The sequence below is a fragment of the Vibrio sp. MEBiC08052 genome (assembly GCF_001506075.1).
In the GTDB taxonomy this organism is placed as follows: domain Bacteria; phylum Pseudomonadota; class Gammaproteobacteria; order Enterobacterales; family Vibrionaceae; genus Vibrio.
Map to the genome: position 1 here is coordinate 1,820,002 of NZ_KQ947475.1, position 57,671 is coordinate 1,877,672.

46 protein-coding genes, 2 tRNA genes and 2 pseudogenes (1 of these 50 running past the window's edge) are annotated in these 57,671 nt (G+C 46.5%); 22 read left to right on the plus strand and 28 right to left on the minus strand.

Annotation, left to right across the window (positions count from 1 at the left end):
- Positions 1-341: 341 nt before the first annotated feature.
- From VRK_RS07940 to VRK_RS07955, 4 genes are all read right to left on the minus strand, one after another.
- On the minus strand, positions 342-2,231 hold the full coding sequence (locus VRK_RS07940) for a methyl-accepting chemotaxis protein (RefSeq protein WP_059120870.1): 1,890 nt from the start codon (positions 2,229-2,231) through the stop codon (positions 342-344).
- A 353-nt stretch (positions 2,232-2,584) separates the two neighbouring features.
- Positions 2,585-3,178, minus strand: coding sequence for a PqiC family protein (locus tag VRK_RS07945; protein ID WP_059120871.1), 594 nt, complete (start codon positions 3,176-3,178; stop codon positions 2,585-2,587).
- The gene (gene pqiB, locus VRK_RS07950) at positions 3,175-4,836 is read right to left on the minus strand and encodes an intermembrane transport protein PqiB (RefSeq protein WP_157371878.1); all 1,662 of its coding nucleotides are present in this window, start codon (positions 4,834-4,836) and stop codon (positions 3,175-3,177) included. Before pqiB ends, VRK_RS07945 begins: the two co-directional genes overlap by 4 nt.
- A complete protein-coding gene (locus VRK_RS07955) occupies positions 4,833-6,077 on the minus strand; it encodes a PqiA/YebS family transporter subunit (RefSeq protein ID WP_082671345.1) in 1,245 nt (414 codons plus the stop codon). Before VRK_RS07955 ends, pqiB begins: the two co-directional genes overlap by 4 nt.
- Before the next feature lie 561 nt (positions 6,078-6,638).
- Between VRK_RS07955 and VRK_RS07960 the strand changes: the two genes are divergently transcribed.
- A complete protein-coding gene (locus VRK_RS07960) occupies positions 6,639-7,931 on the plus strand; it encodes a hypothetical protein (protein WP_059120873.1) in 1,293 nt (430 codons plus the stop codon).
- A gap of 402 nt (positions 7,932-8,333) precedes the next feature.
- On the opposite strand, the gene glk is transcribed toward VRK_RS07960, so the two are convergent.
- The 3 genes from glk to VRK_RS07975 all read right to left on the minus strand — a co-directional run bounded on the left by glk (position 8,334) and on the right by VRK_RS07975 (position 11,078).
- The gene (gene glk, locus VRK_RS07965; RefSeq protein WP_059120874.1) at positions 8,334-9,311 is read right to left on the minus strand and encodes a glucokinase; all 978 of its coding nucleotides are present in this window, start codon (positions 9,309-9,311) and stop codon (positions 8,334-8,336) included.
- A 302-nt stretch (positions 9,312-9,613) separates the two neighbouring features.
- Complete coding sequence (locus VRK_RS07970) at positions 9,614-10,042, minus strand: VOC family protein (protein ID WP_059120875.1); 429 nt, start codon at positions 10,040-10,042, stop codon at positions 9,614-9,616.
- A 325-nt stretch (positions 10,043-10,367) separates the two neighbouring features.
- Positions 10,368-11,078, minus strand: a complete 711-nt coding sequence (locus VRK_RS07975; protein ID WP_059120876.1) for a UTRA domain-containing protein — start codon at positions 11,076-11,078, stop codon at positions 10,368-10,370.
- A 189-nt stretch (positions 11,079-11,267) separates the two neighbouring features.
- Here VRK_RS07975 and VRK_RS07980 point away from each other — a divergent pair, with 189 nt between their 5' ends.
- The 7 genes and pseudogenes from VRK_RS07980 (at position 11,268) to cobD (ending at position 17,770) form a co-directional block, all read left to right on the plus strand.
- The gene (locus VRK_RS07980; RefSeq protein WP_059120877.1) at positions 11,268-12,338 is read left to right on the plus strand and encodes an ABC transporter substrate-binding protein; all 1,071 of its coding nucleotides are present in this window, start codon (positions 11,268-11,270) and stop codon (positions 12,336-12,338) included.
- A gap of 9 nt (positions 12,339-12,347) precedes the next feature.
- A complete protein-coding gene (locus VRK_RS07985) occupies positions 12,348-13,151 on the plus strand; it encodes an alkaline phosphatase family protein (RefSeq protein WP_059120878.1) in 804 nt (267 codons plus the stop codon).
- Positions 13,152-13,207: 56 nt separating this feature from the next.
- Positions 13,208-14,023 (plus strand): annotated as a pseudogene (locus VRK_RS07990) (ABC transporter permease); the annotation flags it as partial.
- A gap of 61 nt (positions 14,024-14,084) precedes the next feature.
- Positions 14,085-14,873, plus strand: coding sequence for an ABC transporter permease (locus tag VRK_RS07995; protein ID WP_059120879.1), 789 nt, complete (start codon positions 14,085-14,087; stop codon positions 14,871-14,873).
- Entirely contained in the window at positions 14,870-15,889 is a 1,020-nt protein-coding gene (locus VRK_RS08000; protein ID WP_059120880.1) for an ABC transporter ATP-binding protein, read from the plus strand. The genes VRK_RS07995 and VRK_RS08000 overlap by 4 nt, the downstream gene beginning before the upstream one ends.
- A 1-nt stretch (position 15,890) precedes the next feature.
- Positions 15,891-16,595, plus strand: coding sequence for an HAD family hydrolase (locus tag VRK_RS08005; RefSeq protein WP_059120881.1), 705 nt, complete (start codon positions 15,891-15,893; stop codon positions 16,593-16,595).
- Between the two features lie 68 nt (positions 16,596-16,663).
- Positions 16,664-17,770: a threonine-phosphate decarboxylase CobD gene (gene cobD / locus VRK_RS08010; protein WP_059120882.1), complete on the plus strand. Its 1,107-nt coding sequence runs from the start codon at positions 16,664-16,666 to the stop codon at positions 17,768-17,770.
- Positions 17,771-17,773: 3 nt separating this feature from the next.
- On the opposite strand, the gene cobU is transcribed toward cobD, so the two are convergent.
- Positions 17,774-18,328: a bifunctional adenosylcobinamide kinase/adenosylcobinamide-phosphate guanylyltransferase gene (cobU, locus tag VRK_RS08015; RefSeq protein WP_059120883.1), complete on the minus strand. Its 555-nt coding sequence runs from the start codon at positions 18,326-18,328 to the stop codon at positions 17,774-17,776.
- 93 nt (positions 18,329-18,421) lie between these two features.
- On the opposite strand from cobU, the pseudogene VRK_RS21240 reads away from it, so the two are divergent.
- A pseudogene (locus VRK_RS21240) lies at positions 18,422-18,569 on the plus strand (IS256 family transposase); the annotation flags it as partial.
- A 36-nt stretch (positions 18,570-18,605) separates the two neighbouring features.
- On the opposite strand, the gene VRK_RS08020 reads toward VRK_RS21240, so the two are convergent.
- The 8 genes from VRK_RS08020 to VRK_RS08055 all read right to left on the minus strand — a co-directional run bounded on the left by VRK_RS08020 (position 18,606) and on the right by VRK_RS08055 (position 25,208).
- A complete protein-coding gene (locus tag VRK_RS08020) occupies positions 18,606-18,965 on the minus strand; it encodes a hypothetical protein (protein WP_157371879.1) in 360 nt (119 codons plus the stop codon).
- On the minus strand, positions 18,958-19,443 hold the full coding sequence (locus VRK_RS08025; RefSeq protein ID WP_059120885.1) for a hypothetical protein: 486 nt from the start codon (positions 19,441-19,443) through the stop codon (positions 18,958-18,960). Before VRK_RS08025 ends, VRK_RS08020 begins: the two co-directional genes overlap by 8 nt.
- Positions 19,444-19,476: 33 nt before the next feature.
- A complete protein-coding gene (locus tag VRK_RS08030) occupies positions 19,477-20,676 on the minus strand; it encodes a hypothetical protein (RefSeq protein WP_059120886.1) in 1,200 nt (399 codons plus the stop codon).
- A gap of 541 nt (positions 20,677-21,217) precedes the next feature.
- Positions 21,218-21,508 (minus strand): type II toxin-antitoxin system RelE/ParE family toxin, encoded by a 291-nt coding sequence (locus VRK_RS08035; RefSeq protein WP_038179721.1) that lies wholly within the window; start codon positions 21,506-21,508, stop codon positions 21,218-21,220.
- Positions 21,505-21,786 carry a type II toxin-antitoxin system Phd/YefM family antitoxin gene (locus tag VRK_RS08040; protein WP_038179832.1) on the minus strand — a complete coding sequence of 94 codons (282 nt, stop codon included), beginning with the start codon at positions 21,784-21,786 and terminating at the stop codon, positions 21,505-21,507. The genes VRK_RS08035 and VRK_RS08040 overlap by 4 nt, the downstream gene beginning before the upstream one ends.
- 594 nt (positions 21,787-22,380) lie before the next feature.
- Positions 22,381-23,259 carry a HEPN domain-containing protein gene (locus VRK_RS08045; RefSeq protein WP_059120887.1) on the minus strand — a complete coding sequence of 293 codons (879 nt, stop codon included), beginning with the start codon at positions 23,257-23,259 and terminating at the stop codon, positions 22,381-22,383.
- A 130-nt stretch (positions 23,260-23,389) separates the two neighbouring features.
- Positions 23,390-23,638: a bacteriocin immunity protein gene (locus VRK_RS08050; RefSeq protein ID WP_059122709.1), complete on the minus strand. Its 249-nt coding sequence runs from the start codon at positions 23,636-23,638 to the stop codon at positions 23,390-23,392.
- A gap of 10 nt (positions 23,639-23,648) precedes the next feature.
- Positions 23,649-25,208: an S-type pyocin domain-containing protein gene (locus tag VRK_RS08055; protein ID WP_059120888.1), complete on the minus strand. Its 1,560-nt coding sequence runs from the start codon at positions 25,206-25,208 to the stop codon at positions 23,649-23,651.
- Between the two features lie 1,002 nt (positions 25,209-26,210).
- Here VRK_RS08055 and VRK_RS08065 point away from each other — a divergent pair.
- From VRK_RS08065 to VRK_RS08080, 4 genes are all read left to right on the plus strand, one after another.
- On the plus strand, positions 26,211-26,861 hold the full coding sequence (locus VRK_RS08065; protein ID WP_059120890.1) for a GNAT family N-acetyltransferase: 651 nt from the start codon (positions 26,211-26,213) through the stop codon (positions 26,859-26,861).
- A 183-nt stretch (positions 26,862-27,044) separates the two neighbouring features.
- Positions 27,045-27,575, plus strand: a complete 531-nt coding sequence (locus VRK_RS08070) for a chorismate mutase (RefSeq protein ID WP_059120891.1) — start codon at positions 27,045-27,047, stop codon at positions 27,573-27,575.
- 420 nt (positions 27,576-27,995) lie between these two features.
- Positions 27,996-29,366, plus strand: coding sequence for an ethanolamine permease (gene eat / locus VRK_RS08075; RefSeq protein ID WP_059120892.1), 1,371 nt, complete (start codon positions 27,996-27,998; stop codon positions 29,364-29,366).
- A 255-nt stretch (positions 29,367-29,621) separates the two neighbouring features.
- Entirely contained in the window at positions 29,622-30,362 is a 741-nt protein-coding gene (locus VRK_RS08080; RefSeq protein ID WP_059120893.1) for an aspartate/glutamate racemase family protein, read from the plus strand.
- Here VRK_RS08080 and malG read toward each other — a convergent pair.
- The 3 genes from malG to malE form a co-directional block, all read right to left on the minus strand.
- A complete protein-coding gene (malG, locus tag VRK_RS08085) occupies positions 30,324-31,214 on the minus strand; it encodes a maltose ABC transporter permease MalG (RefSeq protein ID WP_059120894.1) in 891 nt (296 codons plus the stop codon). The genes VRK_RS08080 and malG overlap by 39 nt on opposite strands.
- A gap of 14 nt (positions 31,215-31,228) precedes the next feature.
- Positions 31,229-32,794, minus strand: a complete 1,566-nt coding sequence (gene malF / locus VRK_RS08090) for a maltose ABC transporter permease MalF (RefSeq protein ID WP_059120895.1) — start codon at positions 32,792-32,794, stop codon at positions 31,229-31,231.
- Between the two features lie 109 nt (positions 32,795-32,903).
- Positions 32,904-34,097 carry a maltose/maltodextrin ABC transporter substrate-binding protein MalE gene (gene malE / locus VRK_RS08095; RefSeq protein ID WP_059120896.1) on the minus strand — a complete coding sequence of 398 codons (1,194 nt, stop codon included), beginning with the start codon at positions 34,095-34,097 and terminating at the stop codon, positions 32,904-32,906.
- A gap of 421 nt (positions 34,098-34,518) precedes the next feature.
- Between malE and malK the strand changes: the two genes are divergently transcribed.
- Positions 34,519-35,670, plus strand: coding sequence for a maltose/maltodextrin ABC transporter ATP-binding protein MalK (gene malK / locus VRK_RS08100; protein WP_059120897.1), 1,152 nt, complete (start codon positions 34,519-34,521; stop codon positions 35,668-35,670).
- 125 nt (positions 35,671-35,795) lie between these two features.
- Here the strand turns inward: malK and malQ are convergent, their stop codons facing one another.
- Positions 35,796-38,006: a 4-alpha-glucanotransferase gene (gene malQ / locus VRK_RS08105; protein WP_059120898.1), complete on the minus strand. Its 2,211-nt coding sequence runs from the start codon at positions 38,004-38,006 to the stop codon at positions 35,796-35,798.
- 131 nt (positions 38,007-38,137) lie between these two features.
- Positions 38,138-40,591 (minus strand): glycogen/starch/alpha-glucan phosphorylase, encoded by a 2,454-nt coding sequence (locus VRK_RS08110; protein WP_059120899.1) that lies wholly within the window; start codon positions 40,589-40,591, stop codon positions 38,138-38,140.
- A 281-nt stretch (positions 40,592-40,872) separates the two neighbouring features.
- Between VRK_RS08110 and malT the strand changes: the two genes are divergently transcribed.
- The 3 genes from malT to VRK_RS08125 all read left to right on the plus strand — a co-directional run bounded on the left by malT (position 40,873) and on the right by VRK_RS08125 (position 46,326).
- On the plus strand, positions 40,873-43,581 hold the full coding sequence (gene malT, locus VRK_RS08115) for an HTH-type transcriptional regulator MalT (RefSeq protein WP_059120900.1): 2,709 nt from the start codon (positions 40,873-40,875) through the stop codon (positions 43,579-43,581).
- 420 nt (positions 43,582-44,001) lie between these two features.
- Complete coding sequence (locus VRK_RS08120; RefSeq protein WP_059120901.1) at positions 44,002-45,336, plus strand: carbohydrate porin; 1,335 nt, start codon at positions 44,002-44,004, stop codon at positions 45,334-45,336.
- A gap of 90 nt (positions 45,337-45,426) precedes the next feature.
- The gene (locus tag VRK_RS08125) at positions 45,427-46,326 is read left to right on the plus strand and encodes a MalM family protein (RefSeq protein ID WP_059120902.1); all 900 of its coding nucleotides are present in this window, start codon (positions 45,427-45,429) and stop codon (positions 46,324-46,326) included.
- 100 nt (positions 46,327-46,426) lie between these two features.
- Here the strand turns inward: VRK_RS08125 and VRK_RS08130 are convergent, their stop codons facing one another.
- From VRK_RS08130 to VRK_RS08145, 4 genes are all read right to left on the minus strand, one after another.
- On the minus strand, positions 46,427-47,512 hold the full coding sequence (locus VRK_RS08130; protein WP_059120903.1) for an alanine/ornithine racemase family PLP-dependent enzyme: 1,086 nt from the start codon (positions 47,510-47,512) through the stop codon (positions 46,427-46,429).
- A complete protein-coding gene (locus VRK_RS08135) occupies positions 47,509-48,714 on the minus strand; it encodes a DUF1611 domain-containing protein (RefSeq protein WP_059120904.1) in 1,206 nt (401 codons plus the stop codon). The genes VRK_RS08130 and VRK_RS08135 overlap by 4 nt, the downstream gene beginning before the upstream one ends.
- 373 nt (positions 48,715-49,087) lie before the next feature.
- Positions 49,088-49,164 (minus strand) — tRNA-Val (locus tag VRK_RS08140).
- A 20-nt stretch (positions 49,165-49,184) separates the two neighbouring features.
- Positions 49,185-49,261, minus strand: a tRNA-Val gene (locus VRK_RS08145).
- Positions 49,262-49,535: 274 nt separating this feature from the next.
- On the opposite strand from VRK_RS08145, the gene VRK_RS08150 reads away from it, so the two are divergent.
- Positions 49,536-50,603 carry a GGDEF domain-containing protein gene (locus VRK_RS08150; protein ID WP_059122710.1) on the plus strand — a complete coding sequence of 356 codons (1,068 nt, stop codon included), beginning with the start codon at positions 49,536-49,538 and terminating at the stop codon, positions 50,601-50,603.
- A 30-nt stretch (positions 50,604-50,633) separates the two neighbouring features.
- Here VRK_RS08150 and VRK_RS08155 read toward each other — a convergent pair whose 3' ends face one another.
- Both VRK_RS08155 and VRK_RS08160 read right to left on the minus strand, forming a co-directional pair.
- Positions 50,634-51,305: a DUF2726 domain-containing protein gene (locus VRK_RS08155; RefSeq protein ID WP_059120905.1), complete on the minus strand. Its 672-nt coding sequence runs from the start codon at positions 51,303-51,305 to the stop codon at positions 50,634-50,636.
- A 142-nt stretch (positions 51,306-51,447) separates the two neighbouring features.
- Positions 51,448-52,428: a chemotaxis protein gene (locus VRK_RS08160; protein WP_059120906.1), complete on the minus strand. Its 981-nt coding sequence runs from the start codon at positions 52,426-52,428 to the stop codon at positions 51,448-51,450.
- 510 nt (positions 52,429-52,938) lie between these two features.
- Here VRK_RS08160 and VRK_RS08170 point away from each other — a divergent pair.
- The 3 genes from VRK_RS08170 (at position 52,939) to pilW (ending at position 55,200) form a co-directional block, all read left to right on the plus strand.
- Positions 52,939-53,169: a hypothetical protein gene (locus tag VRK_RS08170; RefSeq protein ID WP_059120908.1), complete on the plus strand. Its 231-nt coding sequence runs from the start codon at positions 52,939-52,941 to the stop codon at positions 53,167-53,169.
- Positions 53,170-53,454: 285 nt separating this feature from the next.
- Positions 53,455-54,396: a homoserine O-acetyltransferase MetA gene (gene metA / locus VRK_RS08175; protein ID WP_059120909.1), complete on the plus strand. Its 942-nt coding sequence runs from the start codon at positions 53,455-53,457 to the stop codon at positions 54,394-54,396.
- Positions 54,397-54,540: 144 nt separating this feature from the next.
- Positions 54,541-55,200, plus strand: coding sequence for a type IV pilus biogenesis/stability protein PilW (gene pilW / locus VRK_RS08180; protein WP_059120910.1), 660 nt, complete (start codon positions 54,541-54,543; stop codon positions 55,198-55,200).
- Positions 55,201-55,859: 659 nt separating this feature from the next.
- On the opposite strand, the gene VRK_RS08195 is transcribed toward pilW, so the two are convergent.
- A complete protein-coding gene (locus VRK_RS08195) occupies positions 55,860-56,732 on the minus strand; it encodes a LysR family transcriptional regulator (protein ID WP_059120913.1) in 873 nt (290 codons plus the stop codon).
- A gap of 96 nt (positions 56,733-56,828) precedes the next feature.
- On the opposite strand from VRK_RS08195, the gene VRK_RS08200 reads away from it, so the two are divergent.
- Positions 56,829-57,671, plus strand: the 5' portion of a protein-coding gene (locus VRK_RS08200) for an MFS transporter (RefSeq protein ID WP_059122711.1). Its footprint extends 363 nt past the window's final position; the window shows 843 of its 1,206 coding nt (coding positions 1-843); its start codon is at positions 56,829-56,831; its stop codon lies beyond the right edge, outside the window.

Here is a 57,671-nt window from a genome sequence, read left to right on the forward strand (position 1 = left end):
TTCTAGCCTTCCCCACCATCATAAGATAAAAATCATCATTCACCTCCTTTTAACGACATTTATCATGTTTTCTTTAATCCAAATATCAATAAAAGAGATGTGCATCTTTGTGTGTCTGAGCGCAAAGGTAACGGCCATTATTGGTGATGCAATGAAGACATCACCAAACGGAGAGGAAAGACTCGGACCACCATTCGAGTCCGGAGCCAGAGAGGATTCATTGGCGAGTTGCTAATGTTGCGGCAATCGGGTCAATGACTTGTGTCAGCCAAAGATAAGAAAGTTGTTGAGACATTGCTGGATAACGATTACGTAACAATCATTGAATAATTGACCCTATTTCAAAGTTTGAAGCGGGAAATCTCCCGCCCCAGTTCAGTCATTAAGTGATGAACTTCTTGTGCTTCTTCAGCCGCCAACTGAGCTTCATGGGTCATCTGGTCACTGACTTCCCGGATAGATTCAGTATTACCATTAATATCTGCGGTCACCAAAGACTGCTCTTCTGCTGCCGAAGCAATCTGTGTTGCCATATCACTGATCATCGTAATCGATTCACTGATCATCTGCAGTTTGTCACCCGTGTGGTTGAAGTCTTGTACACTATTCTCAACCAAGTGATGGCTGGCCTGCATCACGCTGACAGCATTGTTGGTGACTTTCTGCAGCCCTTCAATCTTCGACTGGATTTCTTCTGTGGAAGCATGCGTTCTTTGCGAAAGCACTCTCACTTCATCGGCAACAACCGCAAAACCACGCCCCTGATCCCCTGCTCTCGCAGCTTCAATTGCAGCATTTAAGGCTAACAGGTTGGTCTGTTCGGCAATCGCCCGAATCGTTGACAGAATCGTTGATATTTCGTTCGCATGGACTTCAAGATCACCGATAATCCCGGCAGCGCGAGTCAGTTCTTCGGCCAATTGGTTAATCGACTTCATGCTCTTCTGCATTTGCCCATAACCTTCTGCCCCCAATTCAACCGACTGATTGGCACTCTTCGCAGTATTTTCAGCATTACCGGCAATCTCAGCGGTCGCAGAAGTCATTTCAGTCACCGCCGTTGCAACCATGGTGATCTCATCCTGCTGTGTCTTCAGTTGCTGGCTACGCTTCGTCGCAGCCGATGCTGCACTATCTGCTTTCTGATTCAGCGCGATCGACACATCGTGAACTTTTTTCACCATTGCATGGAGTCGATCAACAAATTTGTTGAACCGTTCTGCCAACAAGCCGACTTCATCTTGACGATCAACGTCCAGCCGTTTCGTCAGGTCACCATTCCCTTCGGCAATTTCAGCCAATGCATCACTAATGTCACCAATGGCTTTGAGTTGTCGGGAGAGTACCCACGATGTTAATAGTGCAATCACGACAAGGATCACGATAGCGATGATGATTTGATTAAGCAGCAACGAATTCATCGGTTTTTCCAACGTTGCCTGATCCATAATTATCAGCAACATCCAGTCCGTATGTGCAATATTTTGCCCCATCACCACTTTATTCTTCCCGTCGATATCGACGAACAGTGGTTTTCCTGAATCAGAAGCCTGAGACAGAGACTGAATGTTCAACTGTGGGATCGCTTCGCTGATAGGTTTCAGGAGCAAATCTTTGTTCGGATGCGCAACAACTGTCCCTTTCTTATTCACCAGAATAGAATAACCGTCGCCCAATACGTTCATGTTTAAAACGTCATTCGTTAATTGATCCAACGCCAGATCCGACGCTGCAACACCAATCAACTGACCATTTTGCCGAACCGGTTCTGCCAGCGTCACAACGAGCTGTTGCATCGTTACACTGACATACGGTTCAGTTATCACTGCCGCGTTCTTTGACTTCACCAGTTTATACCAACCTCTGACGCGTGGATCATAACCGGGTTTGTTCAGGGCAGGATCTTGTCTGTACATCTCTCCTTTCTCATTGCCGTAATAACTCAAACCGAATCCGCCGGATTTCAACGTTTGTCTTAAATGAGGTACAACATCTAAAGCCGGACTCCGTTCGATTTCATCTTTTAGCCCTGTGATTGCTAATTGCTTATCATGAAACCATTCACCGATCCCTTTTGCATAAGCCTGCAACGTATTGCGATTCTCACTCTGAATAGCACGCCAGCTATCTTTTTTAAACGACTGATAACTGACCATCACTAAAATGGTGGCCGTTAAAGTAATTGCAGCAACGACAGAAAGAACAATCTTCCTTTTCAAACTCAATTGCATAGGAAGTACTCCCTAAATTTATAAAACAACCTCGTATGTCATTTTAATGATGACCGATACACACACTTCACTTCTAAAATCATCAAGATTTACGACCACATTACACGACAAGATTAGATAAAAATTATAACTCACTCACTTTTAATAACATTAATATGCTTTATTTCATCTAAATATCAGTCAAATAAATGCTCGCAGATGTATATCTGTAGCAAAGGTTATCATTGCAACTCACAGATATGGTCAGTCATGCAATCAAGTCGATAATGCAATGACATTGGCGACGCCATAAAGACATCACCAAACGGAGAGAAAACTTCGGATCACCATTCGGATCCGAAGTCAGAGAGGATTTACTGGCGAGTGGCTAATGTGGTGGCAATCGGATCGACGATTTGTGTCAGCCAAAGATGAGCAAGTTGTTGAGTCATCGCCGGATAGCCGCTGTGTTGCATCATATCCACACTTTCAAATGACGCTTCATGAAGCAACTGTTTCGACGCTGACCAAAGTGACCAGTGGCCGGCAGCGGTGATTTTGCCATGTCTGTCGGCATGAAAACGATAGACTTCAATATCCAGCAATAATGTCGGTCGAATATACTGATAAGACGGAATCCATGTAAGTTTCGGTAATCGTTCTTTCAACCGTCTCAACGTCATTTTTTCCAATTGAGAGCTCAGCGATTCCGCCCATAAATGTTGTGACGCCAGATAGACCTGTCCGTCGGGATCAACCATAACAATATTCGGCTTTTCCAGATAGCCCGGCATTTTAATCGCTTTGATCTGAATCGGCTGGTCGATCTTGGCCAATGTTTTCAGAGCCGGAACCCGTTCCGGCATCGGTAGCAAATACTGTGTTGTTTCTAACGCAGTACTACCCGAGCACCCACCGAGTAATATCAGCATGAGCGATAGCCATACAACGCGCCCTGTCAATCTCATTTCGTACTCCCTTTAGTCACTTTCGGCTCAATATCCTGTTCACTCTGCTTGCCGAAAATAATCGAGTTCGGCTGCCGACGTATGTCCTGTAGTAACGGATATAATGTTTCAAGGTTACGTTGTACGGCATCAAGGCTTTGCTGAATATTCTGGCCTAAAGCTCCCTGAGCCTGATAATCACTCAAGGTTTCGTTTAAGGTTTCCAGCGTACTCACCAGCCGCTCCGGAATTGCCTGCGTCTTCTCTTGTGATAGCAGTTTTTTCAGATTCTTACTCGCTTCATGCAATTCTTTAAACGTTTCATCGGCAGACGCCAACGCCTGATTCAGTTGCCCAACGGTCTTATCCATTGGCAATGCTGCCAGATGATCGAGGATCAGCGTGATTTTTTCCTGCATGGAGGCCAGAGAATTATTCACCGTCGGGAAAAGCGGATACCCCTGATATATAGTTTCCGTCATCGGCTTGGGATCTTTCACAAATACAATCGACACAACTTTCGCTCCGGTCAGCAAATTACTGCTGCTCAGTGTAGCTCGCATTCCCCGCTTAAACCCTTGTGCGAACATCTCGCGCCACTCATCCAGATGAATAACTTTCTCACTTAAATGAGATGCGATTCTTTGTGGCTCCAAACGGACCAGTATCGGAATTGACTGCATACGAATATCCCCTGCGGCCTCAATTCCTGCACCATGATACGGCACTTCTTCCACCGTCCCCATACGAACACCGTTATACTCCAACGGCGCACCCGGTAGCAGGCCGCTGATACTGCCCTGAACCAACATGATGTAATCAATGTATTTGTCATAGCGATTATTGGCCGCTGCTTCTTTAGAAGAAAAAAGACGGAACTCCGTTAAATCCTTGACGGGTGAGCCTGAGTCCTGATTGTTTGTCGTGCCGAATGAAATGCCTCCGGAGAGCAGAGTCTGTAAAGAGTCCATCCGCACTTCCAACCCTTTTGCGGTTCCCTCAACCAAAAGTCCCGGTGTCATCCAGAACTGTACATTGCTGTGGACTAAAGCATCATAAGGCGCATTCACAAAGATATGGTAGGTAATCGCTTTTCGTTTCACATCAAAATCAACATTCTCAATGTAGCCGACTTCAAATCCTCGAAAATGGACCGGTGAACCCACTTCCATTTTCGCGTTATCCGTCGAATAGAGTTTCAGGCGAATCCCCTGATTATCAGCCGTCGATAACGGTGGTTGTTTCAACATCGTAAAGCGTTCGCGTTTTTCACCATTTTTACCTGGATTGACGTTGATAAATGCACCGGAAAGAATCGTCCCCAGACCACTAATCCCTTCTTTCCCCACTCTGGGCTTCACCACCCAGAACTGACTTTTGCTATTTAGCATCGCCTCAGCGCCCTGCTCCATACGGATATGGATAATTGCATGATTAAAGTCATCACTGAGTTGAATGTCAGTGACCTCTCCGACATCCACATTATGCGCTTTCACTTTGGTTTTTCCGGCAACCAGCCCATCGGCATTTTCTGCAACAACGATAATCTCCGGCCCTTGCCGAGACCAGTTTTCAACTAACATCCACCCTGCAACAATTGCAGCAATTAAAGGCACGAACCAGATAGAATTAAAATGCATCCGATGAGTGGATTCCGTAACAGATGATGAGCGACTCAAATGGTTATCTCCTCAGATTTATCCCAAATCAGACGGGAATCGAACGACATCGCTGCCAACATGGTCAGAATAACCACCGCAGCGAAAGATATAGCGGCAACACCGGGAATAATAGTCATCATGGCACCAAGCTGAACCAGCGCTGACAGAATCGCGACCACAAACACATCAACCATTGACCAGCGCCCGACAAATTCTGTGATGTGATAAATACGTTGGGTCGGTTTTTCATGCTCTCCGCGCCCAAAACGAATTTGCCAACATAACCAGAACAACATCAAAATTTTCATCACCGGCACCAAAATACTGGCAACAAAAATCACACCGGCGACAAGATATGATTTCATTCCCCACAATAAAATCACGCCCCCCATGATAGTTGACGGCTCACTGGTCCCCAGAAAGGTCGTAATCATGATCGGGAAAAGATTGGCCGGAAGATACAAAACACAAGATGCAAATAATAGCGCTAACGTATTACTGAGGCTGCCCTGTTTACGCTGATGTAAAATATGATGGCAGCGAGTGCACTGATATGTGTGCGCAGTCACCAGCGCACCACAATACTGACAGCCTTTTAGTCCCTGAGATAATGCCGAGCCGGAACGAACGGCGACCACCGGGGCCGGGCCACATAAACAATGCCAAATCCAGCGCTTATCGACAAAAGAGACCGTTCTGAATAAGCAAATCGTAAAGACACAGAAAGCCCAAAAAGACAGCCCCAACTCAATTTCAGCCAAGCTTTGCAGTTTAACTAAAGCCACCAGCCCGCCGAGCAGAAAAACATCGACCATCAGCCAGGGTTTCAGGGCATTGATCGTGTGCGTCAATCCATAATGAATCGAGCGGAGCTTCCCTTGGCGCATCGCCAAGGCAGTCAGCAATACCGCCGTCAGGTAGACCACCGGTAACACCAGTAAAGTCAGGGTCACAATAATACCGAGCGAGATGTAATGTTCACCCATCAGGCCATAAATACAATCCAACAAGGTGATCCGCTGATAACTGCCTTGTGAGGAAAACCCGAGAAAAACAAAACACAGCGACATAATGAACATCAACACCGCTGAACATCCGTTACTCAGCAACTGCTGTGGTGCATTCGGATGACATGTAACAATCAAATGACCACAACGGGCGCAATACAGCCGTTCTCCGGCTTGCATTGGAGGCATCACATTCACCCAGTCACAATGATCACAAGCTGTCGCTTGTTCATGACATTTTCCGCTACTCATCCCTGTCCCTCTGTCACACCATTTGGTTTCTTATCAGCCGGTATTCGTGAATCATTCGGTTTCATCATCGAGTTTACCTACGACGTGGAAGTCTGTAAAAGCAATTGTTATCACAAATTTGCGCTGACTGTTATTCCATTTTATGGACGGTAAATACACTTTGTGGACAAATGGGTCTGCATCCACTGACCATCATCCCCCACTCCCGTATAGATGAAGTGACCCAATACCACCACTTGTCATTGGGCTCATTCCTTTTTATTCTCAGCTTTTTTATTTTTACCTTTTTATTCTTAAAGAAGAGGCAGTAATAATTAAATATTGCATAAAAATGCGACTAATCTCTAAACAACATATTGCTGTGTTCTTTATCAATGCGTATGATTGCCGGTATGCACTGGATCATATGAGATCGAATTCTTATTATCTCTGTTCGCCTGTTATTCCTATTTCTCTGTTTTTATGCATCAGTGTCAACCCGTGTATAGTCCCGATGTGATGTTGCTCTTCTCACACTGACGGCGATGTACGATACGTGTATTTGTTGCGGTAGATTCAATAATGAAAGAAAAAATAGCAACGATCTGTGGCTGGATGTTGATGCTCAGTTTGACCCTCTCCGTTGTATCCACCTTCAGTGATTCTGTTCCGTTCTATTGGGCCGGAGTCCCGATCTGGCTGTCTTCCTGCGTGTTAATCCCAACCCTGAAAGCCACGCAAAAAAGGCAAATATTCATTTTACTGGGGATCGGATTAGCCGGTTTGCTATTCGGGCTATTGAATCAGGCTGACATCAGTTACATTTTCAAAGCGATAGAAGCCAATCAAAAAGTCATTAATATGCTGATTGGTGTCGGGTTTCTGAAAATTTTTGCCACCGCAAGTATCCACAGCCAAGAAAACTTACCCAAAGGAAAAGGGGCTCTGCTGCGAACTTTACTGGGTACACACCTCTTCGGTGCCGTGTTAAATATGTCGTCTGTGATTATTGTCGGGGATCGGCTTGCCAGTCAGAGTCGTATGACTCCGTTACAGGGGATATTATTGCTCCGGGCATTCTGTATCTGCGCATTCTGGTCACCTTTCTTCGCCGCGATGGGATTGGCGCTGATCAGCTCCCCCGGCGCGCAACTCAGCACACTGGTCTTGTACGGTATTCCTATCAGTATTGCCGCCATCGCTTTCAGTGCCTGGGAAATACTCAGACAACCGGACGCCGGTGATCTGCACGGTTATCCGATTGCCCGGCATTCACTGTGGATGCCTTGCTTGCTGGCGTTCATTGTCATCGGGATGCATGAATGGCAACCGCAAATCAGCGTTCTGACGCTGGTCACCCTGACTGCCATCCTGTTTATTCTTATTTGGTTACTCACCAGTGACGGACTCAGAGGATTATTCCGTTTTAAGCAACATATAGAGTCAGGTATTGTCGGCTCAGCCGGTGAAGTCGCTTTATTTGCAGCCGCAGCGTTGTTAGCGGCCGGAACCGCCGCAACGTTATCATCACTGGATATTCGCCTTGCGCCGCAACATTTCGGCGCGGTAGAAGCCAGCATTACCGTCACGATTCTGGTTGCGCTGGCGATGACGGGGATGCATCCGGTCACGAGTGTGGTTCTTGCCGGGAGCCTGCTTGCCCCATCTGTTCACGATCCGAATCTGTTAGGCATGACATTATTGATGGGCTGGTCACTCGGTATTTTACTCTCCCCGTTCTCTGGCGTTCAGCTCAGTATTCAGTCTCGCTATGAAATCAGCGCAATCAGCCTGCTCAAAATGAACTGGCGTTACGCAATTACCATGCTCTTGTTGTGCTTTGCCTTGCTGTGGTTCTATCAGTTTTCGCACTGAGATCGCGTGCAGTAAAACAGCATAAACAAGATAAAAAGCAGTGAACCCCCATTCCGATCTTGCAAAGTTTCTCCATTGGAACAAAACAATCATCAGTGGTAAAAATACAAGTTCCATCCGGTTTCAGCCTCTCAATTTCCCAAAAATCTATTTTATTATTCAATAAAAACAACGGGCAATGAACTCCGGGAGATAATCACAAACACGGCAAGAATGCCTAATTCAGGAAGCTGTTCCGGGCTATATCACCCTGAGGTGAAACAACTTCAATTAAAATAAAAAAAGGCAGCATCCTGATATGAACGCTGCCCTTCGTCGGTGCTTTCTTTTGAATTGATCGCTTTATCAATTGCTCGACTTTATCAATCGATCACTTTAATCAACCGCTCACTTCACCGGACATTACTGCGCAGATAAAGACAAACCGAGCGACTGTCTCAGATAAGCACCGGCGCCTAATAATCCCGGTTCTTTATGGGTGATGACAAAGACCGGAATATTCTCCAGATAAGTATTGAACCGCCCCTTGTCTTCAAACGCAGTCCGGAATCCGGAATTGAGCAAGAAGTCCACGAAACGCGGCACGACGCCACCGGCAATATAAACGCCGCCGAAGGTTTCAAGATTCAAGGCCAGATTACCGGCAAAGCGTCCCATCAACACACAAAATAGCGACAGCGCTTGCTGACAGTCAGCTTGCGTACCAGCCAATGCTTGCTCCACCACATCTTTCGGGGTGTATTCTTCCGGTGTCCGTCCGTCGGCACGAACAATAGCATTGTAGAGATTGACAATGCCTTGTCCAGATAAACAGCGCTCCGCAGAAACCCGACCAAAATCTTTGCGTAGCTCGGCTAAAATCCGGTCTTCGTCCGCATTCCCCGGTGCCAGATCCACATGTCCCCCTTCACCGGGCAGACTCAGCCATTCATTGCCGACTTGAAGCAAATGCGCCACGCCCAGTCCGGTTCCGGCACCGTAAACCGCAATCGGCTTACCTGTGACTGCACTGCCCTGACCCACTTTGACCACATCGGATTCAGCTAAAACCGGAATCGCCATTGAGACTGCGGTAAAATCATTGATCACCTGAAATGTTTCAAGGCCGAGGTTATGTTGCAGGGTTTCGATTGAAAATTCCCAACTATGATTGGTCATCGAAATCCAGTCACCTTGCACCGGACAGGCAATCGCAATACAGGCTTGTTGAATAGCGACTTCGGATGCCTCGATATAATGCTTAATCACTGACTCAAGACTTGGATACTCGGCACAGGCATACGTCCTTGCGTGACTGACTTCCCCTGATGCCAGTTCACATAATGCCAGACGGGCATTTGTACCGCCAATATCGCCAATCAACGCAAATTGATAGGGCATAAAATCCTCCATTAAAATTCAAATCCAAAAATCAAAAAATGTCGGCAAAGTGCCAACATTAAAAATAAAACGACACCAGTGGGTGACCGCCAGATGAGGTTGAGAACGCGTCCCTATTCTCTTACGTGACTATCACGATCGGCTACTTTCGCTGCCAGTTCGACCAAGCGCTTTGTGAGTCATCGCTTGGATTGTCAAATGCAGCATTCTATCGATTTCGCCCCGGCGAACCTGAGATATCCGTCAAAGCTAGGGATAAATTATCCGTCTCTGCGCATTTTTATGCGTACCGGACCATACAGCTACTGAATCACCAGACTGCCATCTTCATTGAAATCCCAGCAGTCGCCATAGGCAACTTCCCATAAATGACCATCGGGATCAGAAAAATAGCCACTATAACCGCCCCAGAAGGCATCTTTGGCAGGTTTTTCCAGCTTCGCACCGACACTGACCGCCAGTGCCAAGACTTCATCAACTTCCTCTTTTGAACGCGTATTGTGAGCCAATGTCACACCAGAGAAGCCTGAACAGTGAGCTGCGAACTCCGGTGAAACATCGTCTGCCAGTTCATCCAGCGGATAGAGCGCAAGACAGACACCGCCAGTCTTAAAGAAAATGATACCATCTGCCGGTTTTTGCGGTGAGGTAAAGCCGAGTGCAGAATAAAAGTTATATGAAGTCTCTAAATTTTTCACACCGAGTGTGATAATACTAATCCTTGGTTCCACCGAATGCTCCTTGATACATCAATTACTTCATATATCACGCAACCATGTGTCAGCAATCAATCCTTGGCTCGACATGGTGGTGAGATAATAAGACCGTCTCTATTTTAGCCTAGCAAATCTACGAAAAAACATCGTGAAAGTACAAATAATTAGCCGTGTTCTCAAAAAATTCACAACACGGCCTGATAACAATGAAATTTAATCCATATGATTATCAAAAGAATTTAATTTTTAAACCACAATATTACAGCAACATGATCGCAATAATTTTTTGACCACAAGAACTCATCCATCGATGCATAGCATCCCATCGACAACATTTGACTCACTCATTTTCAGTATGGCTATCGATGGTGATCATCACCGCATCCGGACGCCAGTATTCAAACTCACAATCGATGATTGCGCCGTCTTGTTTATAATTGACGCGACAAATTTTCAGCACTTGCTGCCCGGCAGCGATGTTGAGCGCTTTCGCGACGGCCGGCGTTGCAGCGGTGGCAATCACATCAAAACGGGAACGGCTGGTGACATAACCATATTTGTGCAGGTACAGTCCGGTCAGTGACTGGGTAAGATTTTCTTCAAGAATACCGGGGAACCAATGGGCAATCAGGCAGTTTTCCACATACAGCACGACGCGCCCGTCAATAAAACGCAGCCGTTGAATAATATGCAGTGGCGTCATCTCATTGCGTGCCAGCAACTTGGCTTCATCACTAGTCGCCATGCGGCTTTGCACCGCAATCAACCGTGTTTCAGCAATGCGGTGCTGATCACGGATCATCTGATGAAAGTGACTGCGGGACAGCGGGTTATAATGAACGCGTGGTGGTGAAACAAACCAGCCCCGGCGCTCTTCGCGATAAATTAAGCCTTCCGTTTCCAGAGACGCCAGTGAATCTTTGACGGTAATCCGCGTGGTCGAAAACAGCGTACATAACTCCCGTTCTGAGGGTAATTTTTGTCGGGCACTCATCGTCCCGCCGAGAATTTGTTCCCGAATGACATCTTTAATTTTCGTTAACTGCGTCATCTATCTGTTTACCTGAACTAGCCCAACATTGACCCCATTCAATGTAAGAGCTCGCCCGAAACCAAACAAGCAGACCCCGGCAATCTTCATCAATCTGTCATAAATAATTTAGAAAACAGCCAAGGAATCGTCACATTTGCTCAATAGGATGAAATATAAGCAAACTGAACTAGTCCAAAGGATGGCTTTATGAAATTACGTCGTACCCCCCGAATGATAATGGCAACCACATCGTTGCTCTCCCTTACACTGGCATTTCACGCAACGGCGAAAACCCAGTCGCTTGATGAGCTGGTGAAAGCCGCCAAAGCGGAAGGGCAAGTCTACAGTGTCGGTATGCCCGATAGCTGGGCCAACTGGAAAGATACCTGGCGCGATCTGAATAGCAAATATCACCTGCAACATCAGGATACCGATATGAGTTCCGCGCAAGAAGTTGCCAAATTTGCAGCGGAAAAACACAATGCTACCGCCGATATCGGTGATGTTGGCTTCGCTTTCGGCCGTGTTGCGGTGCAAAAAGGTGTTGCTCAGCCTTACAAACCTTCGACCTGGAACGAAATTCCTGACTGGGCCAAAGATAAAGATGGTTACTGGGCGCTTGCCTATACCGGCACCATCGCCTTTATGTCGAACAACAATCTGGTCAAAAACCCACCCAAGACATGGGCTGACCTGCTCACTGGCAACTATAAAGTCACCATCGGTGATGTCGGTGTCGCCTCGCAAGCCAACAATGCGGTGTTAGCTGCTGCATTTGCCAACGGTGGTAATGAGTCGAACTTAAAGCCTGCGCTGAAATTCTTCGCCAAACTGGCCGAGCAAGGCCGTCTGTCTTTTACCGCGCCGAGTCTGGCAAATCTGGAAAAAGGCGAAGTGGAAGTCGCGGTACTGTGGGATTTCAACGCACTCAACTATCGCGATAAAATTGACCGCTCTCGCTTCACGGTCAGTATTCCTCAGGACGGTTCAGTCATTTCCGGCTATACCACCATCATCAATAAATACGCGAAACATCCGAACGCGGCAAAACTGGCTCGTGAATATATCTTCAGTGATCAAGGGCAAATCAATCTTGCCAACGGTTATGCCCGCCCGATCCGCACCAATATTGCGCTGCCGGCAGAGACCAAGGCCAAATTGCTTGATAACCAACAGTACAAAAACGTGCATCCGATTCAAAACTTCGATGCATGGGAAAAATCCGCCCGCCGTCTGCCACGTCAATGGCAGGAAAATGTCCTCATCCACCAGCAGTAAGGCAACCCGATGAACAATAAAGTTATCCTTGTTGTTCTGGATGGCCTCAACCTTTCAGTAGCCCGGCAGTGTCTGGGCTACCTGAATGGTCTGATCGCCTCGCAGCAAGCCACCTTATATCCGCTCACCTGTGAACTGCCCTCATTGTCCCGGCCGCTTTATGAATGTTTGCTAACGGGCGTCCCGCCGGTCGCAAGCGGCATCGTGCACAATCAGATCAACCGCCGTTCCCATCATGAGTCGGTGTTTAGTCTGGCAAGTCAGCAAGGTAAGAAAACGGCCGCTGCGGCCTATCATTGGTTTAGCGAACTGTATAACCGTTCTCCTTATCATCCGGTCGAAGATCGTTTTACCAACGACCCGACCCTGAATATTCAGCACGGCATTTTTTATCACTGGGATCACTACCCCGACGAAGCGCTGTTTCTCGATGCGGAATACCTGCGCCGTCACTATGACCCGGATTTTCTGTTGATTCATCCGATGAACATTGATGATGCCGGTCATCAGGCGGGTCTCGATTCCGCCCATTATCGTAATACCGCCCGCAAAGCCGACATGATTTTATCGGACCACTTGCCACGATGGATGGCAGCGGGATATCAGATTTTGATCACCAGTGACCACGGCATGAACAATGACCGCTCGCACGGTGGCACCCTGACGGAAGAACGCGAAGTCCCGCTGTTGGTGATCGGTGACCATTTTAGCCACCAACCGACTCAAATCGCCCAGACCGATATTTGTGGTGTGATTTGTGAATTACTGGGACTGACCCACCAAAAATCCATCGCGGGAGGTATGCTCCGATGAATCCCCAAGCAAATGTCATCCGTGCGGCCAAACCTCGTAACAAAGACACCCTATTGATGCGACTGAAAAAATGGCAACCGCTGTTGTGGCTGATACCATTTGCCGTGGTTTTTTATCTTTTCCAGCTCTCTCCGATGGTGTGGGTCGTGACCAACAGTTTCAGCGACGGTAGCCAACCATCACTGGACAACTACCGGGAAATTCTTGACTCGACTTTTATTCAGCAAGCCTTCAGCCACAGTTTATGGCTGGCATTATGGTCGAGTCTGATCGGCCTGCTCATCGCTGCCCTGTTCGTCTCATCGCTGCGTCATCTCAACAACCGTATCCGCGATGCCGTGATTGCATTCACCAATATGAGCAGTAACTTTGTCGGTGTGCCGCTCGCGTTTGCTTTTATCATTATTCTCGGCACCAATGGCGCGCTGACGCTGATTCTGCGCCAGCTCGGGATTCTCGATGAATTCAATCTCTACGGTCGCTGGGGACTACTGGCCATTTATACCTACTTTCAAATCCCACTGGGCGCTCTTTTACTTTATCCGGCATTCGATGCCCTGAAAAAAGACTGGCAGGAAGCGGCAGCACTGCTCGGTGCCAACACGCGTCAATACTGGTTGAGAATCGCCCTGCCCGTACTGGCTCCGGCGCTGTTCGGGACGTTCATTATCTTATTTGCCAATGCTATCGGGGCCTATGCCAGTGCGTATGCCCTCACCCTCGGCAACTACAACCTGATCACCATTCGCATTGCCAGTCTGGTTTCCGGAGATCTGTTTCTCGAACCAAATCTCGCCGCGGCCATCTCCGTGTTACTGATCGCGATTCTGGCGTTGGTCACCATCGTCAATCAATGGCTGATTGCGCAAAGTGACCATACCAACCCAGCCAAACACCGCCCGGCCAAACATCGTCTGATAAAAAGGAACAACCATGCAAAGCACCAGTCAGACCTATCATAAAACTGTCGTGTACGGGATTATCCTGATTTTGCTGATCCCCATCGCAGCCACATTTGCCTATGCGCTCTCCGCCCGCTGGGGAGCCTCGATCCTCCCCGAAGGGTTTACCCTGCATTGGTATGTCCAGTTACTCAGCGACCCACGCTTTCTGGCGGCATTCGGCCGGTCATTATTTGTCTGTCTCGCGGCACTGCTGCTGGCAACCGTGCTGATTCTGCCGATGATGTTCGTGATTTTTTATTACTATCCGAAGCTGGATAAAGTGATGAACATTCTGATCCTGTTACCGTTTGCCGTGCCGCCGGTGGTCTCTTCCGTCGGGCTGCTCCAGCTCTATGCCGATAGTCAGGTTGCGCTGGTCGGCACACCGTGGATTCTGATTGGCACCAATTTCACCATTGCGCTGCCATTTATGTACCGCGCCATTGCCAACAATATGATGGCGATTCATCTGCGTGATTTGATTGATGCCGCTCACCTGCTCGGTGCCAGCACCACCAAAGCATTTTGGTTCATCATCTTACCCAATTTGAAAAAAGGCCTGATGGCGTCACTGTTTCTCTCTTTTTCATTTCTGCTCGGTGAATTTGTATTTGCCAACATTCTGGTCGGCACCCGTTATGAAACGTTACAGGTGTATTTGTACAACATGCGTCAGACCAGTGGTCACTTCACCTCAGCACTGGTGATGACCTATTTCTTGTTTATTTTTATCTGTACTTGGCTTGCCAGCCGCTTCAACCGGGGAGTTCAACTATGAGTTATGTCCACATCAATCAGCTCGCCAAAGCATTCGGTGAGCACACCGTTTTCAAAGAGATCGATTTCACCATCGAACAAGGGGAATTCATTACCCTACTCGGCCCCAGCGGTTGCGGAAAATCCACACTGCTGCGTTGTATTGCCGGGCTTGATGCTATTGACAACGGTAAAATCTGGGTTGATGACAACGAGATCTCCCGTCAGGCACCACAGCAACGGGAAATCGGCATGGTGTTTCAGTCTTATGCACTGTTTCCCAATATGACGGTGGCGGGTAACATTGGCTTTGGCCTGAAAATGAAAGGCGTCGATAAATCTACCATTGCGCGCGAGACACAGCGCTTTGTCGAACTTGTTGAATTAACCGGAAAAGAAAAGCATTACCCCCATGAACTATCCGGCGGACAGCGGCAACGGGTCGCTTTAGCCCGAGCACTGATCGTCCGGCCCCGTATTCTGCTGTTGGATGAACCGCTCTCTGCCCTCGATGCCAAAATCAGAAAAGTGCTGCGCCAGCAAATTCGCGCGATTCAGAAAGAACTCAACCTGACGACGATTTTTGTCACCCACGATCAGGAAGAAGCCATGCAACTCTCTGACCGAATCTTTCTGATGAATCAGGGTGAGATTGTGCAGCAAGGCAGCCCGGAACAGATTTACACCCAACCGGCCAATACTTTTGTGGCGCAATTTATGGGGCATTACAATCTGCTCGACGCCCGGACAGCCAACACTTGGTTCGGGATCGAGAGCACCGGTCAGGTCGCGATTCGTCCCGAGTCCATCTATGTCAAAGAGCCGGGTCGTCAGTATGAGGCACACATTTCAGCGCCGCGGGCGGCAACCGTCGTCAGTCATCAGTTATTGGGTAACGTGATCCGCTATACTGCCGCAATCGACAATCAGCATCTGACCGTTGATCTGCTCAACCGCTCTTCAGAACGATTATTTCCGGCTGGACATCCGCTGGAACTTTTATTTAACTTAAACGAAATTCAACCGGTGAGAGATTAAGATGGCCAACCCTTTATATGTGTTCGACATGGATGACACCCTGATTGACGGCGACAGTGCCATGATCTGGAATGCGTTTTTAGTCGAGCAAGGTATCGTCACCGACCCTGACTTTCTGGCGCGGGATCGCGAGATGATGGCTTTATATGCCACCGGCAAGATGGATATGGCGACCTATCTGAATTTTACTCTCGCTCCACTCACCAAGTTGCCCCAAACCACCGTCGATGCGCTGGCCGAAACCTGCGTGACAACCCAAATTCTGCCGCGACTGTTCAGTGAAGCGCAGCAACTGATCAGCGAACTCACCACTCAACAAATTCCGATGCTCGTCATCTCTGCCACGGTCAGTTTTATCGTCCGCCCGCTGGCGCAAAAAATCGGTATCCCCGATGCGTTAGGCATTGATCTGGTCACCGCCGATCAGCGTTATACCGCCGAGATTGACGGTATTGCCAGCTATCGGGAAGGCAAAGTCCGCCGGCTGGACGACTGGCTCGCGAGTCAATCGCAATCTTTCTCTGCCGTGCATTTCTATACCGATTCCATCAACGACTTACCGCTGTGCCGGCACGCCGATTATGTCTATCTGATCAACCCGGCCCCGGCGCTTGCGCAACAGGCCGAAGGTAAACCAAACTGGACCATTTATCACTGGGGCCAAACCTCGTCGGCAACACCCGGCGCACCGACAGCATCCGCCTGAGCTGGCGCTTCAAGCGCGAATCCGCTACATTGTCAGCCATTGATGACAGACATAACGCAGACGATTTAATGGCAAAAAGCGGACAACATGGCGGGAACACCCGGGAAATGGCAGAGAAATACGGCCAAACCGCGGCAGAGATACTGGACTTTAGCGCCAATATCAATCCGCTCGGTATGCCGCCAGCGTTACGCGCAGCACTGATCGCTCAGATCGATTGTGTCGAACGCTACCCGGATATTGATTATCAGCACCTCCATCAGGCGATTGCCCGTCACCATGCCACTCAGACCCACCGTTCTGAAGGCGGTTTCCCGGCCAGTTATGTGGTCTCAGGCAACGGCGCGACCGAGTTGATTTATCAGTGGGTACTGCACACGCAGCCGCGCCACGCCTTGATTGTCGAACCGACATTTGCCGAATATCGCCAAGCACTGACCCGGGTCGGGTGTGAGATTGAAGGGTTTGTCTTGCAGGAGAGTGAAGGGTTTGCGCTCACTGAGCGTTTACTGGATGCATTGCATCAAGGGCTGGACTGTCTGTTCCTCTGTACCCCGAACAACCCGACCGGGCTGATGCCACAAGCTGATTTACTGCAACGTATCGTCACACGCACCGCTCAGTTAGGGATCCGGCTGTTTGTGGATGAGTCATTTATTGATTTTTTACCACAGCATCGAGGGCTGACCGATGTGCTGGAACACCATCCGCACCTGTTTGTGCTGCGTTCGATGACCAAATTTTACGCTATTCCCGGGCTGCGGCTCGGCTATTTGTTGTCAGCCAATCAGCCCGTTCTGGCGGCACTGCGTAATCAACGTGAACCGTGGACGATTAACACCTTCGCGGCACTGGCCGGAGAAATCCTGTTTGCAGACGATGGGTATGCGGAACAGACTTATCACTGGCTGCACAGCGAGCAATCTTACCTGTTCCAAGGCTTGTCTCAGTTGCCGGGGTTGACGGTTTATCCGCCTGCGGCCAACTATATTTTCTTTCGCCTGCATCGGGCTGATTTCGATTTACAACATGCCCTGATGCAGCGCAACATTCTGATCCGCCACTGCGCCAACTACCGGGGCTTATCGCCACAATACTACCGCGTCGCCATTCGCGCCCGCGCAGAGAACCAACAATTGCTACAGGCACTCCGCGACGTGCTTGCGCCTGACTGACCGTTAAGCGCCTTTCAGTTGCATCGGCAAACCGGCGGCCATAAAGGTCACCTGTTCGGCTAACGCCGCAATCGCCTGATTCATCCACCCGGCATGATCAACATACAGGCGGGAAATTTCGCCCATCGGGATAATGCCGAGGCCGACTTCGTTGGAGACACATAAAATCGTCGCCGAAGAGTCGCGCAGCGCGGTGACCAAAGCCTGAACATGCTGTTCAATCTGTGCTTTGGTGGCGGTTTCGCCATCGTTATAGATAACGTTATTGAGCCACAAGGTCAGGCAATCGACCAGCACGATATCCTGCTGCTGAAACTGTGCCAGCGTCTGCGCCAGCATCACGGGCGATTCATGCTGACACCACTCCGGCCCGCGGCGACGCTGATGCTGTTCAATCCGCTGCTGCATCTCCTGATCAAACGCAATCGCGGTCGCAACATAATGCAGCCGAGCCGCACACCCTTCATCCAAGCGCTGCTGCAACAATGCCAACGCCTGACGCTCCGCATAGCTCGACTTCCCGCTCCGCGCCCCGCCAATAAAAAGAGATGTCGCCATAGATTCCTCCGCATAGTGAGCCTGTGATTTTGCCCGAACGAGGGGGAAAAGCAATGGGATTGGGGGGATGGTTTTAGTCTGTGGTCTTAGAGGCTGTACCACCAGTTTCGCAAGCTAACCAAAACTGAAGATGGTTTTGCCAATGAAAAGTGGACACATCCGGTGCAGAACTGGAAACCTGACGCTATCTCAGCTCAGCATCAACTTTGAAGGCCGACTCACCCCATATCTGGATTTATAAAAATGGGCGTGGCACAGAATAATGAACAGTCTCTTTCTATTGATAAGAAATTCTACTTAAAAGTAACCGTAACTCATGAATTTGCAATTTATTAATATGAGTTTGCTCTAAGGCAACTTTGAGTTGAGTCTCTCTTTCTGAATTTTCACCATATTCATTATCTAAATATGTATCCAGCTGTGTTTTCAAATCACCCTCTAATGTGTCGAGACGCTTTTCAAGATTATGTATTGCATTCTCATTATTTTCACTACGTTCTATAATTCCACCAATTGTAACTCCAGTTGACATTAAAATAATAAAAACAGTTAGCAATGCAGATACAACACCACTACTAATACCAACTGTTAATTTGCTTTTTAAAGCTCTTTCGACAAAAACAGTCATATTATTCAAAACTAATCCCCTTCTTTGTACCATTTTTTATAGCATCAATTCTCATTTGACCTTCCATTTCAATTTTATCCATGCGCAAAAGGCTAGCTTGTATGTTAAAAATCAATCTTTGGTATCTTGAGTTTATTTTTTCAATCTCTCCTTTATTCAAAATAGTTTGTTTATTAGTGTCTCTCGCCATACGCTCAACATTTAATAAATCTTCATTGGCCTTTGCCAATAGTTTATGTAGCTCAACCGTTTCCTCTCTATACTCTATGCCTTTATCTTCAATGCGATTTAGCCTTTGATGAATAACATCCTTAAATTCATTAATATTATCTATTGCCTTCTGTATTTGAACATATGAATCCTTCGTGCTTTCTTGGATATTAGCCACTCCACTAGATAAATTTCTAAGATAATAATCTTGTCTATCGTCGACATTAGAGCTACATCCCAACAAAAAAATAGTTGTTAAAAATGAAATTTCTTTCATTAATCCTCCATTGTTTAAATTAAGTGATATTCATTAGCCCTCTATATCAGGATCGACAAAAGGTTGAACTTTTTTTGTAATAAATTGGTTAGGCTTCCATCCTGAAATCAATCGATCTAGGAAAAAGCTATCTCCAGCAGACAATACTATTCCATAGGACGGAGCTATAGCACCAACGCCTACACTAATAAAATATCTAAAAATCTTACCTGGTAAGCGGTTTAACCAACTTGTTGAAGATGTAATGTCTTCAAGATAGTTTGCAATTAATTTTTCGTCCGGTGACTTTCCTTTTAACCATTTTTTAAATTTTCTTGCAGAAGCAAGAAGCTCTAAGAACTCTTCAAATGATCTTTCTCCATGATTAATAGCCTCGACAATTGTTGGGTAACCACTCAAAGTCACACTATAAAAATTATCGATTTCAGAACGATCTAAGTGAAATCTTTTTAACAGATATTTCTGTCGTATTTGTATTAACTTGGATTCTGTTTCAGATGTATAGAAATCACCTCCATAATGACCAGCAAATATCAAACTTATTGATGCATTTAGCATTTCAGACAATAAATGAGCTGGTGTATATTGTCCTGCTTTCTCATATTTTGCTTGCTGAATACTTGAAACAAGATCAAAGTCTAAGTTTGTATCTACTCTAAATTTATCTCCCTTTGGAATTATTTGAAAGCAGAAATCAGAGGGGAGTGGATGACTTTCAAGCATTCGTTGAGCAATAATCTCTGAGGCCTTCTTAACATACTCGTTGTCAAATAAATCAACTCTAGCTACAGGAATTACTCCACCTTTTACGTAGTAGTCATCACCCAATTGTTTATAGCTAACATATCTTTTAAGTTTCTCGACATACCTTTTAGATTCAGACTTGGTATAACCATGGGTCATAAGGTTGAACTCAAGTCTTCTTTTCTTTGTATTTAGTTGACCGAAATTTGGATGTTCTTTGATCATAAAGGCAATCAATGAATATTCTGGCCCGATAGGTGTCTGAATAGTCTGAGTGCCAGTTATTTCTTCAATATATGTTGCTTTGATGTCAGGCAATGCTAGTAATTTTAGGACGTTTTGTATTCCTATTGCCTTAGTTAATCCAATAAGGCTTGAGTTATCAAGTACAATATGTACGCTTTGATAGAAGAGTAATGCCTCGGCAATTTCCCCTATAGTGATCGCAGGACCGTCCAGAGATCTACGTAAAACGACTCGTTCAAACATATAAGATTCTTCCTTTCCACTGTCACTCAATGAAATGATTCACCAACACTGCCGCCATTGAACACCTCTCGAATGAAAGTAACTTGTTCTCATTAAGCATTTAGGCTTACTACATAGAATTGAATATGCTATAGAAAACATCCAGAAAAAATTGACACAAATATGACATTCTTTGATGTAGGTAGGGTTTGCACGAAATTGCAGTGCTCTAACAGTCAGTGAAAGTGATGGTTTGAGATGAAGTTTCATGACTACAGTGATCAGTTTACCTTTAAAAAGGTTTCACCCAATTTAAATCAACCACCAAACAAAGAAAACCATTCAAGGAAGAATGGTTAGGCTTTTCCGGGCAGGACGCCCGTAAAAGCTGGTTCTGGACAACCCGCGACCAAGCCAAACAAAAAAGATCTTCTGGTTACGCTTGCATCTCTGCAAGAGTAACTGGCGCACTGGGCACCGATGCCTCTGAAATTGAGGAAAGCAATTGTGCGTCAAATTAGGGAGCCGGAGGCTACAAATTAAAAATGCCTTAAGTTTAAGTTCAGCATACGTCATCTTTTGTTAATATCTGACGGCAATTTCTCACTGTGAGTATCCGTATTTCAATAGAGCAACTATAAATAATACGGTAGTGACCAAAGATAATTTCTCGATAGTTCGTATTCGGCAGCTCGGGAACAACTCTCCCCATTTCAGGCATAGTTCCTAATAATTCCGTTTTATCAAAAACATCATTAACCCAATTTTCTGCTGCTACAGGATCGTCTAACGAAATAAATTCTGCCGCATCTCCTAATTTCTCAAGGGCGAATGGCGCCCAAACAACATTCATTTTTTAATACGTTCCAGTACATTAGCCCGAGCGTCTTCGTTAGAAATTCCCATACCTGAAGCAAGTTGTGCTTCTGCCGCTCGCATTTCTTCAAGTAATTCTATTTTTTCTTGCATTGCTTCATATTCTTCTACATCCAGAACCACAGCAACCCCCTTGCCCCTTTGAGTAATCACCAACGGACGCCGAGTCTCATTGATTTGTTTGATAAACGAAGCCACACCTGAACGAAATTCAGATAACGGTTTGATGTCTTGGTCAAAGCGAATACGTTTCATTGCAAAAGCCTCTATTTGCACATAATTACGTACAAATAATAGTTCAACCAACCGTAACAAACAAGGTAACAGGGAAGCCAGCTTGAAATGATTAAATTGTGGTTTGGTGTGACCAATAGTAAATCTGTTAGTTTGGTGCGCAATCAGACTCCGCAATTTCATTAGCATCTCCGACTGCGCCCTAGTTCCTTTTGATGGATGCAAAAGGAACCAAAAGCATCTTTTTGAGTTTAACGCACGTAATCAGGGTCGCTTTTATTCGCTCCTGCTCACGAAAAGCTTAAAATTCATCCATGAATTTTACCCTGAGCACATCGATCAGTTGAGCTTCGTTGATTCAATGTTTCACTTTATTCAAATCAACCCCCCAACAAAGAAAACCATTCAAGGATGAATGGTTAGGCTTTTCCGGGCAGGACGCCCGTAAAAGCTGGTTCTGGAAAGCACACGCCCAAGCCAACAAAAAAGATTTTCTGGTTCGTCTTTCATCTTTGAAAGATGAACTGGCGCACAGAACACCGATGCCTCTGAAATCACTGACGCTGATTGTGCGTCACATTCCAATGCCAAAAGCTACGAATCAAACGACAGCCCTCAATCCCCTATTCTCCCCCGACAAACCTGTTCGGTTAATGCCTGCAACCGCTGCACCTCTGCCACCAAATAATTCAACTCTTCTGCGGTGATTTCGTAGTGCGCTGAATAACGCGCATCAATATACGCCCGTTGCAGACGCCGAAAACTACGGCGGTGGAATTTGTTGTCCATCGGAAAAATCTCAGCAAAGGCCGGATCAATCTGTGCACACAGATTACCGAGTTTCTCGATATTGTGAGACTTCGGCAAGTAGTTGGTACAAGTGAGTAATGTACAGGCCAAAAGACGTTCTGTTGCCTGATGAAGATCGAAAGAAGCTTCACTCAAAGTCAGCTCCTTCAAGGAAAAATAAAATTTCTTCAGTGAATGGGAAGCGCTACTGAACCACTGTTCATAATGCTTACGGGCTATCTCTCGCAGCTCTTCCTCAGTCAAATCCCCCGGCATCGCTAACGGTTTCGGCGTCGCGGCAAACAGTTCGATCCCCTCTTCGCGGATATCCTTAAAAAAATAGTGACCTTGTTGCAACCGCTCGTTTACTTCCTTTAAATCGTGGACAATCAAACCCAACGGTGCCGATTTCACTTTGCGATCAATTTGCTCTTCCGCCCGCTGCCAGACTACATAATCCTCCACCAAGGCAGCTTTGTTGACGATCACCAGAATATCGTAATCACTAATATAACCATTGACCGGATCCTTGACCCAACTGCCTTTGGCATGGCTGCCGAACAAAATGATTTTCAGAATGCGAAACTCACTCTTACTACCCTGTTTGCCTTGCAGGTAATCTTCCAGTGTATCGCGCAGAATCGTTGAGATGTCCGCCAGCTCACGCTGTTTATATTCGGGCAGATGATCGAGAGATGTTTTCATAATCGCAGTATTGAGGCTCGTTGTGGATGAATAGCGCTAGCATAAAAGAAGCGGCTGACAAAGAACACCATCACCACTCGTTTTACATTGTTCATTGAGAGAAAATGCGATGGAATTCAAAGGAGTAGCGCTATTTAAAACAGGGCAAGCCCTGCTCCATATACCAACGTTTGATCTCTGCGACAACCGCTTCCGGGGAATCTTCACGATTTTCAGGCGGATAAAATATAAGCCCATTACTTTCAGGATGCTTCACAATCTGTGTAAAATGTTCCACCATCTCGTCTAATTCCTGCTCTGAACCATTCGCGTCGCTAATATTCGTGACCAACTCTAAGAACTCTGACTCTGTATAATCTTCAAGAAGTTTTTTTTGCATATTCATACCATCAATCATAATGAATTCGGTTGTGATTTTTAGGCGTCACAACACGGAGATTATCAATATCATAAACTGCCCCACCATACTGAATCTCTTCAACATGGTGAAGCTGAATCCGCTTAATTTCTCCGTATTGTTCAGAAGGAATAGCAAACGGGGCTGTTCCTTTTTTAATATGAGCTTGATTTGGTCGGCTAAATTTAGACATAAGCGCCTTGTCTTCACTCACTGCCAGCCAGAAAGCTTTCCGAAAAGCATCAAAATTATTAAACTCCAGATCTCTGAGCTTATCTGCAATTTGTGTAGGAATCGGTACTCCTAATCCTTTTCCAGCAGCCGATAACCAGTCTCCTGAAACATTTTCACCATATCCAGTTACAATTCCAGATTTATCTCTCGGACTGTCTTTATACACCACATACAGCGGTGGTAATCCGGTCTCTGCCGGAAAGGTCAGAATATAGTCTTGCAGATCCGCATCAGCAATTGGCGTGATGTAGGTGTCGTCAAATTCTTGGCCTTGCTCCGCTTGCGGATGGATCCAGATATCGAACTTTTCCATCTCCGGGATGGGATTGACAAGGATCGGTTTACCGCCAAAATCACCACTGATCGGCACCCATTCAATGGTGATTTCCGGCTCTAACTCGACGACAAACCGCTCACCAACCTGTTTTACTTCACGCTTAGGAATATTCGTCCCATTGACGTGATAGCCGTAAATCCGACCTTTCGTATTGAATCCTAAGCGAATGTTGGTTTCAACCGTGGTTTTATTGCGCATATCGGCTGCACTGTAGAGCGTGCTGTCCGCTAATTTGTTCGGCACAAATGCAGCCAGAATGCCAGCTCGCCCGATAATTTTCAGCGCCATTCCCGGCAATTCAGCCAATGCTGCACCACCAATACGCGTTAAAAAGGCTTCTCCAGATGCTGCACTTACCCCCTGCCCGACGGCCAGTGTATAAGCCGCATAATCCCCCAGCGAAGAAAGTGGCTCTCTTTGTGTACCGATGTCACACGTACCGCTCGGCACCAGCGCAGATTTGGCGAAACGGGAGGGTTTGACGGGGGGCTTGTTAAATACGTTCTGCCATGCGGATGAAGGCAGTTGAATTTTATCCAGCTCACGTAACTGCTCCTGACGCTGCCTGTTCAATCGCTCTGCTAGAGTGAGTTTCACAGGTTCGCGTTCGACATAAGGCTCAGTATAAACAGAAGCGTTAACGCTGCCGGAATAAGTTGAACCAATGCCATGATTGACCCATTCAACTCTGGCGGTATAAGCCTTGTTAGCCAGCAAGTCGAGATGAGGCTCAATCGCAGGATTCACTCGCCAATATTGATTGCCCCATTCATCCCGATCCCGGATCAGCAACGGAATCGATGGTACATCAGTCAGCAATACCTGATGACCGCTACGCAGCTGTTCAAGAAAATCAGCAAAGCGCATTCCGGCAGGCATGACAGATTTCACATCTGACTCACGTAAGGAGGCAAAATCCCCTTCAACTTGAGCAAATTCATAACGCATCAGATTATAGATTTGAGTGGTTTGATAGTTCATTGACGTTATTGACTGAGCCGTGATTGTTTTTATCGATGGATGCTTATTGATAAAGTTATTTTCATATGAATCAACAATTATACTCAAATGGGTTTATAAAACATGTTTAAATTTGGGGTTTTGATGGGGAGTGGTTATTTTTGGAATGGGGGTAACAGGGAGGCTCGGTTGAGGTGATTAAATTGTATTTTAGTATGTGGAATGGTAATGCTGCGGTTTGGGACGCAATTACGTTTCTCAGTTTCATTAGCATCTCCGAATGCGCCCCAGGTACTTTTTCAAGGCCGAAAAAGTACCCCAAAAGGCCTAGGTTTAAGTTCAGCACGCGTAATCAGGGTCGCTTTTATTCGCTCCTGCTCACGAAAAGCTTAAAATTCATCCGTGAATTTTACCCTGAGAGCATCGATCAAGTTGGCTTTTTAAAAAGATTTCACTCCATTCAAATCAACCACCCACCGAAGAAAACCATTCATGGAAGAATGGTTAGGCTTTTCCGGGCAGGACGCCCGTAAAAGCTGGTTTTGGACAACCCGCGACCAAGCCAAACAAAAAAGATTTTCTGGTTCGTCTTTCATCTCTGAAAGATGAACTGGCGCACTGAGCACCGATGCCTCTGAAATTGGGGAACGCAATTGTGCGTCAAATTTGGGAGCCGGAGGCTAGGAAGATAAAACTTGTGATACAGGTGTTTGGGGGAGAAGTGGTGGCTCTGTGGTTTGGGACGCAATCAGGGACGCTTTATTCACTCCTGCTCCAGAAAAGCAAAAAACATTAACCATGATCTCATCACTGCCGATGATCCTAACTACTATTTAGGTGATACACCTGAAAACATTCGAATCTGCACTATCTCAGGCAGACAGATTAAAAACGAAAAAGTCACAAAAAGTCATGTCTATCATGAAAGAAGCTTACCCATCACTATCAGGTAAAAGTGACTTAGAACTCGGCAGGCAAGTTAACCATTCTGGATTTGAAACAACGACAAAAGCAGGTTAAAAAATGACGCATATTCATTACCGCAAAGCATCTCAGCAGGACTTCGAGACCATTACCGACTTTTTGGCAGCCAATATAGATCTTAGCGTATTTACTTCTGTAAGAGATAAAGATGCTCTCGCCCACCTAGCAACCATTTATATTGCCAATGATTTTAAGAACAGCACTTTTATTGAGATAGCAGAACATGACAAAAAGATATGTGGAATCATACTCGGCTCAACCACGCTCACGAGTGAAAAAGCCGTAGAATTTGACTACGAAGCGGCTGTAAAAAAAGCGAAAGCAGCGTTACAAACAACAGCACCTGGACAACAAGTGCTTAGCGACCTGAAACAACAAAAACTACTCAGTCAAATGGTTGAACATGATTGTGATAGTGAACTATTGTTTTTTTGTGTTGACAAAAAGTACCGCCGTCATCAAATCGGTACAACCTTAATTCGTTCATTTGAAAAGTATCTATCAAACCTGAATGCAAAAGGTTACTCACTGCATACCGATACTAATTGCAGCTACCAGTACTACGAAAATAACGGATACCAGCGGATTGACACCCGTATCAATCGTTTTGATCCACAAGTTGTGCACTACGCCTATATCAAAATGCTGGTTTCAAACCCGCAACTGGATCTTAATAAAAAACACGCATAACTCCGATTCGCTATCTATTTGGGCAAATGGTGCGTCATATTATGATGCCGGCTGGGAAAGTAAAAACGGTGATGCTGCGGCTTAAAACACAACCCCCTTTCTCAACGCCAATCATAAAATCGATTGCGCCAACGACAAATAACTCTATGATAATCAATCTTATTCATAAAATATGAGGTAGTTATGTTTAAAACGATAACCGTACTGGTCGTGGCATTGTTATCATTCAATGTATTCGCAGCCCCGACACCTGCGGAGATTTTTTCAACCATCAACCAGCGACTCAGTTATATGGAAGATGTCGCCTTGTACAAAGCCATCCATAGAAAACCGATTGAAGATATTGAGCGTGAAGTGGTTGTGATTGACAAGGCGAGCCAGTCCGCTGCGCAAAAAGGATTGGATAAACAGAGTGTGGTCGGATTTTTTAAAGCACAGATCTCAGCCGCCAAAGCGATACAGTATCGCTATCGTGCTGATTTATTAAGCCAGCCGACGGCCGCGCAACCCAGAGACTTAAAAACGGTGATTCGCCCTGCGCTGATCAAACTCGGTAACCAAATTAATACCGACATTGCGGCATATCTGCGCGACGGCGGACACTTCACCGCAAGCGACTATGCCACATTTAAAACGACTCTCAATTCAAAATACCTCATTGACGCAGATAAAAAAGCCCTGTTTCAAGCGCTGACTCAGATCCGGCTTCAATAACGATCTTGATGCAGGGCACGCCCGGTGCCCTGCTTAACGATGACCTGATATTCTCAAGTCATGCACCGAAAGAAACGCACAAAAACAGTTCTCCATGCACAATCATTGCGCAAATCACACGGTCTACGCCCTGTCTTCTCACTGATTTTGTGAACCTTTTTCGTCGCAACATCTGCTATCTCTGTTTCAGAATATTGATAGTTTTGCCACATCAAAGCCTCACAAAGCAACCTGTCGCCCTCGTTTGATACAATCAGCCCCCCTCTATACCGATATCACCACAACCGTCTCTTCCCCCACTTGCACGCCACCGAAACCATTCAGGCACACTTTAAGCATTGGACGTCTGTCATATTGTTGAAAACATGGATGTTGGGAAAGGATCTCATCGTCATGGAACGAAATAAATGGAGGGCAATCATGACCGAAAAATTGAAACCAACGCTGGGCACGATTCACCTGTGGGGAATTGCGGTCGGGCTTGTGATCTCCGGGGAATATTTTGGCTGGAGTTATGGCTGGGGCGTAGCCGGAACACTCGGGTTCCTGATTACCACAGCCTTAATTGCTATCATGTATACCTGTTTTATTTTTAGCTTTACGGAACTGACTGCTGCGATTCCACACGCAGGCGGGCCGTTTGCCTACAGTCGGCGTGCTTTCGGTGAAATCGGCGGTTTAATTGCCGGTTATGCGACGTTGATTGAATTTGTTTTCGCGCCACCGGCGATTGCAATGGCCATCGGTGCTTATCTCAATGTTCAGTATCCCGGTTTGGATCCCAAATATGCCGCTGTCGGCGCTTATATTGTCTTCATGGGGCTGAACTGTCTGGGTGTCAAACTTGCCGCGACCTTTGAACTTTGTGTAACCATTTTAGCGGTGATTGAATTGTTGGTGTTTATGGGCGTTGTCGCCCCCGGATTCAGTCTGGCGAACTTCACCGCCAATGGCTGGGCCGGTAGTGATACCTTTGGTGTCCACGCGATCACCGGGGTGTTTGCAGCGATTCCGTTTGCCATCTGGTTCTTTCTCGCCATTGAGGGCGCAGCCATGGCTGCTGAAGAAGCCAAAGATCCGAAACGGACCATTCCTGTCGCCTATATTTCCGGGATTCTGACGCTGGTTGTGTTGGCAATTGGTGTGATGATATTCGCCGGCGGTGCGGGGAACTGGCAGACCCTGTCAGGGATTAATGATCCGCTGCCCCAAGCGATGAAAATGATTGTTGGCGATAACTCCACCTGGCTGCATATGTTGGTCTGGATTGGCCTGTTTGGTCTGATTGCCAGCTTCCACGGCATTATTCTCGGCTATTCACGCCAGTTTTTTGCCCTCGCCCGTGCCGGTTATATGCCCGCAGGTCTGGCAAAGCTCTCGGCATTCAAGACCCCACAACGTGCGATCATCACCGGTGGTGTTATCGGAATTATTGCTATTTTCAGTGACGGGGTCATTAACCTGCAAGGAATGGGTTTGACTGCGGCGATGATCACCATGGCCGTCTTCGGGGCGATTGTGATGTATATCATGAGTATGCTTAGTCTGTTTAAACTGCGCCAGAGTGAACCTCAAATGGTGCGCAGCTACCGGGCGCCGGGGTATCCGGTTGTTCCCGCCATTGCTTTGGTTTTATCGGTAATCTGCCTGATCGCCATGATCTGGTTTAATCTCATCATCGCCCTGTTATTCGCGGCTATGATGTTTGTCGGCTATCTCTATTTTCTGGCCACCAAATCTCAGCGTGCCAAAGCCAGCGAAGCCATGGTATTGAGTTCAGAACAAGTCTGATCCGTCATCCAAACGCGACCTTCCGGCTGAACGATGCAACGTTGATCAGCCGGAAGGCCGTCGCTTAGCTTGATAAATACCTCAGCACCGACTCACGGATTCACATCCCATAAAACCGACAAGCCGATGTTTGAAATTAGATCACGTTTGAAATTAGATTCAGTTGGAAATTGAATTGCGTTTGAAATTGTATACAATCTGCATCATGCTCTGAAAGACCCACCTAGTTCCTGAATTCATGGAGAGAATGAACCAATGCGGATCCTTGTTGTTAACCCGAACACGACAGCCAATATGACTGAAAAAGCATGTCTTGCTGCCCGGCAAGTGGCCTCTGAAGGCACTGAAATTATTGCGGTGACTTCGGCACACGGCCCGGTTTCAATTGAAGGCTATTACGATGAAGCGATGGCTGTGCCCGGTATGCTTCAGGCGATTCAGGCACATCAAGATTTCGATGCCGTTGTGATTGCTTGTTTTGATGATACCGGTCTGGATGCTGCCCGCTGTATCACGGATAAACCGGTGATTGGTATTGGTGAAGCCGCTTACCGGGTGGCCTCGATGCTCGCCAATAAGTTCAGTGTTGTCACCACGCTGTCCCGCTCCGTTCCGGCACTGGAACATAATTTACTGCGTTACGGGATGGAGCGACAGTGCATCCGTGTACGTGCTTCTGACATCCCGGTGCTTGAATTAGAACGGGACGGCTCAGAGGCCGCCCACAAAATAGCTCAGGAAATTGAGCTGGCGATTCGCGACGATCGCGCAGAAGCAATCGTCCTTGGTTGTGCCGGAATGGTCGATCTGGCCGAACAATTATCGGCTCAGTTTTCCATCCCGGTGCTCGACGGAGTCACTTGTGCGGTGTCGCTGTGTGAAAGTCTGGTCAGACTGAACGTTAAAACCACCCGTCAGGGCGGCTACGCACCGCCACCGACTGAGAAAATGACCGCATCAGCCCTTCACGCCACCGGCTGTCAGGCCACCGACTAACCAGCGTTGCGCTAACAAGAACACCAGTGTTATCGGCAGTGCCGATAACACTGCGGCGGCGGCAAAGTCTCCCCACAGGTAGTTCTGCGGATACAGATACTGCTGCATCCCGACCGCAAGGGTGTATTGATTAATATCAGACAGTAGCAGCGATGCGACCGGAACTTCACCAACGGCGGCAATAAACGACAGAATGAACACCACCGCCAGAATCGGCACTGACAGCGGTAACAATACCAGACGGAAGGCCTGCCACGGTGTCGCCCCATCGAGTGCGGCAGCCTCTTCCAGCGAGCCGTCAATGGTTTCAAAATAACCTTTGATGGTCCAGACATGGAGCGCGATACCACCGAGATAAGAGAAAATCAGTCCGCCGTGGGTATTCAACCCCAGAAACGGAATATACTGACCCAACTTATCAAACAGGGCGTAAATCGCCACCAGCGCCAGCACTGCCGGAAACATCTGGAAGATCATCATCGCCTTTAAAATGAGACTCTTGCCACCGAATTTCATCCGGGCAAACGCGTATGCCGACGTGGTAGACAAAGCGACGATCAGTACCGAGGCGATTGTGGCAACCTTGACCGAATTCCACAGCCAGGTCAAAACCGGAAATGGCGGCGGGGGGACACTGCCGTCCGCATGCGTCACCGTAAACCCCAGTGCCAGTTTCCAGTGCTCCCAAGACGGATGTTCCGGAATGATGTTCCCGGTAGCAAAGTTGCCTTCCCGCAATGAAATTGCCACGATCATCAGCATCGGAAAAATAATCAGTGAGAGAAAAAACCATAAACCAATATGGGTTGCCCAAACCCGGTATTTCAAACTTTTCCCTTGAACCATTGCCATAATGCAACGCCTCCTTAATCCTGTCCTGCACGCGTGAAACGAAGATTGATTAATGCCAATGCACCCACCAGTAAGAAAATCAGGGTCGCAATCGCACTGGCCAGACCGAAATCGCGGCCGCCGCTGCCCTCAAAGGCTATCCGGTAGGTGTAGCTGACCAGCAAATCCGTATAGCCGGCAGGCTCAGTTGTGCCAATCATATTCGGCCCGCCGCCGGTCAGCAGATAAATCATCACGAAGTTATTAAAATTGAACGCGAAGCTGGCGATCAACAGCGGTGTTAGCGGTTTAATCATCAATGGCAGGGTAATTTTAGTAAAATTATACAGCGGCCCTGCCCCGTCGATGGCGGATGCTTCATAGAGGTCTTCGGGAATTGCTTTCAGCAATCCCATACATAAAATCATCATGTAAGGAAAACCCAGCCAAGTGTTGACCGCAATAACCATCACCCGCGCCATGATGGGATCGGAAAACCACGCCGGTTTCAGACCGAACAGCGCATTCAACACCATGTTGATTTCACCGAAACTTTGATTGAATAATCCTTTAAAAATCAGGATAGAAATAAAAGCCGGCACCGCATAAGGTAAAATCAGCAACACGCGATAAACCGACCGACCACGTAGTGCTTCCCACTGCACGACACTGGCGAGCACCAAGCCAATGATCAGGGTCAGCCCGACGGTCAGAGCGGAAAAAACCACCGTCCAGATAAAAATACTGATGAAGGGTTCTTTGATGCCGTCATCCTGCCATACCCGTTGAAAATTAGCCGTCCCGATTTTGACGATAAATCCGGGAGAAATCGGATCCCGATAAAACTGACCGTTTTGATCCACCGGCTGATAAAAACCGATTTCCATATTGGGTTTGAGTAATTCACCATTTTGCCGGTTGCGCAGGGTCACGCCATCATCCAGCAATTGATACTTGGGGGTAATGGCTGAAAATCGCCGCAACCCATTCATCCGAATGGTCTGTTCTTGTGGCGTGACTAATTTCAGCTCAGCCAGCGTATCCCGATGTTGAATCACGGTTTTCAGTGATTCTTTTGTCCACCCTTGCGGTGGCTGAATGGGGGCTAATGCCAACTGTTTCGCCACATGACGCCCCAATGAAAATGCCGGTGTCGTCAATAACTGCTCGCCGTCACGCACCACCAGACGGTAGCCATTTTGCTCGCGATAAAGAGTAAAAGGATAGTTCTGGCCGCTTTGGTAGGTTTGATCGAGTAAGACTGATTGTGCCCGTTCCAACGAAAGCTGGTTTTTGGCACTGTAATTGGTGAATGAGAGTCCGATGGTGTACACCAACGGAAACAGAATAAACAGGATCATGCCGGCAACACCGGGATAAATATAGCGATGCGCGTAGGTTTTCCGACTGCCAAAAATGTAGAGTGCCAGCGCCGTCAGCACGATGGTTAACAAAGCAAACGCAATTTCCCCACGCGCATACATCATGATACTGGCATAACCGTTCAGGATGCCTATCGCAAACAGGGTTACCCATTTGATCCACTTGATTTTATGACCGGTACTCAAACTGCCGGGGTCTGCTTTCTGAACGAACTGCATAAAACTTCCTGAAATCTAATCAAGCTAATTCAGGTCAGGCGATACACCACTCAATGACCGACCATCACGGATGAATCATGACGGCTTAGTATCACCTGCCCCGGTTCCATTAATGTGCAATTTGCTTTTGCGCGTCAGCCAATGCCGAGTCAACCGACTGACGTCCGTCAACCACATTGATAATGGCATTTTTCATCGAGCTCCAGAATGCATTCATCTGCGGTATATTTGGCATAATTTCACCATATGTCGCATTGTACATAGTGGCAGCAATACGCGGATCGCTGGAAAGTTTTTGCTGATAAGATTTCAACGCGACGGCGCCCAGTGGTTTATCGGCATTCACCATTGCCAGACCTTCATCGGTCAATAAATAGTGCTCAATAAACTCAACCGCGAGATCTTTATTCGGTGAAGCGGTGCTGATCCCGGCAGAAAGAACGCCGACAAACGGTTTTGAGTTTTGACCATTAAATTTCGGCAACGTGGTGACACCGTAACGAATTCCGGCTTTGTCAATATTGCCCCAACTCCACGGCCCGTTGATGGTCATGGCTGTCTTGCCTTTGGTGAACTCAGACTCAGATACGGAGTAATCCATATCCGGTGAAATGACGTGGCTATCGACCAGCCCTTTCAAAAATGTCATCGCTTTGCGGACACCGGGTTTATTGACTCCGATATCATCGATGTCATAGCCCTTATCACTAAATTTAAACGCATACCCGCCATCGGCCGCCAGCAATGGCCAGGTGAAGTACGGCTCTTTCAGGTTCCACATAATCGCGCTTTTACCCTGTTTGCTCAGCTTGTCATTCAGTTTGGCGATATCCTCCCAGTTTTTGGGCGGTTCAGGTACCAGATCCTTATTATAAATCAGCGACAGTGACTCAACGGCCACCGGATAACCGATGTATTTGCCATGATATTGGACGGCATCCCAAGTGAAATCGAACATGTTGGCTTTGAGTTCCGGGGAAGGATGAATCTCCGCAAGTAAGCCGGCTTCAGCGTATCCGCCAAACCGGTCATGAGCCCAAAAAACGATATCCGGCCCGTCACCGGTGGCGGCGGTCTGCGGGAATTTATCCTGTAACGCATCCGGGTGGAGCACGGTCACCGGAATCCCGGTATCTTGTTCAAATTTTTTGCCAACTTCCGCCAGACCGTTGTAGCCCTTATCTCCATTAATCCATATCGTGAGCTGTCCTTCTGCAATGGCAGCATGTGCGCTTAAACTCAGACTCAACGAGCCCAGAGCTGTATAGGTGCAAATTGCGACAGCGTGTAGGGTCTTTTTCATGCGCTTATCCTTATTGTTCAACTTGTCGTAGGAGGTGATGCTATATGATGAGAAATATTGCTGCATTCATCATCATCCTGAGCCCTACGCCCCTGAGATATAACGGTATTTTCGTGACTCCCATCAACATCTACGCACCCGAATCACTTAAAAATCAGATAAAGTGTGATAGATAGCACTATTCAACCCGGTTTCAGGACCGGTGAAGCCGCACCCGACCTCATCCCTCCACTGATACTAATCCTTCGCTGTCCGCCCTGAGGATTGACAGACAGGAGGATGCACCGCGCCATCCTTTGACGCATACTATTTCCGACTCACCGCGTAAGGTGAAAGAATATCCGATAATAAGGCACAGCCACGGGGTATGGCTGCTCCCTTTCCATGTCACAAATCTATATTTGAGTTAAGGATGATCGAAATGGCAAGTGTCACCCTGAAAAACGTATCGAAGGCTTATGATGATGTCGTGATTTCCAAGAATGTGAATCTGGAGATTAACGACGGTGAGTTTGTCGTTTTCGTCGGCCCGTCAGGATGTGGGAAATCCACCCTGCTACGCTGCATTGCCGGCTTGGAAGATATCACCTCCGGTGATTTATATATTGGTGAACAGCGCGTCAATGATATTGAACCCTCCAAAAGAGGTGTGGGGATGGTTTTTCAGTCCTATGCCCTTTATCCGCATCTGAATTTGTATGACAACATGTCGTTTGGTCTTAAACTCGCTAAAGCCGATAAAAAAGCCATCCATACACGCGTTGTTGAGGCAGCGGAAATCCTCCAGCTCGGCCACTTACTGGACCGTCAGCCCAAAGCATTATCCGGCGGCCAGCGTCAGCGGGTTGCCATTGGCCGAACTTTGGTCTCAAGACCGAATGTGTTTCTCCTTGATGAACCGCTCTCAAATCTCGATGCGTCTCTACGGGTCAACATGCGCAGCGAAATTACCAAATTACAGCGCCAGCTCGGTTGCACCATGATTTATGTGACGCACGATCAGGTTGAAGCCATGACCATGGCGGATAAGATCGTGGTTCTTCAATTAGGTTCCGTCGCACAGGTCGGCCAACCGCTGGCACTTTATCATTATCCGAAAAATCGCTTTGTGGCAGGCTTTATCGGCTCACCGAAAATGAATTTTATGACTGTCAATGTCGAAGCCGCGGAACCGGAGCGGGTGATGGTGCAATTACCCAATGGTGAGACCTTCTGGATTCCGGTTCAAGGCGATCAGGTTCGTCCGGGCGAACGGATGTCTTTAGGGATTCGTCCGGAACATTTAATCAGTGCCGAATCCGCGACATTCAAGGTGTCAGGCAAAGTACAAATCGTCGAAAAACTCGGCTACGAAACGCAGATCTATCTACATTTGAAAGGCGCGGATGCCAATGTGATTTATCGGGCGATGGATACCCTTGATGTGGCGGTCGGTGATTCGTATACCATCGGTATTGAACCCAATCGTTGTCATCTGTTCCACAGTGATGGCCGGGCTTGTCCGAGACTCTATCGTGAAAAAGGGGTGGATTTCGATACGATTTATGATGATGCAGATGACGCATCCGTTTGATAGAAATGAACTTCATCGGGATGAATTCGTCACCATTTAGAGATTCATCACTCCCAATCTAAAAAAACCGGTTCTCGTTTGAGAACCGGTTTTTTAATATTTCAAGCTTTTCAGATGATATCGTATCAGGCAGCCCGCATCTGAGTCAGCTTAACCAGCATGTTGCGAATTGCCGGCAACGAGAAAATCGTGGTGAGATCGGTTGACAGTTTTCTCCGCCAGTTCGGATATTGATCCACCGTTCCCGGCACATTAACCGGTTCATCCATCGCCAGTAAATCTTCCAGCTGAATACTGACCAGCGCTGAACGACCGGAAGCGACGTGAAGCTGAATTAACTCCCCCAGTAATGGATCCATCACCCGGTGCGCCTCTGCTGAGTCGGTTGGCGAAGCACCGGCACACACTGCCTCTTGTGCGTTTAACATTCCCAGCGCCTGCAACACACCATGACGCATTTGAGCGCGATCCTGATGCAGTTGTTCCAGTTGTGTCTCATCGGGATAGAGCCCCAGTTGTTGCCCTAATGACAGGTCAGAACCATGCCAGAACCCTCTCAGGGTCGGCATATCATGTGTACACAAAGCCGTCATCGACTGATAAGGATAGTCTGACGGCGGTGTATATACCCCTTGCTGAGATTTTTCGAAGAAAAAGACTTTATATGAGTGAATCCCCGCGCTTGCCAGAATCTCAGCCATCTGCGCCGGAACGGTGCCTAAGTCTTCACCAATCACCGCGCATTGATGCCGGTGTGATTCCAATGCCAGAATCGCGAGCAGATGTTCAACCGGATAGTAAACATAAGCCCCCTCTTTGGCGGTTTTCCCTTCCGGAATCCACCACAGTCTCAATAACCCCAGCACATGGTCAATCCGCAGCGCACCACAATGCTTCATATTTGCTCGCAGCAGATCAATAAAAGGACGATACGCCTGTTCCCGGAGCGTGACCGGATGAAATGGCGGTAGCCCCCAGTCTTGTCCGAGCGGGCCTAAAATATCCGGTGGTGCACCGACACTCACCGTTTGAACCAGCGTCTGGTGGTGGCTATCAACCCAGGTATCACAACCGTGCTTGCTGACACCGACCGCCAAGTCCCGATATAAGCCAATCGTCATCCCTCGTTCTTTCGCCATCAGCTGAGTTTCTTTCAGCTGGCTGTCAGCAATCCACTGCAAGTACATATGGAAATGAATGGCTTCCTGATGCGTCTCAATAAAGGTTTGTACCGTCTCACTCTGATAATCTTGATACTCAGGCGGAAACTGTGCCCATCCCCGGGGTTGGGTCGTATCCTGCATCTTTGCCCCGGTCTGACAGAATGTCTCGGATAACACATGAAATACCGCCAGTGCCGTTAAGCTCTCGCCCCCCTGTTCCACAAACTGTATAAAAGCCTGAGCCCGTTCAGAGTGATGTGCCAGATGGCGGTGACGGAATTCCTGATATAACAATGGCAACACTGTCATTTTCAGGGCATTCACTTCAGTGTAATCAACCCATGCCTTCGCCCTTGTCTGCTCAAGCCGGTGCTGAAAATCGGCACTCCCGACCAGCGACTGAGCAGCGTGGCTGAGGACAAATTCAGGAACTGAGCTGACATCAATATAAAGCGTATTTAGCCAAAAACGCGAAGACGGACTATAAGGACTGGCAAATTCAGGACAGTCAGGGAAAAGCGTATGCAAGGGGTTTAAACCGATAAACTGGGCACCTTTATCTGCAACTTCGGTGACCAGTTGTTTCAAGTCACCGAAATCACCAATTCCCCAGTTGGCTTTACTACGCAGTGTATAGAGTTGAATGCTCAGTCCCCACATTTTCTGACCCGAGAGTAGCGCGGGCTGTTTATAGCAAGCTGCCGGCGCGATGATCAGCAAACTCTCTTCAAGATGACCCGTCCGATTATCCTTCACCCACAATTGATGATAGCCCAGCGTTAATCCCGTGATACGCAGGGTCACTGTGCCGTCATGGTCTCGCCGATCTGCAAGAAGATGTGTTGCCACCTTGCCCTCAAAATGCTGATGGTCTTCGGTGCGGATTTGCCACGAGAAATGTTCATAGGATACATCACGGCCGATTCTGAGGGGAATATCGACCGGTTGCTCGCCTCCGCGGACAACCACAACCGGCTGTGACAAGTGGGATTGATGTTTGCTGACAGCCGATGCCATCAGTCGGGCATCCTCAGACGTATCATAGCCCATAATCGTAAGAATCTGACGCAACGTCTGCTCGGGGACTTCTGCTTCATCGCCCCATGCATCCGTGTAGCACTTGGCGATTCCGGCAAGATCAGCCACATGCTCCAATGTTGGTTTTGTTATCATGTTTCACTCCAATGACATTGCATTGATAAGAATTCATAAGATGAAATGAGCCGAGGCACCATGCCCGGCTCCGATACACCATGTCATTCGGTTTCTGTACTAACCCGTTGCTGAATGAACCGGTTACTGACTTAACGTTTGACGGGCTGTAAATGCCAGATCGTCTCAACATAGTCGCGAATCGACCGATCCGAACTGAATTTGCCCACCAGCGCCGTGTTTAAAATCGCTTTGCGTGCCCAGCCCTGCACATCCCGATACTGGCGGTCAACCGCTGTCTGAGCATCAACATAAGACCGAAAATCAGCCAGACACAGATACGGGTCACCGTCACGTAACAAGGTGTCGAAAACCGGCTTCAGTCCGTGCGGCTCTCCCGGCGTAAAGTAGTCGGTATTAAGCCAGTCAAGACTTGCTTTGAGTAACGGGTCGGCTGTGTAGTAACGGTGAGGATCATAACCCTCGCGCAGACATTGATTGACCTGATGTACGTTCAAACCAAAGATAAAGATATTCTCATCACCGACTTCTTCACGAATTTCCACATTGGCACCGTCCATCGTGCCGATCGTCAGCGCACCATTGAGTGCCAGTTTCATGTTACCGGTGCCGGATGCTTCTTTGCCCGCAGTTGAAATTTGCTCGGACAGATCCGCAGCGGGAATGATTAATTCCGCAATGCTGACCCGATAATCGGGAATGAAGACAACTTTCAGCTTATCATTGACTCTGTCGTCCTGATTGATGGTTGTGGCAACCTGATTAATCGCATAGATAATCTCTTTTGCCAGGTGATAACCGGGAGCGGCTTTCGCGGCAAAAAAGACCACGCGTGGCACCATGTCGAAGTCAGGCTCATGCAACAGACGATGATACAAAGACAGAATATGCAGTAGGTTTAGGTGCTGACGCTTGTACTCATGCAGACGTTTGATTTGGACATCAAACAGAGCATCGGGATTTATTTCTAATCCGAGGTGAGCCAAAACCCACTGTGCCAGACGCTCTTTGTTGGCCTTTTTAGTCGCCATAAATGCAGACTGGAACTCAGGCTGATCAGCATAGGCGGCTAAATCGACCAGATGGTCGAGGTTGTCTTCCCAGCGGTGACCAATTTTATGACGAATCAAATTTGCCAGATCAGGGTTGCAATAGGTTAACCAGCGACGCGGTGCTATCCCGTTGGTGACATTACGGATCCGATTGGGGAATAATGCATTGAATTCAGGGAACAGTTCTTTTTGCACCAACTCCGTATGCATTGCAGCAACACCATTGACAGCATAAGAGCCGACCACACATAAGTTCGCCATTCTGACCATCGGCTCTTTCTCCGTGGAGATGATCGCAAGCTTCGCTTGTTTCTCGGTATCGTCCGGCCACCGTTGCACGACCTGTTTCAAGACATGCCGGTCAATTTCCGTAATCAGGTCCATATGCCGCGGCAGCAACTTCGTCATCAGCGACTTGCGCCATGTTTCCAGCGCTTCGGGCATCAAGGTATGGTTGGTGTAGGCGAAGACCCGCGTACAAATCGACCATGCGGTTTGCCACGCCAGATCTTTCTCATCGATCAAAACCCGCATCAGTTCAGGAATCGCAATTGCCGGATGGGTATCATTGAGTTGAATGGTTTCATAGTCAGGTAAACTTTCCCAGTCACGTCCTGCTTGTTCATGACGGGCCACAATGTCACCGATAGATGCCGCACTATGAAAATATTGTTGCATCAGCCGCAGGACTTTACCTTGCTCATGATTGTCATTCGGATACAGCACTTTGGTCAGATTTGCCGCTTCAATCATGCTTTGCTGCGCTTCAATATAAGCACCTTCATTAAACTTATCGAGCGAGAAGCCTTGTTCTGCCCGGCACTCCCATAAACGTAACGGGTAAACGGTGCGACTTTTATAGCCGATAATCGGAATATCCCACGCCATCGCCTTCACGGTCTGAGCCGGTTTCCAGCGGCGCTTGGTTTTGCCTTGCTGTTGTTCGGTTTCAACGTGACCGAAGAACCCGACTCGCTGAGTCAGTTCCGGCCGTAGCCGTTCCCACGGATACCCCTCTTCGCCACGCCACTCGTCTGGCGCTTCTTGTTGTCGTCCGGCCACAAAAGACTGTTTGAACAACCCGTATTCATAATGTAATCCGTATCCGACTGTCGGGTATTGCTGAGCAGCGCAGGAATCCATAAAGCAAGCTGCTAAACGCCCCAAGCCACCGTTACCGAGCGAAGGATCACGCTCATATTCCAATAAATCAGACAGCGACTGGCCTAACATCTGCATCACATGCTCGACCTGCGCATACAAGTTCATGTTAATCAGCGCATTGCCCGTCAGACGTCCCATCAAAAATTCGAGTGACAGATAATTCACATGTTTCGCGTTACGAACCCGAGGGTCTTGTGCCGTATCGACCATATCGGCAACGCTCATTTCAGACAATGCCCGCGCCATCGCCAAATACCATGACCGGGAGCTGGCATGTTCAATCTCTTGCGAGTAGGTAGTCTTCAAATGATGTAAGACATTCTGTTTGAATGCCTCCGGCTCAAAATGATTGGTTTGTTCACTGTTCATAACGATCTCACTCTTTACAGTATCTTGCTTAATTTAAGGGCTAAAGGTATGGGGATATCCTGCATAGTCCTGCATCATGAAACATCCTCCCGTAGAAAAGGAATTGTGGTAGGAGTCAGTAGGCGTAGAGCCTGATGATTTGCCCAAGGGCTCAAAAACCCATCACTCAATTCATAGAATTGTTAGAAATTTGTGTATTAAGAAGTCGATCAAGTTCCAGACAGTACGCTCCACGTTAAACTACTGAGAATTTATGCAAATCGAAGAAAAATGCAGAATTTATGTGGATTCCATCAAAACTGACACGTCCGAGTCGTCTACACCACGCGATCTCTCGACAGCGGGTACTTGATACCCTGCGCCATGCGCAGCGATGTAAAGTGGTGTTATTTCGTTCACCGGCCGGTTACGGTAAGACCACCATGGCAGCACAGTGGCTCGCCGAAAGCCCTGCTGTCGGCTGGTATAGTATTGATGATGGTGACAATGATTCGTTTCGTTTCATTAATTACTTTATTCAGGCGATTAATATTGCCACCAGCAATGGTTGTCCGAATAGCCAGACTCTTGCAGAACGCAGCCAGTACTCATCCGTCTCTTCTCTGTTTGCCGAACTCTTTCATGAAATTCAGGATGTGACGCAACCCTGCTATCTGGTACTTGACGACTACCACCTGATTCATGATGAAAAAATCCATGAAGCGGTGCGTTTCTTTATTAAACATATGCCGGACAATATGACAGTGGTCGTCACCAGCCGTTCGAATCCACCGTTGGGTATTGCGAACCTGCGTGTGCGAGATCTACTCATCGAAATCGATCACAACATGCTGGCCTTTGACGAAGAAGAAACAACCCGCTTTTTCAGTCAGGTTGTCCATGATGAGTTTGACCCGGAAACGGTCAGCGAGCTGAGACATTATGTCGAAGGCTGGCCTTCCGCCCTACAGTTGATCGCTTTACAAGCCAAACATCAGAACCGGTCACTGGCTCAATCCCGACAATCGGTCGCCCGGTTTAATCATGATCATCTGTGGGAATACTTGATTGAGGAAGTCTTTGCTTATATTGACAGCGAGACTCGGTTATTTCTGTTGCAGTGTGCGGTTCTGGAGACCTTTAACGATATCTTGGTTGCTGAACTGACCCAGCGCAGCGATGCGTTAAATATGATTGAGTCACTCAATCGTTATGGCCTCTTTATCCATCGACTGGAAAGCGAGCAGAACTGGTATCGCTTTCACCATCTGTTTGCGGAATTTCTGACCCATCAGCGCCATAAGATTATTCCTGATGAAGAAGAGCAACTCCACTGCCGGGCTGCTCAGGCTTGGCTGAAGCTCGACATTCCTCATCAGGCACTCAAACATGCTCAGCAAACCACCAATAGCGATTTAACCACTCAGATTCTGCTCGCGCATGGCTGGCGGATGTTCAATCATGGTGAGTTAAACGTTCTGGAAACGGCAATTGATGAACTCGATGCCGATCATCTCTACGCCGGGGTTAAACTACCGTTACTTCAGGCTTGGTTAGCACAAAGCCAGCACCGCTATCCCCGGGTTGAGGATATGTTAACCCAGGCCGAACATGAGATGCAGCAGAGAAATATTGCGATTTCTCAGCCGGAACAAGGACAACTCAACACGCTCAGAGCACAGATCGCCATCAACAAGAATGATCCGGAACTCGCTTTAGAACTGGCTGAACTGGCCCTGAGTCAGTTGGAGACAACCGATTTCCGCAGCCGGATTATTGCGACCTCAATTGTCGGAGAAGTCAATCATGTGCACGGGGAACTCAATCGGGCCCTGTCTTTGATGCAACAAACCGAAAAATTAGCCCGTCAGCATCAGGTCTATCACCAAGTGCTATGGGCTTTAATCCAGCAGAGCGAAATCTTGCTCGCGCAGGGTTATGTTCAAGCCGCTTTCGAGCTCCATGAATCTGCCTTCAAACTGATTGAAGCCCAGCAGTTGCATCAGGTGCCATTACATGAATTTCTGTTGCGGCTTCATGCTCAGGTTCTCTGGTGCTGGAATTCACTGGATGAAGCGGAAGTCTTTGCTCAGAAAGGTATCAGAGTGCTGGGCAACTTAGACATCAGTAAACATCTGCATAGTTACTCGATTCTGGCTCGGGTCGCGATTGCCCGTGGTGAAATCGACCGCGCTGCAAAATTTGTGGCGCAGATAGAGACATTGTTAAACCAGTCCAGCTACCATATCGACTGGACCGCCAATGCATCGTTCGCTTTATTACTCTATTGGCAAGTCCGGGATGATGCCGACGCAATCGAAACTTGGCTGGATCAGGCTTCCCGGCCTTCTGAAGCGAAGAACCACTTTTTACAACTCCAGTGGCGTAATATCGCGCGGGCTCAGATCTATACCGGCCAACTCGAACAAGCGCGGCAGAGTCTGGCGTTTTTGCAGCATGAAGCGCAACAATCCGAACTCTTTACCGATACCAATCGTAACCTGATCGTCGAAGCGGTACTCGCGGTGTATAACCAACAACCACAAGTTGCTGAAACTATGTTACGCCAAGCGTTAAAGATGACCAATCAGACAGGAATGGTGGCAGATTTTCTCATTGAAGGGCAACACTTATACCCGGTCTTACAGCAGCTGGTACAAGGTGAAACACTCGAGGACTTAGAAAAACATCGCGCTAAATATCTGCTCCGTGAGATCGCTCAGAAACAACGCAGTCGTTCATTACATTTCGATGAAGAGTTTATCGATAAGTTACTTCACCATCCCAAAGTCCCTGAACTCGTCCGCACCAGTCCATTGACGCAACGTGAATGGCAAGTGCTTGGTCTGATTTATTCCGGGTTCAGCAATGAACAGATCTCTCAGGAGCTCGATGTCGCGGGAACCACCATCAAAACCCATATCAGAAATCTCTATCAGAAGCTCAACTTAACTAACCGTAAAGAAGCGATCGAAACGGCAGAACGATTACTGAGCTTAATGGGATACTAATCACACACGGACACGATGGCGATAGCCACGCGTCCGCCCTTTCATTGGCTCATTGACAAATCTGCCTGTAAATCAGGCGTATTTCACATTTTTGAACATTTGTTTTTGAGCCCATGCTGTTCTGTCGGTGGATAAAATGCGATTCAGATCACTCAAGTGAACGGCATTCGTCACAACGGATCCGCAACCTCCACCCCAAATTTGTGACTCAGTTAGCATTGTACTGAGATTCTGTTTTTTCTCCGCCTCTCTCCTCCCGGCATGTCCTCCGTAGATTTCCCCTCCGAAGAGGAAGTCAGAGCCCTTACCGTTCTTTATCTTGTTCTCTGGTCAGAACAACGCCGTGATAAATCAAGATTTGTTCCGGCAACAAACCAGATCACCACATAGGAATAATCACAATAAACAGGAGCGAATCACATGAAAAAGGTAAGCTTAATTGCTCTCGCGATTTCCGGAGCACTGCTTTCAATGCAATCCTCCGCTGAAGATAAAGTCCATGAAGGCTGGACAGTCAACGGTTACGGACACTTACAATATAATGTCGGCGAATCACTCTCTTTAAACGACAGTTACGGCCATCGCAGAGACTACCACGCCGCCGGTGCTGCGTTTTCCGGAAATCCGACGCAAATCGAGTTCACGGTAACCAAAGGTCAAAACTTTGATTCCGGCTCTTGGGCTAAATATGTACTCAAAGCCGAATACGGCAACAATGAAGGCGGCAATGGCCGCGGGTTCTATACTTCATCGTCAGGCAATGAAGGACATCTGGAAAGCGGCCAGTTGGAATTCAAAGAAGCCTATATTGAATTGGGCGACTTATCCTACTTTGCCGATGGTCTCAGTGTTTGGGCCGGTCAACGTTACCTGAACCGCCAGTCAGGCATCATTACCAAGGAATTCTGGAAGCAGTCTTCCGGTGTCGGTGCCGGAGTTCAGTATCATGATGCCGGATTTGCGGTGATGTCTGCCGATCCCGGAGAAGGAAGTTGCACACTCTCTGGGGCAAACGTCAATTCAAAACAGTGCTCTTTAGATAGTGACGGGCGCAGTACCACACTCACTTCCGCTGATTTTTACTATTATGGCGTCGAAGGATTAGGGGGAAAATTCGATTTTGATCTGAAGATAACCTCACGGAAACATGTTGATGAGTCGAGTACCGCTAAAGATGGTTTTGGCGCTGCGATCACTTATCATCGTGACTATTATGGCTTTGATGGTTGGTCAACCACTGCCATTACTTACGGGAAAGGTGTTTCAGCGAACCGGGGCGTCAACTTCGGTCAGTGGAGCGGTAACTGGAAAAAAGATGACCGCTCCCTCTTCCTGACTTCTTATGGGGTCGCCAATCTTGCGCAGCATATTCAATTGGGTACCGAAGTGACCTATTGGCAGCTGGATAATAACACGACGCATGATGTATGGGGTTCCAAAGACGGACTATCACGCCTGATTGTCGGGGTGACGCCATCTTATCAAGTCAACGAAAACTTCCGGATGGAAGCGACTCTGACCTATGCACTGGAAAGTCTCGGGGCTGCCGGAACATGGGGACGTGAAGATGCTGATACCTCATTCTATACCGCAACTTTAGCGCCGGTTCTGACCGTCAACGCAGATTACTGGGGACGACCACAGATTAAGCCCTATATTACCTATATGAAATCAAGTGATAATGGCTATGCTTGGACCTCCGGTGATGATAACACTGAAACACGGGTCGGTATCGAAGCTGAAATTTGGTTCTGATACCAGATCAGTGATGGTATTCAAGCGCAGGCAACCCTTTGACCCTTTGGGTTGCCTGAACCACTCATTCGCCCGCTACAGGAAGTCACAATGCAGAAAATGCAGCAACTGATCCATTTTACCTTGACGCTGTTTATCGTCTCGGGATGCTCAACAACAAAACAGGTTCAGCATATCACTCCGCCGCCTGCTGAAGACACTGTGTGTTGTACCCGTTATCAAGATATATACTGGACACCACTCAATCCCAACGACGATGTTAAGCTCAAACTTGATCCGTCATCCCCGGCGAAGGATTTCAGCAGTGGCCGCTCATATTTTGGTGCCTTTCAATTTTCACCACGTTCCGGCACCGTTAAACTGACGCTCAAGAGTTTGGTGTTTAATCATCAGATTTTTATGCCGACACTGGTATTACTGGATGCCGACTACCAGCCGCAAAAGACGTTTCAGCTCGATCAGCATCAGCTTCGGTTCAGCGATGTATTTGAATCCGATCGACTCGAACAGACTTACCCAATTCATGCGGAAAAAACGCCTTATCTGCTCATTTTCACCCAACCTGATCAGGTCGGACAAACGATTACCATTCCCCATCCTGCGAAACGACGCGCGATTGAAGATGGTGCACCGTTACCGCTGGTTGCAGATATCTCTGTCACCACAAGCTATCAGGGATCATTGAAGATGACCGTTGAAACGGAATCGATTCGTCAACATGCGCTCCAACAATCGCGGCAAACATCGGGCAGCAACGCGATGGTCAGCACACTGACATCCCCACAACCAAATATCGAGACCAAGCAGTGGCAACACACTGCACCGCCGCAAGCGGAATCCACTCACTATTATCAGTCGGCCATCAAAGATGCGGTGAGTCATCACGATATTGCCAAAGCACTAGCGTTGTTAGATGAGGCAAGAGCCCTACGAATACCGAATATTCAGCAGACATTTATCCATGCAGTCAATACGATGCACTCGAAGTAATGCAACAACGGTGAAAAATTGTTCATCTGGTCGCATTTGATGTAATGTGTTATCGCGATGAAAAGTGATGATCTATCGTTCGGCTCCCCGATGGGAGCACTCATCTCTCTTCACTCTTTTTTGTATCATCATGAAACACTTTATGAACTGAGTTTGAGGTCATCGCGGACAAAAATGCACTGTAATCGACGCTGAATAGAACTTTCTTTCCAACAATCAGAGGCTCTTCGGAAGTTTCAAGAATCAAGTGGTCGCTGCTCGATGATACGATGCTTATATGATAGGGCGGGTGAAGCCCGGTTACACAAACGTCTTGGCGGCCCAACGCAAGAATTGCCTGTGAAACTGTACCTCGGTCTTGAAGTTTTTCTTGTTCACCAAAAGCATTAGAACCACGATCTCCCCATGGTAACGAAGGTTTAATTTTGGCTTCGATTACCTCGGCGGTTAATGTGATCGCATCGGTGTATAGCCCCTCGACCGGCTGTTGCTCCAAAGGCACACAACCAAGGAAAATTGCTTCCCCTATTCGTAAATGATTCACACGGGTGCGACTTTTATGAGCGAGGACCCAATTGATTGAAGAAGAATTCCCGCCTGAAATAATTTCGAGTGAGATTCCGAATGTTGCTTCGATTTCATCAGCAAGGTCAGAAAGAAGTCTCATCTTTTTATCATCAGGAGTGACTCCATAGCGACACGTAAGATTCGCCCCGATGCCTTTTATGATGATATTGGGTAAAAGAATGATCTTCCTTATAAAACCGATAACGAGATTCGGCATGATACCTTCTCTCAAATCCCCCAGTTCAACCATGATTATGACGCCATGCTGGATATTTGACTGCTTTGCGGCACAAGAAATCTGCCGAATCACTTCGATTTCCGTATTCAGACTGATATCACAAGACTCAACTACACTGGCGATTTGGCTCAGCATTGGAGTACGGATTAACATTTTCGGGACAGCAATTCCGTTGCGTGTCATCCTTTGTATGTTTTCGACTCTAGAATCTGCCAGCATACTGGCTCCGGCATCAATGAGAATGTTGGCAATGATGGGGTGACCTAAACAAGACTTTGTCACGGGTGTGACTGCAACATTTTTTAACGCGAGTCGTTCAATAAGAAACTGAGCATTGTGACGAATTTTAGAGCAATCGATGTCTAGCTGTGGGTAGCTCACTTTTGCTCTGCCATTTTATCTTTTAGCATCGGATAGGTCGATAATACCATTTGCAACAGTTGTTCTTTAGGTTGAGATAATGGGTCAGTCACGGGTAGGCTCAACTCAGCACGATAAGCTCTGATTTGAGGAATAATTTCATCGGAAGACATCCCTTCATGATTCAGTGTTAACCCTATCACGGTGGTATTTGAAAATGCTTCTATCAGGTTGATTTCACTGGCAACGGAAGGGATTGGCATTTCTGGAAAATCGACACGATACATCCGTTTAGGGGCATGCTGTAAAATAACACTGGTTGGGCAACTGCCGCGTAGTATAAAAGAACTTGTAGAAAATGCAGGATGACTTAAAGCTCCCTGCCCTTCAATGATGATGATATCCGGAGACTCTATTTCATACGCCTTAACAATGACGGCTTCTAACTCACCGGCGCAGAATTGTGAGGGAACGGCGTCTAATGCCACACAATAGGGCGCGCCTTGCATAATACCCGTTTGCCCCGTTGCTATCATCACGACATTGAGGCCTTTATTTCTTAACTCATCTGCCAATATGGTCGCGGTCGTCCTTTTCCCTAATGCGCAATCTGTACCCATGACAGCAATTCTTGGGCATTTCACACTGTGTATTTTGCCACTAAATACTTGCAATGCTTCTTTGTTCTTGGGTTTGCGAATATCAAGAATATGGACATTATTTTTTAGACAGGCTTCACGAAAGATAGGATCGTCATTTAAGAACTCATGCATACCATTAACAATATTCATGTTGCATGACATGGCATTGAGAATAATTTGTTTTTCTGAATCGGAAAGTAAGCCCTTTGATGGCGCGATCCCAAAAATAAAGTAATCAGGAACGGTTTCCGCATGAATCATCGCTTCTTCAATATTAGCCACAAGAGGAATATGATTTCTCATACCATCAAGAACTTCACCGGAATCTAAGCTTGCCAGCTCACTATCAATAACGGATAAGATACGATAAATGTGGGAATGCCTTACCAACCCATTTGCACTCTTTCCGTCAATTTTACCAAAGTTACCTTCACAATAAATAATAGCAGTGGGAGTCGTCGGATTGACTTTATGTCCAAGTGGTGTCCAAGGTTGTGAATATATTGGATTATGGTCGATTTCTGTCTCTTCAGTTCTAATTAATTGAACGATGTTTCTTAATTTTCCAGTTGAAATTGACATGATTAGAGCCTAGTTAATTAGGCTTAGGGGGCAACTAAGGAATGCCGAGACATACGTCTGGAAAAGAAAAGTGGTCCCTACTAAGCAGGAGGGATAGCCATCACAGTACCACACCAAACTGATTCATGTTGGATATTTTTGAAATAATTTTTGCGACACTACTTATTCATCATGTTGCATTCTGCTTTAGGCAACCCATTAGCCCTTCACGTTTAGATCAGAGGCAAAGAACTAAATTAACAGCAAAACGGATATAAGTTCCTAACACAAAGTAACTACTTGTCCGCTGAATAAGTTGTCCGCCAAATAAGCGTTTGACGATAAAAAAGGATCTGTTGATAACGAAGAATTTCAAAGAAAGGAGACGTAGATTTGGTGCGTCTGAGTGGACTCGAACCACCGACCCCCGCCATGTCAAGGCGATACTCTAACCAACTGAGCTACAGACGCATAATGATGTTTTCTTGTAATGGTGCGTCCGAGTGGACTCGAACCACCGACCCCCGCCATGTCAAGGCGATACTCTAACCAACTGAGCTACGGACGCATCAATCAAGAACGGAGAGGATATTAACGACACTCTTAAAGTTGTGCAAGAAAAATTTCCCTGAAAATGAACCGATTGGCTTTAAGTTCACCAACATGGATCTTTTTTGCTCAATCGGAATCATTCTTCGTCTAAATTTCATATCTTTTTTCTGTGGATGCAAATTGTAATACGAGTTCAATTTTGTGATATTAACCCAAAAAATTAGTTGAAGTATTACAATGATTGCGTAACATACCTCAATTGGCTAGAACATATGCAGAACGCTCTTAAAATGGATGATCGATTACCTAATAAATCATACTTGCTCAGAACTTCTGTTCTTTCCGGTATCAGTCTGTTTTTAACGTTGATAGCATTGTTCTTTGCTCTCTTCCATGCCATTCATCGAAACGAGTTATTTCTGGCCTTCGTTGAATGTATTCTGTCCGTCTATTCTTACTTGATTTATACCCAACTCAAACAAAAACGATATCCCAAGCAGTACATTCTTTATTACGCTTATTATCTGATGTTTACGCTGTTGGTCGGAACGTACTTTCAACCGATAGCTCAGGGACTGTTTGTCTGGAGTTGTCTTGCACCGATCGTGTTGTACTTATTACTCGGCATCAAACACGGCATGTATACCAGTGGTCTGTTCTTGGTGATTCAATCGGCAATCATCATCATGAAGCTGAGCCAAGATGCAACCTACAGCATGTTAGAAAGCATGTTTAATTTAGTGCTCTGCTATATCGGGATCTGGATTGTGTCGCATCTTTATGAATCCAATCGTTCCGATATTGAAAACTCACTGATGTATCTCGCTTCCAGAGATTCCTTAACCGGTGCACATAACCGATTATCTCTGTCAACATCGTTTCATCGTTTTACGACGACGAAAAAAGAGCAACAACATCTGAGTCTGCTGATTCTCGATATTGATTACTTTAAGCAGATTAATGATCGATTTGGTCATGACATCGGTGATAAGGTTTTAATTGAAACCAGCCTGATCATTAGTCGTATCGTCGGTGATGAAAATCTCTTTCGGATTGGCGGAGAAGAATTTTGTATTACCCTGTTTGATATCGATTTGGATGAGGCAAAAAAAATCGGTGAGAAACTTCGCCACACCATCAGCAATCACCTGTTCAACTTTGGTGACAAACGCTTACAGTTGACGTTAAGTATCGGGATCTGCCGTTACCGCAATGGCGATAACCTATCTGACATTCTGAAGTTGGCAGATATTGAGCTTTATAAAGCGAAAAAAAATGGGAAGAATCAAGTGCGGATATGTCAGGCAGATGCACAGACATCGCTTGAAGATGATGTTGAACAGTACAAATCGGCTTAATACTGAATTGCCAGATTTGTAATTGTAAAGTTAGTGTTCGTCCTCATGATTATCTTCATAAACAACATTATAATTTTCAGTATAGTTACAGTGAGGTTGACGACTACAAGTGAAGAACCGTCGCCCCTTATAATCGCCTTGCGTAGCCACCCGGATGACCATCGGACTACCACATTTTTTACAGAATCGGACTTCTTTATCTACTTCAATCAAATCGATATGAGCTGCCAAAAGTCGCCGTAGCCGACTCACCTGATAACTATATTTGATGGTTGTTCCAATCAGAGGAATATTGGCAGACCGACAGACACTCAACAGCAGTTTCTCGCGCTCAATTTTAGCCTTACTCAACGATTTGCCATTATCGAGTTCAATCACCGCACGGGCTTCAAATGTTCTGGGGTCACAGACGACAAACTGAAAGCTATGTTTTGAAATCTTGTGACCGGCAATAAAAATATCCTTTTTCTTTTTCAGCCCGGCAGGAACTAATAACTGCGCCATATTCACTTTGGCAAATACAACCCCCTGCTCTCCGACCGCTTCAATTAATGCCCGGTAAAATATACTCTCAGCGGGGTTGAGCAGCGGTCCGAACCGTCGATAACTATATTCTTTACTGTCATCTTTTTTAATGATGTAGCGCTGTGCAAAAAGAAAGAACAAGACTAACAATGCAACAATAATAAAGATGTTCAGCATCGTAATTAAATACCCCCAGAAATGGACTTATAATACAGACCAAAAATGCGCCATCCAAACACATCACATAATAAACAGTCTGATAAAACAGAATACCCAATCAAAACCGACGACTTGGATGTATACTGCTTTGAGTCTCTAGTTACACCGCTTCAAAAATGTATTGATCCATCATACCGACCAATTTACCGATCTCCGGTTTGGTAATCGTATCATTGGCGCCCAGTGTCAACGCTTTATGACGGTTATCATCACTCATCAGAGAAGAGAACATTACAATGGGGATATCACGATATGAATTATTGTCTCTCAACCGTTTCACCAAATGCATCCCATCCATACGAGGCATTTCTACATCTGTCACCACCGCATCAATCAGCTCTCGAACCTGAACGCCTTCTTTCTCAGCGGCTTGTTCAATATTCATTAGCTTTTCAAAAGCCTCACCACCATCTTTACAGGCAATAACGTTGTAACCGGCAGAACTCAGCGTATCTTGAATCAGACTACGAATAAATGCAGAATCATCCACAACCATTACGGTCTTCGCATTCCTTTTGCTCACCATTTTCTGATTCAGGTCAATGCTTTTATCCACTCTGACATCATACTTCTCCATGCTCAATTCAGGGTTAATATCTGCAATGATTTTTTCAAAATCCAAAATCATAATCAGATGCCCTTCTTTGCGCACGACGGCAACAACACAATCTTGCTCACCGGCTTCAAGAAACTGGCTTGGCGATTCAACATCATTCCAAGAGATACGATGAATTCTGCTAACACTGTCGATTAAGAACCCATTCGTCATCCGGTTAAAATCCGTCACGATAACAAACTTGCTCTCAACATCCGGTGATTTCGGGATGCCAAGCCAGCCGGCCAGATCAACCAACGGGGTTAATATATCCCGGGAAGAAAATACACCAATCATATGTGGCTGAGCATTCGGATAATCCGTTGTTTCCGGAACCTGAATTACTTCCCGGACTTTTGCAACATTAATACCGTAGTAACAAGTTTTAGTGCCACCGTTCGGTAGACGTTTTTCTATATGAAACTCGATAATTTCAAGTTCATTGGTGCCGCTTTCTGTCAAGATCGTACTAGTTGGATGACTCATACCGCTCTACTTCTATTCTGGATTGATCCGGGCTGTAAAAACAGCAACTTTAACATTGTTATTGTAGATCTTATCTACCCGACTATCGTTATTTTATCGGTGAATGAACGAAAGAACATGACCAGTATCTTATTGTTTCATATCAAACAAAAGTTTCTCTTCATCAGAGCTGCCTCGATCACATAGATGTTCCGTTATTCATATTGTCAGGATTTCAGAAAAATAACAATAAATTCATCAGCTAAGTCAGCGTCAGTATCATTGACTAATTTACTCAAACACACCGCAGATACAAGAGGCTGTTATCACGAAAACAACTTTAAAAATTTCATCATAAATTTTGGCAAAGATCACAAGGAAATTATGACTTATTTCCTTGGTGTTGCCATATAGATTGTATACTTTTTATACGGAGTGTTGAAGCTATTGCATATATTATAAAATCATCCGAATAATATGTAGTACACCATTGGGAAAAGATTGGAAAAGCAAAAATAGAAGGAACATACAATGAGACGTGATGAGCTAGGTATTTGTTTATCCCATGAGATGCTGGTAGACAATTTAGATTCAACTTTTACTTGTATCCGTGCTTATAAAGCCGTAGCTACAGATGTCGATGATTTGCCTCCTTTGCTTGCATTTCCTCAAATGAAAGGCAAAGACGTCCTATTGTCGATGAAAGGTAAACATAAGCTGATATGGCGAGCTGATTTCTTTTGTCCCAGCTTTCATAAATGAACAAGTTTTATAAATAAATCTGACTATTGTCTATCATCTTATCCCTTGTCACCACAGATAGGCGAATCATTCGGTGCTAGATCTATCTGTGGTGATTTTTCGTCATATCTGTCGCTCTGATTTTACCTTTTCTATCGTTCGGCGTGAAATCGGTAGCCATTCAAACACCAATAACAATCAAATATCAGCTTACATGAGAGCTTGATTTTTTCTCGACATATGTGATCGATTCGGTTAACTTTAGATGTATAGACGTCCAGATAGATTTATTGTGAGAGAAATACTGTGCCGATAAAGATTCCTGATCAACTTCCTGCAACGGATGTTCTTCTGCATGAGAACATTTTCGTCATGCATGAATCTCGAGCTTCTACTCAAGAAATCAGACCGCTCAAAGTGCTGATACTGAATCTGATGCCTAAAAAAATTGAGACTGAAACTCAATTTTTACGCCTGCTCTCCAATAGTCCGCTGCAGGTAGATGTTGAACTTTTGCGCATCGATAACCGTCCGAGCCGCAATACACCCGAAGAACATTTAGATATGTTTTATCGGCAATTTGAGATGGTGAAAGACCGTTACTTCGACGGATTAATTGTGACGGGGGCACCGCTAGGATTGGTTGCTTTTGAGGATGTCGTCTACTGGCAGCATCTGGAATCCATCATCCAATGGGCCAAAGATCATGTTACTTCAACTTTATATGTCTGTTGGGCTGTTCAGGCAGGTCTCAACATTCTTTATGGATTGCCGAAGCTGACCCGTAAAGATAAGCTCTCTGGAGTTTATACTCATTCCCTGCAGAAAGACTTTCATCCCCTGATTCGCGGATTTGATGACTCTTTTCTTGCCCCGCATTCCAGATATGCAGATTTCCCTGTCGATTACATTCGAGAAAATACCAGTCTCGATATTCTTGCCACTTCAGAAGATGCAGGAATGTATCTGGCAACCAGCCCGGATAAACGTCATGTGTTTGTGACCGGTCATCCTGAATATGATGCTTTTACACTACACGGTGAGTACGTTCGGGATCTGGGTGAAGGCTTGGAGCCAACCATTCCAGTGAACTATTACCAGAATGACAATCCTGATAATCAACCTATCGCCAGTTGGCGAAGCCACGGACATCTGCTGTTTTCAAACTGGCTCAACTACTGTGTTTACCAGCAGACACCCTATGATTTGGAACATTTCAGTGAAGATAAATTTACCAAAGATGATTAGAGCAACGTCATCTTATTCAAAAGCGGCCTGAATCAAGGCCGCTCTTTTTATCTGCGTCGCAAGATATACACTGCCCTATTTCCTCCCCGTAGAATCGCTTTATCATCCAGCAGATAAACGAAAGTATGATTAAGCGGAGGCCGAATGACACGTCGATTGATTCTAGGGTGGTGGTTCATCGTTTCAGGGTGCAGTCATACTGCACCCTCACCTTCTGAGCATAACCAAATTGCAGATGCCAGAATTACCCTGAGTATTGCCTACCTTCAACACCATGAACCCCAAAAAGCCCTGTTCAACCTGATACAGGCTGCCGAAATCGCACCACATTATATTCGATTGCAACTCGCGCAAGCCTATTACTATGAAAAGGTTGGTGAAATAGACAAAGCCAAACAACAATATATACGGACATTAAACGAGCACCCGAACCATCCGGATGTATACAACAACTATGGTACATTTTTGTGCAAACAGGGGAATATCAAACAGGCCCAACACTATTTCGCTCAAGTTTACTCGAAAACAAACTACCCCCAGATTGCTGCCAGCTATGAAAATGCCGCACTGTGTTCACTAAAATCCGGGAATACTTTGCAAGCAAATAAATTTTTTTTGATTGCTCTGAATCATGATCCAAAGCGATTCCAGTCTCAGTTTTATCTCATCCAGATAGCAATCAAAGCCCGACGATTCACCGTTGCCAGAACACGTCTTGCTACATTTATTCAAGATTTCGGGACAACAGAACAATCGCTGGCATTTCAACGCCAGCTTGAGCGGGAGACCGCGACCGACCGCTAATCACGCGGTGTCCTTGGCCACCGCATTGGATGATATGGTTTCAACTTGTGTCGTTGTTTGTAATGAAGACGTCTACGTTTTAAAACATATTGCTTGCGGTGAATTCGCAAATATTCTCGGATCACCAGCCGAATGAATAAAATCAGTCCAATCGCGAGCATAATGCCAATAACGATCAGAGCCGGCCGGCATAACCAATCAGGTTTACACGGTGCATAATAAAAAACCTGAATATCCATCATCAGGCTCCTTTCAGGATAGCGAACTCTACATATTATTTAGGCACAAGCAACGGACTATCTTCGCCTTATCGGTCGTTTTGCACGTTTGATAATACGTTCAGATTTCAATCGATGTCTTTCTTTATAATGCAATTTGCGGCGCTCCTGAACATATTTCGCACGATTCTTAATCCGAACATATTCACGAATAACAAGGATCATCAGCCAAATAACCGCACCTACCATCACAATATAGAATGTAAACATCAAAGACCGACATAACCAGTAAGGTTGACACGGCAGGTACATATCAGCATCCATTTCAACCTCCCTGATATCTAGTTCAGTCTGAAACGAACTTCTTATGTAAACCTAGCACGATTTCAACTTATGCACATTGTTCTAACTAACATTTCACACTTTTATACCGACTTCGTCTCAAGATACATGGTTTTTCACAAAGTGAATAAAGGCTTGATTTGCATAAGACAGATAACCATCATTGCGCCACGCTAATGCCAAATGCACAGGCACCGGAGGTTCAAAAGGAATCGCACGAACACTCGGTTCCTGTTCCGTCACCAACTCAAGTAATGCACTGATTGCATATTCACGCTTGACGATCCTTAAAATCATCGGTAGCAGATTGGTTTCAAATGAAATCTGAGCATGAAAATCATGCGCCTGACAAGCTTGATCTATAAATTCTCGGTGGTAATATCCCGGTTGAAAAGTAACCAATTCATGCTGTAAAAAAGTGTCCAGACTGATGTGAGAGGCATCGGCCAACTCATGGTGTTGACTGACAACTGCGACCATCTGCGATGTCAGTAATGGGTCAACACTCAGTCCCTCCGGGATATCGCGGTTTAAAATCACACCGATATCCAATTCTCCGGTCAACAACATATTCCTGATCGACTGACCACCGGCCTCAACCACCGTCATTTTCAAATTCGGATAGTGACTCTTAAAAGCCATAACAATTTCAGGGAAAAAATAAGACCCCGTCATACTCGGAGTCCCCAAACGCACTTCACCTTTCACCAGTCCTTTCAGCTCATCCATCGCCAAATGCGCATCATCAACCTGTTGTAAAATGCGTAGTGCGTATTCATACAATATCTTACCTTCATCAGTCATACTCACTTTACGCTCATCTCTTTTGAGCAAACGAGTCCCCAACTGCTGCTCAAACTTCTTAATCGAAATACTCAAAGCTGACTGGGCAATATGTAGCGACCGAGCCGCCGCGGTAAAACTCCCGAATTGGACTATTGTAGTGAAATGCTTCAGTTGACGAATTTCCATGATATACAAATTATATAGCAACGATAATTTTAATATATTTTATTAATTGAAGTACTAATGTTACGTTGGTCACAGGATAAACGACAGGACAAGTTAATGATCGAACGTCATACCCCACAATATCATCAAGTTTCTTTTGGATTGGCCCTCGGTGCTTTCATTGTCTTCTGTAATTTATATCTTTTTCAGCCCATTCTCCCTCACATGGCTGAACTCTATCAATTGTCTGAAACAAAAGTTAACTGGCTCTTCGCGGCATCGACATTAGCTTTATCGGTCACTTTAGTGCCTTGGGCCATCTGTTCCGAAGCGTTCGGACGCCGAAAAATTATGATGATTGGCTTACTGACGCTTCCTTTATTCGGTCTTGCCCTATTGCTACATCCGACATGGTGGACTCTCGTTGCCGCGCGTGCATTTACCGGGGTTGCGATCGCAGCTTTTGCCTCCGTTGCTGTCGCCTATATGGTTGAAGAATTTTCGCCCCAGGCTTTTCAGGCTGCAATTGGGAGTTATATTGCCGCGAATTCGTTGGGCGGAATCTGTGGACGGATTGCCGGAGGGAATCTTACTGATCGATTCAGTTGGGAAACGGCTGTCGCTGTGGTCAGCGTTTTGAGTATCGCCGGCGCATTATATGTTTATTTCCGACTTCCGCCTCAGCAACATTTTACCCCTCGGAAAGGACCGTTTTTACAACATCAACGTTCCGTGTTAATGCACCTTCGTCAACGTAAGTTATGGCTGGCAATGTTATTTGGCGGGGCGAACTTTGCCCTGTTTGTCAATCTGTATACCGTGATGGGCTTTCGTTTGGTGTCTGCCCCCTATTCAATCCCTGTCGGATTCGCATCCCTGATATTCATCTGTTATCTGGGTGGCACACTAAGTTCACGTCTGGCATCCCGCTGGCTCAGACACCACAACACGGTTACCGGC

Excerpts from the sequence above, each read along its gene's own strand:
- malG (WP_059120894.1), bottom strand. The coding sequence starts at position 31,214 with ATGGCAATGGTTCAAGGGAAAAGTTTGAAATACCGGGTTTGGGCAACC.
- VRK_RS08035 (WP_038179721.1), bottom strand. The coding sequence starts at position 21,508 with ATGAATGTTGTTTGGGCGCCATTCGCCCTTGAGAAATTAGGAGATGCG.
- VRK_RS08150 (WP_059122710.1), top strand. The coding sequence starts at position 49,536 with ATGGATGATCGATTACCTAATAAATCATACTTGCTCAGAACTTCTGTT.
- cobU (WP_059120883.1), bottom strand. The coding sequence starts at position 18,328 with ATGGCGACATCTCTTTTTATTGGCGGGGCGCGGAGCGGGAAGTCGAGC.
- VRK_RS07955 (WP_082671345.1), bottom strand. The coding sequence starts at position 6,077 with ATGAGTAGCGGAAAATGTCATGAACAAGCGACAGCTTGTGATCATTGT.
- VRK_RS08160 (WP_059120906.1), bottom strand. The coding sequence starts at position 52,428 with ATGAGTCATCCAACTAGTACGATCTTGACAGAAAGCGGCACCAATGAA.
- VRK_RS08070 (WP_059120891.1), top strand. The coding sequence starts at position 27,045 with ATGTTTAAAACGATAACCGTACTGGTCGTGGCATTGTTATCATTCAAT.
- VRK_RS08030 (WP_059120886.1), bottom strand. The coding sequence starts at position 20,676 with ATGTTTGAACGAGTCGTTTTACGTAGATCTCTGGACGGTCCTGCGATC.
- malK (WP_059120897.1), top strand. The coding sequence starts at position 34,519 with ATGGCAAGTGTCACCCTGAAAAACGTATCGAAGGCTTATGATGATGTC.
- VRK_RS08000 (WP_059120880.1), top strand. The coding sequence starts at position 14,870 with ATGAGTTATGTCCACATCAATCAGCTCGCCAAAGCATTCGGTGAGCAC.
- cobD (WP_059120882.1), top strand. The coding sequence starts at position 16,664 with ATGGCAAAAAGCGGACAACATGGCGGGAACACCCGGGAAATGGCAGAG.
- VRK_RS08135 (WP_059120904.1), bottom strand. The coding sequence starts at position 48,714 with ATGTCAATTTCAACTGGAAAATTAAGAAACATCGTTCAATTAATTAGA.
- VRK_RS08055 (WP_059120888.1), bottom strand. The coding sequence starts at position 25,208 with ATGAACTATCAAACCACTCAAATCTATAATCTGATGCGTTATGAATTT.
- VRK_RS08170 (WP_059120908.1), top strand. The coding sequence starts at position 52,939 with ATGAGACGTGATGAGCTAGGTATTTGTTTATCCCATGAGATGCTGGTA.
- malT (WP_059120900.1), top strand. The coding sequence starts at position 40,873 with ATGTGGATTCCATCAAAACTGACACGTCCGAGTCGTCTACACCACGCG.
- VRK_RS07980 (WP_059120877.1), top strand. The coding sequence starts at position 11,268 with ATGAAATTACGTCGTACCCCCCGAATGATAATGGCAACCACATCGTTG.
- VRK_RS07975 (WP_059120876.1), bottom strand. The coding sequence starts at position 11,078 with ATGACGCAGTTAACGAAAATTAAAGATGTCATTCGGGAACAAATTCTC.
- VRK_RS08125 (WP_059120902.1), top strand. The coding sequence starts at position 45,427 with ATGCAGAAAATGCAGCAACTGATCCATTTTACCTTGACGCTGTTTATC.
- VRK_RS08045 (WP_059120887.1), bottom strand. The coding sequence starts at position 23,259 with ATGAAAACATCTCTCGATCATCTGCCCGAATATAAACAGCGTGAGCTG.
- malQ (WP_059120898.1), bottom strand. The coding sequence starts at position 38,006 with ATGATAACAAAACCAACATTGGAGCATGTGGCTGATCTTGCCGGAATC.
- VRK_RS08005 (WP_059120881.1), top strand. The coding sequence starts at position 15,891 with ATGGCCAACCCTTTATATGTGTTCGACATGGATGACACCCTGATTGAC.
- malE (WP_059120896.1), bottom strand. The coding sequence starts at position 34,097 with ATGAAAAAGACCCTACACGCTGTCGCAATTTGCACCTATACAGCTCTG.
- VRK_RS07960 (WP_059120873.1), top strand. The coding sequence starts at position 6,639 with ATGAAAGAAAAAATAGCAACGATCTGTGGCTGGATGTTGATGCTCAGT.
- VRK_RS08065 (WP_059120890.1), top strand. The coding sequence starts at position 26,211 with ATGACGCATATTCATTACCGCAAAGCATCTCAGCAGGACTTCGAGACC.
- VRK_RS08110 (WP_059120899.1), bottom strand. The coding sequence starts at position 40,591 with ATGAACAGTGAACAAACCAATCATTTTGAGCCGGAGGCATTCAAACAG.
- VRK_RS08050 (WP_059122709.1), bottom strand. The coding sequence starts at position 23,638 with ATGCAAAAAAAACTTCTTGAAGATTATACAGAGTCAGAGTTCTTAGAG.
- VRK_RS08025 (WP_059120885.1), bottom strand. The coding sequence starts at position 19,443 with ATGAAAGAAATTTCATTTTTAACAACTATTTTTTTGTTGGGATGTAGC.
- VRK_RS08120 (WP_059120901.1), top strand. The coding sequence starts at position 44,002 with ATGAAAAAGGTAAGCTTAATTGCTCTCGCGATTTCCGGAGCACTGCTT.
- VRK_RS07985 (WP_059120878.1), top strand. The coding sequence starts at position 12,348 with ATGAACAATAAAGTTATCCTTGTTGTTCTGGATGGCCTCAACCTTTCA.
- VRK_RS08155 (WP_059120905.1), bottom strand. The coding sequence starts at position 51,305 with ATGCTGAACATCTTTATTATTGTTGCATTGTTAGTCTTGTTCTTTCTT.
- VRK_RS08040 (WP_038179832.1), bottom strand. The coding sequence starts at position 21,786 with ATGAAACGTATTCGCTTTGACCAAGACATCAAACCGTTATCTGAATTT.
- VRK_RS07940 (WP_059120870.1), bottom strand. The coding sequence starts at position 2,231 with ATGCAATTGAGTTTGAAAAGGAAGATTGTTCTTTCTGTCGTTGCTGCA.
- malF (WP_059120895.1), bottom strand. The coding sequence starts at position 32,794 with ATGCAGTTCGTTCAGAAAGCAGACCCCGGCAGTTTGAGTACCGGTCAT.
- VRK_RS08195 (WP_059120913.1), bottom strand. The coding sequence starts at position 56,732 with ATGGAAATTCGTCAACTGAAGCATTTCACTACAATAGTCCAATTCGGG.
- VRK_RS07995 (WP_059120879.1), top strand. The coding sequence starts at position 14,085 with ATGCAAAGCACCAGTCAGACCTATCATAAAACTGTCGTGTACGGGATT.
- VRK_RS07945 (WP_059120871.1), bottom strand. The coding sequence starts at position 3,178 with ATGAGATTGACAGGGCGCGTTGTATGGCTATCGCTCATGCTGATATTA.
- VRK_RS08080 (WP_059120893.1), top strand. The coding sequence starts at position 29,622 with ATGCGGATCCTTGTTGTTAACCCGAACACGACAGCCAATATGACTGAA.
- glk (WP_059120874.1), bottom strand. The coding sequence starts at position 9,311 with ATGCCCTATCAATTTGCGTTGATTGGCGATATTGGCGGTACAAATGCC.
- eat (WP_059120892.1), top strand. The coding sequence starts at position 27,996 with ATGACCGAAAAATTGAAACCAACGCTGGGCACGATTCACCTGTGGGGA.
- pilW (WP_059120910.1), top strand. The coding sequence starts at position 54,541 with ATGACACGTCGATTGATTCTAGGGTGGTGGTTCATCGTTTCAGGGTGC.